Genomic DNA, 57,671 nt, shown 5'->3' with positions numbered 1-57,671 from the left:
TCGTACCCCGGGATGGTGCCGTCCGGCTTCTTCACCAGGAACAGGCCCACCATCCCCATGTCGGAGTGGCTCTGCACGTGGCAGTGGTACATCCACGCCCCCGCGCCCACCCCTTCCCCCGCGATGATCTGGAAGCCGAAGGAGTCCGCCGGCCCGGTGATCTTGTTGTCGATGACCCGGCTCGGGTCGTCGGGGCCGGTGAGGATGCCGGTGCGGTTGTCCGCCCAGCGGTGACCGTGCATGTGGAAGGTGTGGTAGTACTCGCCATGCGTGATCATGACGATCTCGACGCGGTCGCCCACGGTGGCCTCGAAGTCGGGCCCGGTGTGCGGTTTGCGGTTGTTGATGGTCATGTCGTTGAAGACGATCGTGTGCGTGGCGTCCGGCAGCACGTCCCCCTTGCGGCGCACGATCACCGGGCCGTACAGGCCGTTGCGGATGCCCCCGGTGCCGTGTTCGGTGCCGACGACGTGGTCGTGGTAGTGCCAGTAGCCCGCGCTGCCCGGCCGCCAGGTGCCGTCGTCGCGACGTCCGGGCTTGTGGGTGCGCCAGGTGTAGGTACGGGTGCCGCCCGGCTCGACGTCGCTCTTGTTCATCGCGGTGCCGTCGCTGGAGATCTCGTAGTCCAGGCCGTGGACGTGCAGACTGGCCCGTACGTCCATCATGTTGGTGAACTCGATGTGCAGCGTGTCGCCCTCGTTGACCTCGATGAGCGGGCCCGGGACGGACGCCTTGCCCTTCTCGAAGCCGTAGCCCATCTGCCCGTCGGGCAGCTTCTCGGCGTACATCTTGAGGTGTCTCACCTCGCCCCCGGCCGGTGCCGTCCTCGCCGTGACCCCTTGGGCCTCGACTGCCGCGCCCACGGCCTCCGGTGCGACCGACAACGATGTCGCGACGGCCGCGCCGCCCAGCAGTACCCGTCGGTTGAAGCCTCGCCTGTCCATGCCGAACTCCCCACGCCGATACGGAATGTGCGCAGACCCAGGACCTGATTGGCTGTGATGAGCCTGTGGGACCGTACCGGTTGCCGCCGCGTTTATCCACACTCAGGACAAAGTTCGTTCGATCCCGGTCATACCTATTGGCGTACCGCGCAAAGAGGTCTAGCTTCCTTGGCGCTGCTGCCGTGACCGAGGAGGTGCCCATGCCCTTGAGAGGGTTGAGCGCGAGAAGAAGAGGCTGGGCGGCGTGCGCCACCGCCGCTTTCGTCGCCGCGGGACTGCTGGCCGGCCCTGCCGCCAGCGCACGTCCGGCGCCGGACCCATCCCTGACAACGATGTCGATCAAGTCGCCGCCCGGCGGCGCCAACGTACGGGTGCTGATCTTCTACGGTTCCGCCGCGGCCGGGGAGGAGTCACCGGTCGTGAACGCCGGTATCGCGGCGATCGAGCGGATCGGTCTCTCCGGGCCTGCCAAGGAGCAGTTCACGGTCGAGGCCACGGACAACGCCAACGTCTTCACCAACGAGAAGAAGCTCGGCCGGTTCAACGCGGTCGTGTTCCTGACCGGCGGCGGTGACGTCCTGACTCCTGCCCAGGAAGCGGGCCTGGAGGCGTACATGGAGGCCGGCGGCGGGTTCGTCGGCGTCCACGACGCGGCCCGCGCGGAGCCGTACTCGGACTGGTTCACCGGTCTGGTCGGCGCCCGCCCGGCCGCCGGAAGCCCGACGAAGGTCCAGCGGGCCACGGTCGAGGTCGGCGACCGGCGTCATCCGGCCACCAAGGACCTGCCGCTGGAGTGGAAGCGCCCGGACGAGTGGCTGAACTGGCAGAAGAACCCGTCCGGTGAGGTCCACACCGTGGCCCGGGTGCGCGAGTCGACGTACGCGCCCGGGGCGAGCGCCAACGGGGCGGACCATCCGGTCAGCTGGTGCCGGGACTACGACGGCGGCCGGTCGTTCTACACCGGCATGGGCGGCACGGTGTCGTCGTACGACGAGGCCGACTTCCGCACCCACCTGCGCGGCGCCCTGATGTGGACGACCCGCATCTCGCAGGCCGACTGCAAGGCGACCATCAACGCCAACTACAAGGCCGAGCGCCTGACCGACCCCAACCAGCCCGGCCAGAACGACCAGATCGGCGAGCCGCACGGCCTGGTCACCGCCCCCGACGGCCGCGTCTTCTACATCGGCCGCGGCGGCACGGACTCCTCCCACCCCGTGGTGACCGACTGGAACGACCCGAACGTCGGCAAGGGCACGGGCGAGGTCCACGTCTGGGACCCGAAGACCGACAAGGTCACCCTCGCCGGTGCGCTGACCGTCTTCGGCAACAAGGGCGGCGGCGACGAGCTGACCAAGGTCGAGGAGGGCCTGCTCGGCATCGAACTGGACCCGAAGTTCGAGGAGAACGGGTGGGTGTACCTGCACTACACCCCGCACTCGCAGATCAACCGGGACACCCACATGGCCGAGCGGCGGGTCTCCCGCTTCACCCTCGACCGGGCGACCGACAAGCTGGACATGGGCAGCGAGAAGGTGCTGCTGAAGTGGCCGGTGCAGATCCACAGCTGCTGCCACGCGGGCGGCGGGATGGCCTGGGACTCCAAGGGCAACCTGTACATCGCCACCGGTGACAACAACTCCAGTGGCTTCAGCGACGGTTACTCGGGCAACAACCCGCAGCCGAACTTCAAGGGCGTGTCCTTCGCCGACGCGCGGCGCACCGCCGGCAACACCAACAACCTCAACGGCAAGATCCTGCGCATCCACCCGGAGCCGGACGGGACGTACACCCTCCCGGAGGGCAACCTCTTCACCGGCAAGGAGACCGCCGAGGGCGGGGGCAAGACGCGCGGCGAGATCTACGTGATGGGTGTGCGCAACCCGGCGCGCATCTCCGTCGACAAGAAGACCGACACCCTGTACGCGGGCTGGGTCGGCCCGGACGCCGGCGCCCCGTCGCCGACGTGGGGTCCGGCCAAGTACGACACGTTCGCCACCATCACCAAGGCGAGCAACCGCGGTTGGCCGTACTGCATGGGCAACAAGCAGCCGTACCGGGACCGGAACCTGCCGGACCCGTCGAAGCCGCTGGGCTGGTACGACTGCGACCACCCGAAGAACGAGTCGCCGAACAATGACGGCCTGGTGAACCTGCCGCCGGTGACCGGCAACAACATCTGGTACTCGCCGCAGGGCGGCGGCCCCGACTTCCCGCGCGACGAGAACGGCATCCCGTCGTACAAGCAGGACGAGGCCGTCTACCGGCTGCCCTGGCTCAAGGGCGGCGGCCAGGCCGCGATGAACGGCCCGGTCTACCGCTACGACGCCGAGAGCACCAGTGACACCAAGTGGCCCGCGTACTGGGACGGCAAGTGGTTCGTCGGTGACTTCTACGACGCCGACCAGCCGCGCAACGCGGTGCTGATGGATCCGAAGACGCAGGGCGACGGCGGTCTGCCGGTGCACTCGGAGTCCCTGAAGAAGATCGTGCCGATCGGCAACGACGGCATCAAGAACCTGATGGGCTGGAAGTTCGGCCCGGACGGCGCGCTGTACGTCCTCGACTACGGCCGCGGCTTCTTCACCTCGGACTCCAAGTCGGCCCTGTGGCGGGTCACCTACGAGGGCGGCGGCCCGACGCCGGCCGCCGGACAGCTGGCGAGGGGGAGCGAATGATACGCCAACGAAGAATGTGGGCCGCGCTGCTGGCCGGCCTGCTGATGATGCTCGGGCTGCAGGCGACCTCCGCCTCCGGACAGCCGGCGGCGGCGCCCGCCGCGGCCGCCGCGGACCAGGTTCTGACCTGGACCGCGGGCGACGACATCACCAAGTACACGTCGGCGCCGGAGACGGCGGTGGCCGGTCCGGCCACGATCGTCTTCGAGAACAGTGAGGCCACCGGCAACACCACCGGCATGCCGCACACGCTGACGTTCATGACCAGCGATCCCGCGTACAACCAGGACGTCCAGCTGAACATCCTGGCCAACCCGAACGACGCCCAGGGCGGCAAGCACACCGCCGAGGTCACCCTCACCCCCGGCAAGTACATGTACCACTGCACGATCCCGGGCCACGGCCAGATGACGGGCGTGCTCGTGGTCACCGAGGGCGGCGGTGGCGAGGACACCACGGCGCCGGCGACCTCGGCCGAGGTGGGCGGCACGCAGAACGCCGACGGCGCCTACGTCGGTTCCGCGACCGTGAGCATCGCCGCCACCGACGAGGGCGGCTCGGGCGTGGAGCGGATCGAGTACGCGATCGGTGCGGACGGCGCCTGGCAGCCGTACACCACGCCGGTCGTCGTCGACCAGGTCGGTGAACACGTGGTGCGCTACCGGGCGTTCGACAAGGCGGGCAATGCCGCCGAGGAGAAGAGCGTCACCTTCGCGGTGGCCGCGCCGGACACCGACGACACGACCGCGCCGGAGACCTCGGCGACGGTCAGCGGTGAGAAGAACGCGGACGGTGCGTACATCGACATGGCGACGGTGACCGTCACCGCCTCCGACACCGGTTCCGGCGTCAACACCATCGAGTACGCGGTCGGCGACGGCGCCTGGACGGCGTACACGGCGCCGGTCATGGTGCACGAGGTCGGCGAGCACACCGTGCGCTACCGGGCCACCGACAAGGCGGGCAACGTCGCCGCGGAGAAGAGCGTCGCCTTCACCGTGGTCGCCGCTCCCCCGCAGGACACCACCCCGCCGGTGACCGGCGCGACCGTGGACGGCACCAAGAACTCCGACGGCGCCTACGTCGGCAGCGCGAAGGTGACCGTGAACGCCACGGACGAGGGTGGTTCCGGCGTCGCCGGTGTGGAGTACTCGCTGGACGCCGGGCCCTACCTGGCGTACACCGGCCCCGTGGTCGTCGACCGGGTGGGCCGGCACACCGTGGCCTACCGGGCGAGCGACAAGGCGGGCAACACCTCCCAGCCGCTGACCGTGAGCTTCTCGGTGGTGGCCGGCGGGGTCCCCGCGCCGCCCTGCCCGGAGTACGACGAGCGCCTCACGGTGATCGTCGGCACGGTCGACTCGGGGGTGCCGAACCGGGTCACCAACAACCGGTGCCGGATCAACGAGATGATCGAGGACGAGAAGGAGTGGACGTCCCAGGCCCTCTTCCTCAAGCACGTCCGTGAGGTCACGGACGGCCTCCTGGACGAGGGCGTCGTCGACAAGCGGGAGTACCGGGCGATCAACAAGGCCGCCAAGCAGTCGAAGATCGGGCTGCCCGGCCAGACCGAGGGCTACCGGTCGATCATGGACGGCACCCAGGACTCCTTCGCCAAGTGGGAGCAGGTGGGCGGCGGTTCGTTCGGCCTGAACCCGGACGGGTCGATCACCTCCAGCACCAGCACGCCCGGCATGGGCATGCTGTGGTTCCCCGAGCGCAAGTACGGCGACTTCTCGCTGAAGCTCCAGTGGCGTGACGACGCGGCGGGTACGGCGAACACCAACGGCGGCGTCTTCGTGCGCTTCCCGCAGGTGCACGACCACCCGGAGGAGTCGCGTCCGGAGTGGGTCGCCATCAAGTACGGGCACGAGGTGCAGGTGTTCGACAGCCCGACCGGCGACATGTACAAGACGGGCTCCCTCTACGGCTTCGACCGGGTCGGCCTGGCCGGCGCGGGCGTGACGGAGAAGGGCACCTGGAACGACTACGAGATCCGGGTGGTGGACCAGCACTACTCGGTCTACCGCAACGGTGTGCTGATCAACGAGTTCGACAACTTCGGCGGCCAGACCTTCTACCCCGAGCGCTCGGACGACCCGGGCACCGACGGGCGGCGGTTCGCCTCCGGCTACATCGGACTGCAGGTGCACAGCACGTCGGACGTGGTCTCGTACCGCGACGTCCGGATCAAGGACCTCTAGGGGTCACGTGGTGGCTCAGTCCGGGCCGGGAGCCTTCTTCCTGGCCCGGCTGGGCTGGACCCGGCTCGGCTCGCCCGGCATCTTCGGATACTCGGGCGGGTACGGCAGATCACCGAGCCCGTGGTCGTGCTCGTCCCTCGTCGCCAGCTCCAGCAGGGCGTCGAGGGAGTACCGCGTCCCGTCCATGCCCGCGTGCACGTCGCCGAGTTCGGCGAAGCGCGCGGGCATGGTCGTGATGTCGAAGTCCCGCGGGTGCGCGACGCCCACCTCGTCCCAGGTCAGCGGGGCGGACACCGGCGCGTTCGGGCGGGGGCGCACGGAGTAGGCGGAGGCGATGGTGCGGTCGCGGGCGGTCTGGTTGTAGTCGATGAAGATGCGCTCGCCGCGCTCCTCCTTCCACCACTTGATGGTGACCCGCTCGGGCATCCGCCGTTCCATCTCGCGGCCGACGGCGATCGCGGCGCGCCGCACCTGGGTGAAGGTCCAGCGCGGCTCGATCGGCACGAAGACGTGGATGCCACGCCCGCCGGAGGTCTTGGGCCAGCCCCGCAGTCCCCCGAACTCCTCCAGGACCGCGCGCAGTTCGTGGGCGGCGCGGGCGGCGTCGTCGTAGTCGGTGCCGGGCTGCGGATCGAGGTCGATGCGCAGTTCGTCGGGGTGGTCGACGTCCTCGCGGCGCACCGGCCAGGGGTGGAAGGTGAGGGTGCCGTACTGGGCGGCCCACAGGACGGCGGCCTCCTCGGTGGGGCACATCTCGTCGGCGCTGCGTCCGCTGGGGAAGGTGATGTGCGCGGTCGGGATCCAGTCGGGCATGCCCTTGGGCGCGCGCTTCTGGTAGAACCACTCGCCGGTGATGCCGTCCGGGTAGCGCTGCAGGGTGGTGGGCCGGTCGCGCAGCGCGCGCAGGATGCCGGGGGCGACGGCCTGGTAGTAGCGGGCCACGTCCAGCTTGGTGTACCCGCACTCCGGGAAGAACACCTTCCCCGGGCTGGACAGCCGCACGCTCCGCCCACCCGCCTCCAGCTCCACCGCTTCTGCCATGCGAGCCACGGTAGGCGCAGCACGGGAGCTTCGCATATCAGGCGACGGCGGGCGACGGCGTACAGAATCGGACCATGGAGCTCCCCGTCATGCCGCCCGTGAAGCCGATGCTCGCCAAGTCCGTGGCGAGGATTCCGCCGGGGATGCACTACGAGGCGAAGTGGGACGGGTTTCGGGCGATCGTGTTCCGGGACGGTGCCGAGGTGGAGCTGGGCAGCCGGACGGGCAAGCCGTTGACCAGGTACTTCCCGGAGCTGGTGGACGCGGTGCGGGAGCGGTTGCCCGAGCGGTGCGTGGTGGACGGGGAGATCGTGATCGCGCGGGACGGGCACCTGGACTTCGACGCGCTCACCGAGCGGATCCATCCGGCCGACTCCCGGGTGCGGATGCTGGCGGAGCGCACTCCGGCCTCGCTGGTCGCCTTCGACCTGCTGGCCCTCGACGACCAGTCCCTGGTGGACGTGGGCCTGGCCGACCGGCGGGCGCTGCTGGTGCGGGCGCTGTCCGGGGTCACGCCACCGGTGCACGTGGCGCCGGCGACGGACGACATCGAGGTGGCCCGGCGGTGGTTCGAGCAGTACGAGGGGGCGGGTCTGGACGGGGTGGTCGCCAAGCCGCTCGACCTGCGGTACCGGCAGGACGAGCGGGCCATGTACAAGATCAAGCACGAGCGCACGGCCGACGTGGTCGTCGCCGGCTACCGCCTCCACAAGAGCGGGCCGGTGGTCGGCTCGCTGCTGCTCGGGCTGTACGACGACCGGGGCGTGCTCCAGCACGTGGGCGTGAGCGCCGCCTTCACGATGAAGCGCCGGGCCGAGCTGGTGGAGCAGCTGGAGCCGCTGCGCATGGAGGACGCCCGGGGGCATCCGTGGGCCGCGTGGGCCGAGGAGGCCGCCCACGAGTCGGCGCGGCTGCCCGGCGCGCCGAGCCGGTGGTCGGGCAAGAAGGACCTGTCCTGGGTGCCGCTGCGTCCCGAGCGGGTCGTCGAGGTGGCGTACGACCACATGGAGAACGGGGCGCGCTTCCGCCACACGGCCCGCTTCCGCCGCTGGCGCCCGGACCGGACCCCGGAGAGCTGTACGTACGCGCAGCTGGAGGAGCCGGTCCGGTACGACCTGGCGGAGATCCTGGGCGGGCCCTGAGGCGCCGGCCGGCCGGTTACGGCTTCATCAGGACCTTGACCGCGCCGTCCTGCTTCTTCTGGAACATCTCGTACGCGTGCGGCGCGTCCGCCAGCGGCACCCGGTGGGTGGCGAAGCCGTCGACACCGAGGGGGTCCTGGTCGGTCAGGTACGGCACGATCTCGTCGCTCCAGCGGCGGACGTTGGCCTGGCCCATCCGCAGCTGGACCTGCTTGTCGAACAGGGTGAGCATGGGCATCGGGTCGGCCATGCCGCCGTACACGCCGGACAGCGAGATGGTGCCGCCGCGGCGCACCAGGTCGATGGCGGTGTAGAGGGCGGCCATCCGGTCGACGCTGAACCGCTCCGCCAGGGGTCCGCCGATGGCCCGGGGCATCACCGCGGCGGTCTGCTGCACCAGCTTGGCCACGGCGCCGCCGTGCGCCTCGGTGCCGACCGCGTCGATCACGGCGTCGGGGCCGCGGCCGTCCGTCCGGTCCTGGATCGCGGCGACGAGTTCCTTCTCGTCGTCGGAGGACCTGAGGTCGTAGGTCTCCACGCCCCGTGCGCGGGCCCGCTCCAGCCGCTCGGGCACGAGGTCCACGCCGAACACCTTGTCGACGCCCTTGAGCCGGGCGATCCGGCAGGCCATGTCGCCGATCGGGCCGAGTCCCAGCACGGCGAGGCTGCCGCCCTGCGGGACGGCGGCGTAGGCGACCGCCTGCCAGGCGGTGGGCAGGACGTCGGAGAGGTAGACGAAGCGGTCGTCGGCCGGGCCCTCGGGCACCTTGATCGGGCCGTACTGGGCCTGCGGCACCCGCAGGTACTCGGCCTGGCCGCCGGGCACCGCGCCGTACAGACGGGTGTAGCCGAACAGCGGGGCGCCCATGCCCTCGCCGGTGACCTGAGTGGTCTCGCACTGGGTCGGCAGGCCGGTGTCGCACATGTAGCAGTGTCCGCACGCGATCTGGAACGGGACCACGACCCGGTCGCCCGGCTTCAGGTTCGTCACCTCGGGCCCGACCTCCTCCACGATGCCCATCGGCTCATGGCCGAGGATGTCGCCCGGCGTCATGAACGGCGTGAGCACCTCGTAGAGGTGCAGGTCGGAGCCGCACAGTCCCGACGAGGTGACGCGGATGACCGCGTCGGTCGGTTCCTCGATCCTCGGGTCCGGCACGTCCTCGACCCGCACGTCCCGCTTGCCCTGCCATGTCACTGCCTTCATCGCCCGCGCTCCCTCCGTCGCCGTGCGCGTCGGTTCTGCGTGGCGGCCGGGTACCCCGGGGCTCCCGTCGCCGAACCCGGCGGTCTTTTCGGCCGAACAGCGGATTATCTGCCCCGTTCCGTGTGCCGTATGAGATTCATTCAGGTATGGCACTAAATGCTTCAAGAAGCGCACAATCAATGACACGGGATGGGCGGACGGATGGTCGGGATGCGACGAGGAACACGCAGGGGACGGTATGCCGCCCTGCTGACGGCGGCGGTGGCGGTCTCGCTGGCCGCGGCGGGCTGCACGGCGGGGCCCGACGCGCGGCAGGACGGGCGGGCGCCGGAACCGGAGCGGTCGCACAGCGCCGCCCCCGCTCCGGGACCCGTACTCGCCGTGAAGGTCGACAACGTGCGCGGGGCCCGCCCGCAGACGGGCCTGGAGGCCGCGGACGTCGTCTACGCCGAGCCGGTGGAGGCCGGACTGAGCCGGCTGATGGCGATCTACGCCACCGAGCTGCCCGCCTCCGTGGGGCCGGTGCGCAGCGCCCGCGAGTCCGACCTGGAGCTGCTCGGCCAGTTCGACCGGCCGGTGCTGGCGTTCTCCGGCGCGCAGAGCAAGCTGCTGCCGCTCATCGACAAGGCCCCGCTGCGCGCGGAGCCACCGGGCGAGGACTCCGACGCCTACGTCCGCGCCGCGGACCGGCAGGCCCCGCACAACCTCTACGTGCGTCCCGGCAAGCTGCTCCCGAAGCCCTCGGGAGCAGCGGCCCTCACCACCGGGTTCACCTACGGCAAGGCGCCCGCGGGCGGCCGGGCGGAGTCCTCGCACTCGGTGCGCTATCCCTCGGCGAGCTTCACCTTCACCTGGTCGGAGAGCCGCGACCGGTGGCTGGTCTCCATGGACGGCGACCCGGCCCGTACGGCGGACGGCGGACGGCTGGCCCCGGCCACGGTCGTCGTGCAGCACGTGAAGGTGCGCGAGTCGGACTTCCGTGACTTCCGCGGCAGCAACTCGCCCTACGTCGAGTCGGTGGGCTCCGGACAGGCGGAGGTGCTCCGCGACGGGCGGGCGTACCAGGCGGCCTGGAAGCGGGGGGCCGCCGCGGACGGCACCACCTTCACCACCGGGGACGGCAAGCCGCTGAACTTCGCCGAGGGCCAGGTGTGGGTGGTCTTCGCCGGGCGCTCCTGACGGGGAAGCCCCCGGTCAGCCCGGTGCCGCCGTCGGCTCGGCCGGGTTGCGGAGCCCTTCCGCGGCGTCCGCGACCCGGCGGATCAGGTCGAAGAACACCGCCTGCTCGTCGGCGGCGAGCGGGGCCAGGAACACCTGGTTCATCCGGGCGATGCGCACGCCCAGCCTGCGGTGGACGCGCTGCCCCTCGTCGGTGAGCCGGAGCAGGGACCGGCGGCCGTCCTGCGGGTCACGGACCTTGTCGAGCAGACCACGGCGGCCGAGCCGGCTGACCACCTCCGCGATGGTGGACCGGTCCAGGCCCACCCTCTCCCCCACGGTGCGCTGGTCCAGGCCCGGCTCGGCGACCAGGGCGTTGAGGACGGCGTACTGCGGCGAGGTGGTCTCCTCGGAGACCATCGTGTTCCACAGCAGGTAGTGCGCCTGCTGCAGCCGCCGGGCCAGGTGGCCGGGGTGGGTGGTCAGATCGACCGCTGCCATGCGCGCACTCCCGTGGGTAACTTTCATCGGTGCACTGACGATACATGGCACCGAGTACGGACGCCCGGGAACGCCTCATCCGATCTACCTCGCATTTCGTGGGTCTTGACGCCCCGGCCGCCCGGTGGCAGCGTGTGGGCAACCTCGCTGAAATACTCAGTGCCCTGACTATCCACTCCCGGGGCGCGCGGAAGAGATGGGGCTTCTCGGATGGACAAGGTGGTGGCCACGGCCGGTGCGGCGGTGGCCGACGTGCCCGACGGCGCGTCGCTCGCGGTGGGCGGTTTCGGGCTGAGCGGTGTGCCGAACGTGCTGATCCAGGCGCTGTACGAGCGCGGGACCGGCGGGCTGTCGGTGGTCTCCAACAACTGCGGGGCGATGGACTCCGGACTCGCCGTGCTGCTGGCCGCCGGTCGCATCGCCCGCGTGACCGGGTCCTACATCGGCGCGAACAAGGAGTTCGCGCGCCAGTACCTCGGCGGCGAGCTGGAGGTGGAGATGATCCCGCAGGGCACCCTCGCCGAGCGGCTGCGGGCCGGCGGCGCGGGGATACCCGCCTTCTACACGCCCGCCGGGGTCGGCACCCAGGTCGCCGACGGCGGACTGCCGTGGCGGTACGACGGGTCGGGCGGCGTCGCCCTGGCCTCGCCGCCCAAGGAGGTCCGCGAGTTCGACGGGACGGAGTACGTGCTGGAGCGCGGCATCCGCACCGACTTCGCGCTGGTCCGCGCGGCGAAGGGGGACCGGCACGGGAACCTGGTGTTCGCGAAGTCGTCCCGCAACTTCAACCCGCTGGCCGCGATGGCCGGGCGGGTCACCATCGCCGAGGTGGAGGAGCTGGTCGGGCCCGGCGAGATCGACCCGGACGCGGTGCACCTGCCGGGGATCTTCGTCCAGCGGGTGGTGGCGCTCACTCCGGAGCAGGCCACCGACAAGAGGATCGAGCGGCGGACGGTGACCTCCTGATGGCGTGGACGCGTGAACAGATGGCCGCGCGGGCGGCACGGGAGCTGCGGAACGGCCAGTACGTCAACCTCGGCATCGGCCTGCCCACCCTGATCCCGAACCACCTCCCCGAGGGCGTCGAGGTCACCCTGGAGTCGGAGAACGGCATCCTGGGCACCGGCCGGTACCCCACCGAGGCCGAGGTGGACCCGGACCTGATCAACGCCGGCAAGGAGACGGTCACGGTCCGGCCGGGCGCCGCCTTCTTCGACTCGGCCCTGTCCTTCGCCATGATCCGGGGCGGGCACATCGACGTGGCGGTCCTCGGCGCGATGCAGGTCTCGGCCTCCGGCGACCTCGCGAACTGGGCCGTCCCCGGAAAGATGATCACCGGGATCGGCGGCGCGATGGACCTCGTCCACGGAGCCCGCACCGTCATCGTGGTCATGACCCACACCGCCAAGGACGGCTCCCCCAAGATCCTCCAGGAGTGCGCCCTGCCGCTCACCGGCAAGGCCTGCGTCGACCGCGTCATCACCGACCTCGGCGTCCTCGACGTCACCGGTGACGGCCTGGTCCTGGTGGAGACCGCGCCGGGAGTGAGCGTCGACGAGGTCGTCGCCAGGACCGATGCCGAGCTCGTCGTCGCGGAGGGAGCGAAGTGAGGGACGTCTACATCGTCGACGCGGTGCGCACGCCGTTCGGCAAGTACAACGGAGGCCTGGCGGGCGTGCGCCCGGACGACCTGGCCGCACACGCGATCCGTGAACTCCTCGGCCGTACACCCGGCCTGGACCCGTCCCGGATCGACGACGTCTACTTCGGCAACGCCAACGGCGCCGGTGAGGAGAACCGCAACGTCGCCCGCATGGCCGCCCTCCTGGCCGGCCTGCCCACCACCGTCCCCGGCGTCACGGTGAACCGGCTGTGCGCGTCCGGCCTCGAAGCGGTGATCCAGGCCGCCCGTGCCATCGCGGTCGGCGACGCCTCGGTCGCGCTCGCGGGCGGCGTGGAGTCGATGACCCGGGCGCCGTACGTGCTGCCCAAGTCGGACCGGCCCTTCCCGGCCGGGCACACCGAGATGTACTCGACCACCCTGGGCTGGCGCATGGTCAACCCGGCGATGGACCCGCAGTGGACGATCCCGCTCGGCGAGTCGGCGGAGCTGATCGCGGACAAGCACGGGATCACCCGCGAGCAGCAGGACGAGTTCGCCCTCGCCTCGCACCGGAAGGCGGCCCGGGCCCGGGCCGACGGCCTGTTCGACGCCGAGCTGGCCCCCGTTGCGGTGCCGCGGCGCAAGGGCGACCCGGTGGACTTCGCCGCCGACGAGTGCGTACGCCCGGACGCCTCGGCGGACGCGATGGCGAAGCTCAAGCCGTCCTTCCGGAAGAGCGGGGGCACCGTGACCGCCGGGAACGCCTCCCCGCTGAACGACGGGGCGGCGGCGCTGCTCCTGGTCGACGAGGAGGGCCTGCGGGCCACCGGACGCGAACCGCTCGCCCGGGTCTCGGCCACCGGCGTCTCGGCCACCGACCCGCAGTACTTCGGCCTGGCCCCCGTGGAGGCGGTGAACCGCGCACTCGCCCGGGCCGGACGGACCTTCGCCGACCTGGACGTGCTCGAACTCAACGAGGCCTTCGCCGCCCAGGTGCTGGGCTGCGTCGCCGAGTGGCCCGAGTTCGACCCCGCGGTCCTCAACCCGCAGGGCGGTGCCATCGCCCTCGGCCACCCCCTCGGCGCCTCCGGCGCCCGCCTCGCCGGCACCGTCGCCCACCAGCTCGCCCGCAGGGGCGGCGGCACCGGCATCGCCACCCTCTGCATCGGCGTCGGCCAGGGCCTGGCCCTGGTCCTCGACCGCTAGTCACCCACGGGATCCCCTATGACTCTCACCCAGCACGACATCGACGCGGAGATCGCGGCCGAGCACGCCGCCTACGAGAAGCGGGTCGCCGACGGCGCGCCCGTCGAGCACCACCCGCGCCGCGACTACGCCCCGTACCGGTCCTCGGTGCTGCGCCACCCGAAGCAGCCGCCGATCGCCATCGACGTCACCAAGGACCCGGAGCTGGTGGAGCTGTCCTCGCCCGCCTTCGGGGAGCGGGACATCACCGACGTCGACAACGACCTGACCCGGCAGCACACCGGGGAGCCGGTCGGCGAGCGCATCACCGTCTCCGGCCGCCTCCTCGACCGGCACGGCAGGCCCGTGCGCGGGCAGCTCGTGGAGATCTGGCAGGCCAACTCGGCCGGGCGCTACGCCCACCAGCGCGAGCAGCACGACGCGCCGCTGGACCCGAACTTCACCGGCGTGGGCCGCACCCTCTCCGACGACGACGGCTTCTACCGCTTCACCACCGTGCAGCCCGGCCCCTACCCGTGGCGCAACCACGTCAACGCCTGGCGCCCCGCGCACATCCACTTCTCCGTGTTCGGCTCGGCGTTCACCCAGCGCCTGGTCACGCAGATGTACTTCCCGAACGACCCGCTGTTCCCGTACGACCCGATCCTGCAGTCGGTGACGGACGACGCCGCGCGGCAGCGGCTGATCGCGACCTACGACCACAGCCTGTCCGTGCCGGAGTTCTCGCTCGGCTACCACTGGGACATCGTGCTCGACGGCCCGAACGCCACCTGGATCGAAGAAGGACGCTGACCCGCCATGACGAAGATCGACACGAGCATCCCGGAGCAGGTGCTGCCCACGCCGTCGCACACGGTCGGCCCCTTCTACGGGTACGCGCTGCCCTTCCGCGGCGGCGAGGACATCGCGCCCGCCGGGCACCCGGACGCGGTCACCGTGCACGGGTACGTGTACGACGGCGAGGGCAACCCGCTGCCCGACGCCCTGCTGGAGCTGTGGGGGCCGGACACCGAGGGCCGGGTGCCGACCGCCGACGGCTCGATGCGGCGCGATCCCGCCTCCGGCGGCTTCCTGGGCCGCAACGGCGTGGAGTTCACCGGCTTCGGGCGCATCCAGACCGACGCGAACGGCCACTGGTACGCGCGGACGCTGCCACCCGGGGCGCGCGGGCGCAGTGCGCCGTACCTGAGCGTGTGCGTGTTCGCGCGCGGGCTGCTGGTGCACCTGTTCACCCGGCTCTACCTGCCGGGCGACGCGGCGGTGCTCGCCGCCGACCCGCTGCTGTCCCGGGTGCCGGCCGAGCGCCGCGACACGCTGGTCGCGGCGGACGAGGGCCACGGGACGTACCGTTTCGACATCCGCCTTCAGGGCGAGGGCGAGACGGTCTTCCTGGAGTTCCAGTGACATCACCTGCCGACCCCGCCGACGCCGGCACGAGCCTGCTCGCCCCCGGGTGGGCGGGCTCGCCGGCCGCGTCCGCGACCGGCGAGCACGCGTATCTGCGGGCCCTGCTCGACGCGGAGGCGGCGCTGACCCGCGCCCAGGCCGCGCTGGGACTCGCCCCGGCCGAGGCGGCGGACGCGGTGAACGCGGCCGCGGCCGACCCCGGCGCCTTCGACGCGCGCTCCCTGGCCGAGCGTGCCCGGGGCGGCGGGAACCCGGTCATCCCCCTGGTGGCCGACCTGACGCAGGCGGTCGGCGAGCCGTACGGGCCGTATGTACACAGGGGCGCGACCAGTCAGGACATCCTGGACACGGCGACGATGCTGGTCGCCGCCCGCACCCTGGACCTGCTGCTGCCCGACCTCGCCCGTACGGAACGGGCGCTGGCCCGGCTGGCCGCCGAGCACCGGGACACGCCCATGCCGGGCCGCACCCTGACCCAGCACGCCGTGCCGACGGCCTTCGGGCTGAAGGCGGCCGGATGGCGCGCGCTGGTGCTGGACGCGCGGGACCGGCTCACCGCGGTGCGTGACGCACTGCCCGCCCAACTCGGCGGCGCGGCAGGCACCCTGGCCTCTTTCGAGGCGTACGGCGCGACGGACCCCGTCGAGCTCCCGGCTGCCTATGCGCGTGAACTGGGCCTGCGGAGCCCGCTGTTGCCCTGGCACACGCTGCGCACCCCGATCGCCGACCTGGCCGGCGCCCTGGCCTTCGCCGCCGGGGCGCTCGGGAAGTTCGCCGTGGACGTGCTGACGCTGTCCCGCACCGAGATCGGCGAGGTCGCCGAGGGCAGCGGGGGCGGCTCGTCGGCGATGCCGCACAAGGCCAACCCGGTGCGGTCCACGCTGATCGCGGCGGCCGCCCGGCGCGCCCCGCAGCTCGCGGCCACGCTGTACGGCTCGCTGCCCGCCGAGGACGAGCGGCCGGCCGGGGCCTGGCACGCCGAGTGGGAGCCGCTGCGGGACCTGCTGCGCCTGGCCGGCGGCGCCGCCCGTGACGCCGCCGAGCTGGCCGAGGGGCTGCGGGTGCGCCCGGACGTGATGCGGGCGCACCTCGGGCTCACCCACGGGCTGATCGTCTCTGAGCGGCTCTCGGCCGAACTGGCGCCGGTGCTCGGGCGGGCCCGCGCCAAGGAACTGCTCACCGACCTGGCGGCGCGCGCCTACGCCGAGGACCGGAGCCTGGGCGAACTCCTGGCCGAGGTGCCGGAGTTGCGGGCACTCGACCTCTCCGCCGCGACCGACCCCGCCCGTTGCACGGGTGCCGCCGCCGTCCTCACCGACCGTGCTCTGGAGCGACGTTGACGACCATGCTGAACCATCTGTCCGAAGGCCCCTCCTCCGCTCCCCCACTGCTGCTGGGCCCCTCGCTGGGCACCTCGTACGCGCTGTGGGACGCGGTGGCGCCCGAACTGTCCATCGGGCACCGGGTGATCCGCTGGGACCTGCCGGGGCACGGGGGCTCGCCGGCCGGCCTGATCGGGCCCGGCGCCACCGTCGGGGACCTGGCCGACCTGGTGCTGGCGCTCGCCGACTCGCTCGGGGTGGAGCGGTTCGCCTACGCGGGGGTGTCCCTGGGCGGTGCGGTGGGCCTGCACCTGGCCGTGCACCGTCCGGAGCGGGTGTCGTCCCTGGCGGTCGTCTGCTCCTCGGCGCACTTCAACGGCGCGAAGCCGTGGGAGGAGCGGGCGGCGCAGGTGCGCCAGGAGGGGCTGGGACGGCTCGCGGAGAACGCGGACGCGCGGTGGTTCACCCCGGGTTTCACCGTGCCGCGGCTGGTGCGGGACCACCGGGAGGCCGACCCGGGCGCGTACGCGGCCTGCTGCGACGCGCTGGCCGCCTTCGACCTGCGGGACCGGCTCGGTGAGATCACCGCGCCCACGCTGCTGGTCGCGGGACGCGAGGACCCGGCCACACCCCCCGCGCACCTGCGGGAACTCGCCGACGCGGTACCGGGCGCGACGCTGACGGAGATCCCGGGCGCCTCTCACCTGGCGCCGGCCGAGCGGCCGGAGGCGGTGCTGACGGCGCTGCGGGCGCACTTCGACGGCGGGGCCCGGCGGGGCATGGCGGTGCGGCGCGAGGTGCTGGGCGACGCGCACGTGGACCGGGCGCAGGGACGCCAGACGCCCTTCACCGCCCGCTTCCAGGACTTCATCTCGCGCTACGCGTGGGGCGAGATCTGGACCGACGAGACGCTCTCGCGCCGCGAGCGCAGCATGGTCACGCTGACGGCACTGGTCGCGCACGGCCACTACGAGGAGCTGGCCATGCATGTGCGGGCGGCGCGGCGCAACGGGCTGAGCGCCGACGAGATCGGCGCGGTGCTGCTCCAGACGGCGGTGTACTGCGGAGTGCCGGCCGCGAACTCGGCGTTCGCGACGGCCCAGCGGGTGCTGGCCGAGGAGGCGGACGGCGCCGCGGAGTGACCCTCCTCGGCGCGCCCTGGCGGTGCCTCAGCCCGCGTGTCCCTCCGCCAGGGCCTGACGGGCGCGGGCCGCGAGACCGTCGGCGCCGCAGGACTCGGCCAGCGCCAGGCCCCGGTTCAGCTCGGCCGCCGAGCGGGCCGCGATGCCGTACTCCACGCGGGCGGCGGCGTGTTCGTACTGGCAGGGCGAGGCCTCCAGGTAGGTGACGGCCTGGGCGGCGAGCCGGACCGCGCGCTGACCGGTCTCCAGGGCGGCGGCGCAGCGCAGGGCCTCTCCTATCGCCGTGTCCGTGCCGAAGCGCTCGGCCTGGCGGCGGGCGTCGGTGGCCAGCTGGGCGGCGCGGCCGGGGTCCTCGGTGGCCAGCGCCCGGGCCAGTTCGGTCGCCCAGGGGACGACCACCGGGTTGTGCCGGCCGCGCCCGGCGGCGGCCTTCTCGGCGGCCTCCAGTTCGTTGACGCCCTCCTTGGTGCGCCCGGTGGCGAGCAGCAGCCGTCCGCGCACCGGGCGGGGGTCGGGCAGCACGATCGTCGACGGGTACGGCGGTGCGAAGCCGTACTGGTCGGCGACGGTCCTGGCCTCCTCGACATGGCCGCGGGCGAGCAGGGTGTCGATCAGGTTGCAGATCGCCGACCAGTACAGCGGCAGTCCGCGGCCGACGCGTTCGGCGATGCGCAGTGACTCGCGCAGCGACTGCTCGGCCTCCCTCAGCCGGCCCCTCCTGCGGTGGCCGAGACCGACGTAGGCGTGCGCGAGGGAGAGGTGGCCGCCGCTCCAGCCGGCGCTCTCGTAGGCGCGCAGGGCCTCGGTGAACAGCGCCTCGGCGCGGTCGAGCCGGTCGGCGTAGGCGTAGGAACTGGCCAGCATCATCGGCAGTTCCAGGCCCCACTCGGTGTCGGTCCAGCCGAGTCCGGGGGCGAGGCGGCCGTTGACGAGGGCGCGGTCGCACAGTTCGACGACCTCTTCGGCGCTCTCGCCGTGGGTCATGGCGTCGAAGCCGCGCAGGATGAGCAGGGCGCGCTCGGCGTTGTCGCGGCCGGTGCAGGTGGCGGCGAGCTCGGCCAGGCGCGCGGAGCGGTGGGGTGAGGAGGTCTCGCCCGCGTGGATGCCCTCCCACATGTACTGGGCGGCCTGGAGCCGCAGCCGCGCCGAGGGGTCGGGGTTGCGGGCGGCCTCCGCCTCGACGGTGCGGACGGCCTCCTCCAGCTGGTCGTTGTGGAGCAGGGCCTGGGAAAGCCGGAAGACGGCGTCCACGCGCTGCTCGCCGTCCAGCCCGGGCATGGCGAGCGCGGTGCGCAGGTGGCCGATGGTGGTGGCGGGCGCGGTGAGGAGCGTGGCGCAGCCCAGCTCGAACAGGACGCGCGCGTGGGACTCCGGCAACGGCGGTTCCTGGAGCGCCCGTTCGAGGCAGCGCCGGGCCGCGTCGGGGGCTCCGACGGCGAGGTGTTCGCGGGCGGCCTCGCGCAGCTGGGCCACGACCTCCTGGTCGTCGTCGGGATACACCTGGAGCAGGTGCCGGGAGGCGGCCGCCGCGCCGAGCCCGGAGTCGGCGACCAGCTGGGCCGCTATGCCGTGCATCGCCGTGCGCAGCGCGTCGGGGATGGAGTTGTAGACGGCGGTGGCGATCAGCGGGTGGACGAACTCCAGCTCGTCCGCGCCCGGTTGCCCGGAGCCGGCGTCGGGTACGGACAGGATCCGGGCGCCCCGGAGCAGTTCGGCGCAGCGGGCGGCGTCGGCGCGGTCCAGGGTGGCGAGCCTGGCCACCATGTCCACGGTGATGCCGCCACCGAGGATGGCCGCGGCCCAGGCGAACCGGGTGGAGTCGACACCGAGTTGCTCCAGGCGGGCGACGAGTCCGCCGCCGCGGGCGGAGCGGTTCAGGGCCCGCAGTTCGGCGGCCTCCGCCTCGACGGGTTGCAGTTCGCTGTCCTGGACCTTCGCGAGGAGTTCGACGGTCTCGTAGGGGTTGCCGCCGGTGACGGCCCACACCTCGCGGCAGAACGCGGCCTCGGCGTGGGTGCCCAGCGTGGCGCGGGTGAGTCCGGCCGTCGCCTCCGGGGTGAGGGCGTTCAGCGGGGCGAGGGGCCGGCCGACGGCGGTGGCCGCCTCCAGGTGGCGGGCGCTGTCGCCGCTGACGTCGCCGGGGCGGCGGGCGATGACGACCAGGACGGAGGTCTCGTCGAGCCGTTCGGCGAGCGCGGCGAGCCAGCGCAGCGTCTCCTGGTCGGCCCAGTGCGCGTCGTCGATCAGCAGCACCAGCGGCCACTCCCGGCGGGCGAGCCGGCGTACGGCGGCGACCAGGCCGTCGCACACGCCCTGCGGGTCGGCCTGCCGCTCACCGGGGTCGGCTATGCCGAGGGCGGGCCCGGCGATGTCGTACCAGTCGCCGAGGTATTCGCGGGCCTCCTCGGGGAGCATGGACACCAGGGCGGGCTGGAGCAGTTGGCGCACCACGTTGAAGGGGACCGACCTGAGGGTCTCGCCGCCGCGTGCCGACCAGACGGTGCAGCCCCGGGCCTCGGCGATCCGGCGGGTCTCGGCGAGCAGTGCCGTCTTGCCGACGCCGGCCTCGCCGCGGGCCTCCAGCAGGGTGCCGGGGGACGAGCGGTCCGCGCACAGGGTGTCCACCGCACCCGTGATGGTGGCGACTTCCTCGTCGCGCTCCCAGAGGGAGGCCGGGACGGCGCCCGCCCGCCGTACCTCCGTCATCCCGCTACCTCCCCGAGTCGCCCGAATGACGTACAGAGCCTGAGCCTAGCCCTCCGATCGCACAAGTGGTGGGTGCTCCGCCGACCAGTTGCCGTGACGGGTGACATGCGGTAAAGCGTGGACGACGCGCCGGGCCCGTCATCAGCGGCGGTGCGGCCGGGTGCCCGTCAACCTCGTGCGGCGAGCGGGGCCGGCCCGACCGGAGAAGGGACGGGGCCGGGCCTCTCATCCGGCTTTCACCGACGCCTCATACGGTGGGCACATGACGCAGGCGACTCCTCCCGGGTGGTACCCGGACCCCGGACAGAAGAATGACGGTCCCGCCACCGAGCGCTGGTGGGACGGCACGGCGTGGACCGACCAGGTGCGCCCCGCGGGGGCGGACGCCGCAGGTGCCCCGCCCGCGCCGCCGTCGGCGCAACCGCCGCTGACGCCACCGGCGCAGGACACCGCCGCCGGACCGTATCCCGTGCACCCGGGGTATCCGGGCGTTCCCGTCCAGCCGCCGTCCGCACGACGGCGGCGGCTGCGTACCGGGATAGCCGTGGCGGCGGCGGTGGCGGTGCTGGCCGGCATCGGGGCCGGCGTGTACGCGCTGACCGACGACGGCTCGGGCGGCAACGACGCGGGCGCCTCGCAGCAGGACCGGCGCGGCCCCGGCGACCGGACCGACCCCTTCGGCGACCCGGGCGGCGGTGACGGCGGCGGCGAGGACGGCCGGTCGCCCGCGCCGGACTCCCCGGACGAGTCGGAACCGCCCACGATCGACAGCGGCTCGGTGACGGACGCGTTCAGCGGCGTCAGCCTGCCCATACCGGACGGCTGGTCGGGGCAGGAGTTGCAGGTCGGCGCGCAGGTGACGTCGGACGACGCCTACAAGTGTCCCGGCGACACCTCCAAGTCCTGCACGAAGGGCGGCGCCTACTCGGCCCCCGCCGCGCTCCTGAAGACCGCGGGCGACACCGCGGAGGAGGTCGCGAAGGCCGACATCGAGGCGAACGCCGAGGAATCGTACGGCGGTGAGTCCTACGGCGGGATCACCTCGCACGAGGAGCTGGCCTCCAGGGCGGTCACGGTCGCCGGGCAGAAGGGCTACCTGGTCCGCTGGAAGGCGGTCACCGCCAAGGGCTCCGACGGCTTCGTCGAGTCTCTGGCCTTCCCCTCGCCGGCCGATGCCTCGCGCATCGTCGTCGTCCGCTTCGGTGTCGACACCGACCAGAAGCAGACGGTCATCGACGAGATCACCAAGGGCATCGAGGTGGACACCTCGGCCGGCGGCGGGGGCAGCGGCCAGGACGTCTGACCGGTCCGGCGGCGCCTGCGCGGGTGTCGCCGGAAAACCGTCGGCCGGGTGGGGCGCCCTTCCGCTCAAAGGGTGCCCCACCCGGCCGGGGGTGCGCGCCGCCCCCGTCCCCACGGTGCGGCGCGGGCAGGCCACCGTCCAGTCATCCCGTGGACGGCGGCCTGGGTCTCAGGGGAGTCCGAGCGCCGGCAGCACGACGGCCTCCACGAACCGGACGAGGTACGCCGCGTCCGCCTGCTCGCCCTCCAGGACGGGCCGCATCCGCAGCATGCCGAAGAGCTGTGCGGGCACGTACTCCAGCGCCGGGTGGCCGGCCGGCACCTCTCCCCGTGCCACACCGCGCGCCAGCATGGCCCGCAGCGCGGCGATCTCCGGCTCGACGAGCGCCTCGCGCAGGGCGCACTTGAGTTCCGGGTCCTCCATGACCGCGTGGCCGAGCGCCTGGAGCAGCCCGGTGTCCTTGCCCGACCCCTCGCCCGCGGCCGCGGCCGCCTGGCGCAGGTCCTCGGCGAGCGACCCGGTGTCGATGTCGGTGAAGCGCACCCGGCGGCTGGAGCGCAGTGCGGCGGCGACGAACTGGGGCTTGGTCTTCCACTGCCGGTAGAGCGTGGACTTGCTGCACCGGGTGCTGGCGGCGATGCCCTCCATGGTGACGGCGTCGTAGCCGCAGGAGCGGAGCTGGTCGAGCACGGCGTCGAAGAACTCCTGCTCACGCTCCGGCGTGATCTTGGAGCGGCGCGAGCTGCCGGCCGTTTCCGGTCGGTCCACGTCCTGCGACGTCATCGGCTCCGCTCCCTCTCGCTCGTGCGCGGAATTCCCGTTCGGTCCCGCGATCCGGTGTGTCCCATGTCTATCGATACGCCAGTGTACCGGTACCCGACCGTATCGGTACACTGGCGTATCGGAACGAGGTCGTATCGATGAGAACCGTCACACGCCCCCGTACCCGACGAGCCACACGCACCACCGTCAGCGAAGGGGCCGGGGGAATGAATGCCCGCAGTGAGCCTGCAGAAGCGGGGCCGGACGCGCCCGCGCGCCCACCGCTCGTCCGTGAGCTCCTGCTCGTGGCCGGGCTCTTCCTCGTGTACAAGTTCGGTCGCCAACTGGCGACCGGTCACACCGCCGAGGCCTTCCGCAACGCCCACCACGTGTGGGACTGGGAGCGGGTCCTCCACCTGCCCGACGAGGGCACCGTCCAGTCGCTGCTCCTGCACGGCGACACGCTGGTCCACGTGGCGAACACGTACTACGCCGCCGTCCACTTCCCGGCCACCCTGGCCTTCCTGGTCTGGCTCTACCTGCGCCGGCCCGCGCACTACGTCTGGGCCCGCCGGGTCCTGGCCGCGGTGACCGGCGCAGCGCTGGTGCTGCACCTCCTCTTTCCACTCGCCCCGCCGCGCATGCTGGGCGCCACCGGCCTGCTCGACACGGCCCGGCTCTTCGGCCCCTCGGTGTACGGGCCGCCGCGCACCGACGCGTTGTCGAACCAGTTCGCGGCGATGCCCTCGCTGCACTTCGGCTGGGCCCTGATGCTGGCGATCGGCCTGATCGTCGCGACGCGGACGCGGTGGCGCTGGCTGTGGCTGCTGCATCCGCTGGTGACGCTGCTGGTCGTCGTGGGCACCGCGAACCACTACTGGCTCGACGTGATCGTGGCCACGGCGCTGCTGGGTCTCGCGCTGGCGGCGCTCCGGGTGCCGGTACCGCGGCACCGCCCGCGGTGCGGCCTGCCCCACCGGCGGTCCGAGGTGCGGCGCCGGTCGTCGGCCGAGCGTCCCGAGCTGGTCGGGGCGGGCCGGTGAACGCCGCCCTCGTCGCCGTACTGCTGTCGCTCGTGTCGGCCTGTGCCTACGCCGCCGCGGCCGTCGCCCAGGAGCGGCTGGCCTCGCGCGCCTCCGGCGCCGGTGCGCTGCGGATGCTGGCCTCCGGCGCCTGGTGGTGGTCGGTCGCGCTCAACGCCTCGGCGGCGCTGCTGCACGTCGTGGCGCTCAAGTACGGTCCCCTCACCGTGGTCCAGCCGCTCGGTGCGCTCACCCTGGTCGCGGCGGTGCCCCTGGGCGCGCGGCTGGCGGGCCGGAGGGTGAGCGCGATCGAGTGGCGGGGCACCGGGCTGACGCTGCTGGGGCTCGGCGCGCTGCTGCTCACCGCGTCGGGGCCCGCACCGGACGACGTGCTGAGCGTGCCGGAGGCGCTGACCGTGTCCGGCGCGACGGCGGCGCTGATCGGCGCGCTGTCGTGGCCCGGCGCCCGGCCGGGGCTGCGGCACGCGACGGCGTCCGGCATCGCGTCCGGCGTCGCCTCGGCGCTCACCCAGACCGTCACGGTCGCCGTGACCGACCGGTCGGGCCCGCTGCTGAGCGTCCAGGTGATCGGCGTGGCCGTGCTGGTGGCCGCCTTCGCGGCGGGCGGACTGCTGCTGTCCCAGACGGCGTACCGGGGCGGTCTCGGCGCCCCGCTGGCGGTGGTGACGCTGGCCAATCCGGTGGCCGCCGCGGTGATCGGGCTCTCCCTGCTCGGGGAGCGGCTCAGGGGCGGCGCGGGCGGCGTGCTCCTCGCGCTGACCGGTGCGGCGCTGGCCGCCTGGGGAGTGCTCCAGCTGAGCCGGGCGACCCCGGGGCGCCCGGAGCCCGCCGGTCCGGTGACCGCCGGCCCGCCCGGTCCGCCGCCCGTCGGTCCGCCGCCCGGGCCGGTGCCGGAGGGTCCGGGGCAGCCCGGGCCCGGGCTGGTGCCCCGGCAGCCGGGGCCGGGGCACCTCACACGGCTCTAGTCGGGGGCCGGCGTCGCCTCAGTCCGTGATGATCGCCGGGTCGCTGGTGCCCGGCCGGCCGTTCTCCACGTGCCCGGCGAAGCGCCGCAGGAACGCCGGGTCGCCCTCGGCGGTGACCGTCACGTCGTACCAGCGCCGGCTGCGCGCGAGGTCGACGGTGTGGTGCACGGTGGCGCCGGGGCGCACGGTGAGGGTCCGGGTGCGGCCGTCGTAGGCGTTGGCGATCCGGAGCCGGGCCGTGCCGGTGCCGGTGTGGGTGACGGTCAGCCGGAGGTCGTCGCCGTCGTGCCGTGCGGTGACCTCGGGCCCTGCGGGTCCGGCGACCGCGTTGGCGCCCCGGAAGACCCGCAGGAAGCCGGCCGGGCCGTGCACGCTCAGGTCGTAGGAACCGGCGGAGTACGCCGAGTTCCAGGTGTCCGCGAGGGACTTGCCGGCCTCGGTGGTGTACGTCCAGGGACCGTCGGTGCGGTTGCCGGAGGTGACGAGGAAGGCGGCGCCGGCCCGGGCGCCGGAGGCGAAGGCCAGGGTGAACTTCCCGGCCGCCGCGTCCACGGCACCGTCCACGTACGGGTCGTAGCGCAGCGGGCGGGTGGGGCGCGTACCGCGTTCCTGCCGGGGCATGCCGGGGTCCGCGGGCGGCGTCGGACGGTAGTCGGGGTGGCGTTCGCGGTCCGGCGGCTCGTAGGCGTCGGTGTCCGGCAGGCGGGCGGGGCGGCTGTCCTTGCGGGAGAAGTCGAAGGCCGAGGTCAGATCGCCGCAGACGGCGCGCCGCCAGGGTGAGATGTTGGGCTCGCGGACGCCGAAGCGGCGCTCCATGAAGCGGATCACCGAGGTGTGGTCGAAGGTCTCGGAGCAGACGAAGCCGCCCTTGCTCCACGGTGAGACGACCAGCATGGGCACGCGCGGGCCCAGCCCGTAGAAGCCCTCGCGGTGGGTGGCGCTGCCCTTGAAGACGTCCAGGGAGACGTCGACGGTGGACCGGCCCTGCGCGGCGGACTTCGGCGGCAGCGGCGGCACCACGTGGTCGAAGAAGCCGTCGTTCTCGTCGTACGTGATGAACAGGGCCGTCTTCGCCCACACCTTCGGGTTGGAGGTGAGCGCGTCCAGCACCTGGGAGATGTACCAGGCGCCGTAGTTCGAGGGCCAGTTGGAGTGCTCGGAGAAGGCTTCCGGGGCGGCTATCCAGGAGATCTTCGGCAGCTTGCCCGCCTTGACGTCGGCGCGCAGCCGGTCGAAGTAGCCCTCGCCGCTCCTGGCGTCGGTGCCGGTGCGGGCCTTGTCGTAGAGCGGGTCGCCGGGCTTCGCGTTGCGGTACTTGTTGAAGTAGAGCAGGGAGTTGTCGCCGTAGTTGCCGCGGTAGGCGTCGTCGATCCAGCCCCAGTGGCCGGCCGCGTCGAGGCCGTCGCCGATGTCCTGGTAGATCTTCCAGGAGATCCCGGCCGCCTCCAGCCGCTCGGGGTACGTCGTCCAGTCGTAGCCGAGTTCGTCGTTGCCGAGGACCGGGCCGCCGCCCTTGCCGTCGTTCCCGGTGTGTCCCGACCACAGGTAGTAGCGGTTTGGGTCGGTGGAGCCGATGAAGGAGCAGTGGTAGGCGTCGCAGACGGTGAAGGTGTCGGCGAGCGCGTAGTGGAAGGGGATGTCCTCGCGGGTCAGGTACGCCATGGTGGTGGTGCCCTTCGCGGGCAGCCAGCGGTCGTACTTGGCGTTGTGGTAGGCGTCCTGTCCGTCGGACCAGCCGTGCGGGAGCCCTTCGAGGAACTGCATGCCGAGGTCGTCGGCCTCCGGGTGGAACGGCAGCACCTCCGTGCCGTCGCCCTTGCGCTGGTGCCACACCGACCTGCCGTCGTCCAGCCTCACCGGGTGCGGGTCGCCGAAGCCGCGGACGCCGCGCAGCCTGCCGAAGTAGTGGTCGAACGAACGGTTCTCCTGCATGAGGACGACGATGTGCTCGACGTCCTCGATCGACCCCGAGCGGTGGTTCGCCGGGAGCGCGGCGGCCCGGTCGATGCTCGCGGACAGGGCGCTGAACGCCGTGGTGGCGCCCGCGAGTTGGAGGAATCTGCGCCGGTTCACTTCGGCCATGGGGTGAGGGACCTCTCGCCTTGGGGGGTGTTCAACCGGCCGGACGGCGCCGGGTGATGACGGAATGCGCGCGAAAGGAGTGTTCCAGGAGCAGCAAACGTCAGGGAAGGGTCCGGTGGCGCTGGTGTGAAAGTCACCGGTACGCGAGGTGTGCCGGGCCCGCCGTCCGGGGATGGTCGCGATCATGACAGGCATGGACACGGACGCACCCGCACTCCCGGCCCGACGGCCCGTACGCCAGCTCCTCGCCGCCTCGGTGGGCAACGCCGTGGAGTGGTACGACTGGTACGCCTACACCTTCCTGGCCACCTACATCGCGGACCAGGTCTTCCCCGAGAGCGCGGACAACTCGCTGGTGCCGCTGCTGTCGACGTTCGCGGTGTTCGCCGTGGGCTTCTTCATGCGGCCCGTCGGCGGGCTGCTGATGGGCGCGATCGCGGACCGGCGGGGCCGGCGGGCCGCGCTGACCGTCACCATCCTGCTGATGGGCGGCAGCAGCCTGCTGGTCGGGCTGACCCCGACGTACACGGCGGCCGGTGTGCTCGCCCCGGTCGTCCTGGTCGTCGCGCGGCTGCTCCAGGGGCTGTCGGTGGGCGGCGAGTTCGCGGCCTCGACGACCTTCCTGGTGGAGTCCGCGGGGCCGGGCCGGCGCGGCCTCTTCTCCAGCTTCCAGTACGTCTCGACCACCGCGGGGCAGTTGGTGGCCTCCGGGATCGCGACGCTGCTGGTGGACACGTTGAGCGAGGACCGGATGAACGGCTGGGGATGGCGGATCCCCTTCGTGTTCGGCGCCGTCCTCAGCCTGGTCGGCTTCTGGATCCGGCAGGGCGCGCAGGAGACCCGCAGCGCCGAGCAGCGACGGGCGCCGCGCCCCGCGCTCTTCGAGGCCCTGCGCCGCCATCCGCGCGAGTCGCTGCTGATCTGCGGCATCACGGCAGGCGGCACGATCGCCTACTACACGTGGACGTCGTACCTGCCCACGTACGCCGAACTCAACGCGGGCGTCGCCAAGTCGGACGCGCTGCTCGCGGGGACCATCTCGCTGGCCTTCTTCGCGCTGCTCCAGCCGCTCGGCGGCATGCTCTCCGACCGGTTCGGGCGCCGTCCCCTGCTGCTCTTCTTCGGCGTGGGGTTCGCGCTGCTGAGCGTGCCGCTGCTGCACTCACTGCGCGACTCCTTCGCCGTCCTGCTGCTCGTGCAGTGCGCCGGGATGGTCCTGCTGACCGGCTTCACCTCCATCAGCGCCGCCGTCAACGCCGAGGTCTTCCCGCCCCGGGTGCGGGCGGCCGGGATCGGCTTCCCCTACTCGCTCACGGTGGCGCTGTTCGGCGGCACGGCACCGTACGTGGGCACGCTCTTCAAGGACCTGGGCCACGCCGGGCTGTTCCCCTGGTACGTGGCCGTGCTGTGCCTGCTGTCCTCTCTGGTGTACCTGCGGCTGCCGGAGACGGCGCACAAGCGGCTGGAGCGCTGACGCCGGGCTCCGCCGCCTCGTTTCGCGCCGGGCTCCCGCGCCGGGGTTGCGGCTCACCGGTGCCAGAGGGCGCGTCCCAGGGCCTCCTCCGTGCCGGCGAGGTAGACGGCCGTGGCCAGCCACTGGGCCGCGTAGTGGTCCTGGTCGTCCCCGGCCGGGCGCCCGAAGGCGTCGCGGGGACGCCGGGCGGCCACCGCGCCGAGCGCGGCGAACAGGTCAGCGCCGGTGGTGAACCCGCCCCGGCGCAGGGCGGCGGCGTGGCCGTCGCGGTCGCCGTCGCGCGCGGGTTCCGCGGCGGCGCGGCGGCCTCCCGTGACCGCCAGTTCGACCAGGTCGCGCACGCGCCGGAGCGGCGAGTCGAACGGGCCGCCATCGGCGGCGGTGAGCGGGGACGGGGACGGGGACGGGCAGGGAGCCTCGGGCGGGAAGTGCTCGTCGACCAGCAGGTCGTAGCCGAGGTCGGCGCGGTCTTGCCACCGCCCCGGCAGGCGCAGGGTACTCGCCCCCGCGCCGGGCACCGGCCCGACGGCCAGGGGACGCAGGGTCGTGACCCGGTCGGGGTCCACGCGGCCGAGCACGCGTACCCGCAGGCCCGGACACGCGCCCAGTCGCCGGAGGTTGGCGGTGTGTGCGAGGACGGGATGCCGGTGCGCCGGTGCCAGCCGGACGGCCGGCCCGGGGGCGTCGTCGGTGAGGACGCGGACCAGCACCCCCTCGCCGTCGGCGGCGACGATCTCCACGTCGCATCTCGTCAGCGGCGGGGCGTGCCCGGCCCCGTCGGGCGCGGCGGCCGCGGTGGTCGCGGGCACGGCGTCGGACCAGGGGCGTCCGGCGGCGAAGGCGGCCCGGGCACCGCGCTCCGCGAGCAGGCGGCCAGCCGGGGCGACGACCGCCCCGGTGACGATCACCCCGCCGCGGGACAGCCGCTCGTGGTCGCTCAGGAGGGACCGGAGGGCGACGTGGGCGGTCCCGGCGCGGCGGGCTCGCGCCGGGCCCCCCGGTCCGACGTCGCGGAGGGTGTACCAGCGGCCGGTGTCGTCGACGAGATGGGTGACGACGCCGCCCGTGCCGCCGGGTCCGACGACCGGTTCACGGCAGACACCGTAGAGGCGCAGGGGTTGGTCGGGGTGGTGGTTGCGGGGGACGCCACCGATCAGGCCGGGATCGGGGTCGGACGCCTTCAGACGGTGCGTGACGAGGAGGAGTTCCCGCAGGGCGGCGACCAACTCGCCCGTACGGTGGGCCTGGTGCGCCCCCTGTGGGCCACGCGCGTCACGGACGTGGCGTACGACACCGAGGGCCGCGGCCTCCGCCCGGTGCAGTCCGGCCAGGCGGGCGGTGTGCGCGGCCCGGAGCAACTCGGCCTGCGGGACGGCCCCCGCGGCGGTGGCTCCGGCGGCCAGGATGGTCGAGGCCGCCGTCCAGAGCCCGCCGGCGGCACGGACCTGCCCGGCGGACGGGGGTTTGGGTGCGGGCTCGGCGGGCGGGGAAGGCTCGGCGGACAAGACAGACTCGGCGGGCGGGGCCTTCGTGGGGGACGGGAGCGCGTCCGTGACCGGGCTCGCGCCCAGGACCGCGGCGCGGTGGAGGCAGCGCGGGGACAGCAGGCAGGTGCAGTGGGCCTGGTCGGGGGAGGTGATCGTGCCGGACGGGCCGGGGGTCAGGGTCACCCGCGCGTCCTCGCCGAAGCGGATGCCGTACGTGCCGTCCGCTGCGGTGTCGACGGGCGTGGCGGCCAGCGACTCGACGGCCGGGTCGAGTCTGCGGCGCAGCCGGGTGGTCAGGCTCTCCACCGCGGCGGCGAACACCTCCGGTGCGACCGGCGGGAGCGAGGGCCCGGTGTCCGGGCGGGCACGGGTCATCTGGAGGCTCCTCGGACCTGCTCGCCGACCCAGCGGGCGAGCGAGAGCGGGCTGAGGGCGGCCACCGGCATTCCGGCGGCGGCGAGTCGGCGGGCGACCGGCACGGAGTAGCGGGGCACTCCTCCGCCGTCGAGCGCGGCGCAGCCCAGCAGCCGGACGCCGGAGGACACCAGGGCCCCGGCCTCGGCCAGCAGCCCCTCCACCGCGGCGCCCTCCTCGAAGTCGCTGACGACCACCACCAGGGTCCGGTCGGGCACCTTCACCAGGGAGCGGGCGTGGGCGAGACCGGCCGCGATGTGGGTGCCGCCGCCGACCTTCACCTCCAGCAGCAGCGAGAGGGGGTCGGTGACCAGGCCGGTGAGATCGGCGACCTGGGTGCTGAAGGCGAGGAAGTGGGTGGAGAGCACGGGTGCTCCGCCCAGGACCGCGGCGGTGAGCGCCGACCACACCACGGAGTCCTCCATGGAGGCGGAGACGTCGACGACGAGGATCAGCCGCCAGTCGTTCCGCCGCGCGGTACGGGTCTTGAACACCGGCCGTTCGGGGACGACCTCGGCCCGCCCGTCCTCCCGCCTGCGGATGTGGGCGAGGTTGGCCCGCAGCGTGCGGGGCAGGTCGAGCGGGCCGCCGGGGCGCCGGGTGGGCAGCGGCGAGGTCAGGCCCGTCAGCGTGGGGCGCAGTCGGGTGGCGAGTTCCCGGGTGAGTTCCTCGACCAGCCGCTCCACGAGCGGCCGCAGCCCGGCCAGCCGCTGCTCGGGCATCCCCCTGGCCAGCGACAGCACGGTGGACAGCAGTTCCACGGAGGGCCGCGCGGTGGCCGCGTCGAGGAGGTCGACGGCGTCCGTACGTCCCTCGGCGACGGCACGCCCGAGGACTTCCTCCCGGATGTCCGCGCCGAAGAGCGCCCGGAGGTCCTCGGCCCAGTGCCGGACGCTGGGGTAGCCGCGCCCCCGGCCGCCGCTCCGGTCGTCGGCGGCGTCGCTGCCTCCGGTGGGCCCGCCCGCGCCGGGCTCCGGCTCGCCGCCGCCCCCACCGTCCCCGCCGGACCCGTCCTCCCCCGTCTCCCCTCTTCCCCCGCCCGCTGCCTCGCCCTCCCGCTCGAACAGTTCGTCGAGGGCGCGGGCGTACGGCCACAGGGCCGCGGGGAGTTGCGCGGTGTCGCGGCCCAGCAGCAGCCGCCAGCGGTCGGCGGGGCCGATCCGTGGGGCTCCGGCTCCGGGCACGGGCCCGGGGGCGGGCCGCTCCGTCGGCGGCGCGGCGGCCGGAGCGGCCCCGGTGGGTGCCGGTGCCGATGCGCCCACCAGGCCCGCCAGGCCCAGGTCCCGCAGCAGGGCGTATCCCTCGCCGTCGGCCGCGGCCCACCGCCCGACCAGCTCGGCCGGGGCCCGGAGGCGGAGGCCGGGCCGGTCGCCCAGGCGGTCGGAGACGGCCGCGAGCACACGGGTCCGTCCCTTCGGAGTGAGCGCCCGGAAGCCGCCGCGCAAGGGGTACAGCCGGTCGAGGAAATCACGGTCGCTCATGGTCTCCACGCGCTCGTACAGCGGGCCGAGGGCGGGGGACGCGGACTCCATCAGCGGTCCGGCCGCGAGCAGCACCCCGGTGAGCCGGCGTTCCAGCCGGTGCCGGCCGTCCGGTCCCGTCGCGGTGTCCACCCAGCCGGCCAGCCTCCTCCCCAGCAGGTCCGAGCCGTCGAGGTCCAGCAGGACCCGGGCGGCCTGGGCGGCGCCCTGGAGGAGCGGGGAGCCGGTGCGGGAGAGCGCGTACAGCTCGCCGTCGAGCCGCAGGCCGAGCCGGTCCTCGGCGCTGCGGACGGCGAGGGTGACGACCGCGACGGCGTCCCGGGGCTCGTCACTGCCGGCCAGTCCCGGCAGCACGCGGACGGCGGCTTCCAGCAGGAGGCCGGTGAGCCGCGCCGCCCTGGCCCGGACGCGTTCGGTGGTGCCGGGCAGGTGCCGTCGGCGTAGGGACTCCGACAGGTCGAGGGCGTCGAGCAGTTCGGGCAGGCCCGCGGCGTCCGGCAGGACGCGCTCGGCCTCCGCGAGTCCGTCCTGGAGCAGGTCCGCGAGCGCGCACCGGGCGGCGGCGCCCAGCAGCGCGACGACCCGGGCCGGGGTGACCCGCCCGGCCTCGGCCGCCCTGCGGTGGTTCTCCCGCAGGGTGCCGTCGGCCGCCTGGGCGGCGGTGACCCCTCGGACGCCGACGAGGTCGAGGCGGGCGGCGACCGACGGGGTCCACGCGGCCCGCCAGCGGGTGGTGAGCGCGCTGCCCTCCCCGGCCGCGCTCACCTCGACGGGCTCCGCGTATCCCACCCCGCATTCCCTCAGGCGCTGGAGCAGGATCTCGCGCCGGGCGTCGAGGTCGGAGCGGAGCGGGGCGAGCCGGACGTCCCGGCCGTCCGGGTCCGCCGGTCCGGGCAGTCGCAGCGCGGCCAGTTCCGCCTCCACCCAGGGCCCGAGGCCGGAACGGGGGGTGCCGGGCGCGAGCCGGCCGCGGCCCGGGCCGACGAGGACGAGGCGCAGTTCCCGGTCGGGGGACCGGCCCTTGCCGAGTACGGACGTCACCGCCTCCAGCAGTTCCCCGCGGCCGGGGGCGGGCAGGCCGCGCAGGGTGCCGAGGTCGCAGGCCAGCCGCAGGGTCTCGACGGCCTCTCCGGTGCCCGCCGTGTCGCCGGACGCGCGGATCTCCCGGCACAGTTCGGTGATGAACCGGGCGGCGGCGTCACGGACGCGCCCGGGGTCGCCGCCGGCGTCGAGCACCGCCTGCCGCCAGCGCGGGTCGCGGATGCCGGCCGGGTAGCCGGAGCGGGGATCCAGCAGCGCGAAGGCGTACGCCACGAGGGACGTGACGACCGTGGAGCCGGGGCCCGGCAGCCCGGCGGCCTCGGCCTGCACGGACTTGGCATCCACGGACTCGGCCCGCTCGTCCGGGTCGGCCAGCCCGGGCGCGTGGAAGGCGCCGACCACCGCCGCGGCCCGGCGCGGCCCCGCCTCGGCGAGGACCCGGCGCATGTGTGCCTCCCGGGCCAGGTCACCGGCCGCGATCCCGCCGTGGGCCGCGGTGTCCTCGCGCAGCGCCCGCCCGAAGCCGAGGGCGGCGCGCCGCACGGCCTCGGGAGCGCCGCCGGGCGCCAGTGCCTCGACGGTGCGCTCCCACAGCTCGTCGACGTCGGCAGCGGTACCGTCCGGCGGCCCGCAGGACCACGCCGGGTGCGCCAGCGGCAGGTCGCAGCAGACCACCTCGGCGCCCCGGTCCCGCGCCCAGCGGATCGCGGCCAGTTCCGGCGAGAAGTCGGCGAGCGGGTAGAAGTGCAGCCGGCCGTCCTCGTACGCGCCGCTCAGGGCCACCGGCGCCACGGTGTGCGGATCGGCGAGATACGGCAGCCACGGCTGGAAGTCGGCCGGCAGCTCCACGCAGACCACCTCGGCGTCCACGGCGTCGAGCAGCCTGGGGACGGCGACGGCCAGTGCGGGGCTGTGGTGGCGTACGCCGATCAGGTACGGCCGCGCGCGGGCTGCCGGTGGGGTCGTCGAAGCGGTGGTCTGTTCGCGTGCGGTCATGGGTCCCGGTGCGGTCGGACGGGTGCTGGGCGGGGATCGGCCAGGAGTGGGGCGGGCAACGAGCACGAGTGGGGCGGGCGTCGGACGGGTTCGGACGGGAAGGGGCGGGGACGGCCGCGGGCGCCGGCCGGCCCCGCCCAAGTCCGACGTCAGCGGCGGCGCTTCCGCGGTCGCGGCACCTCCAGTTCCTCCAGGCGCGGCCCGTCCCCGTCCTGGACGCGCCGCCAGGCCTCCCGGTACACCGCGGCGACGGGCCGGGTGGGCACGACGACTCCCAGGACGGGCGCCTCCCCCTCCAGCAGGTCGTACATCGGCAGCTTCCACCGCTCCAGCGGCAGGTGCGGATTGCCGGGCTGGGTCCAGCCGCCGGGCAGGAACAGCGAGCGTCCGGCCTTGGCACGGCTGCCCTCGACCACGAGGCCGGTTGCGGCGAGTTCGGCCCGGGCGGCGCGCAGCCGGGCGGTGCCGCCGCGCTGCCCGCCCCAGCCGGTCCAGCGTGCGGTGTTGCGGTCGGTGGGGTCCGGCATGGCGAGCAGCATCAGGTACAGGACGGCGGCGTCCTCGCCGAGGCCGTACCGCTTGGCCGCCTCCCCGACCAGGTCGGGCACCGAACGGGCGGGGTCCTGGGGCCACCAGAGCCCGTCCGCGTCGCGCTCGCCGGCCATGGGGTTGCCGGGGTCGGCGAGCAGTTCGGCGAACGGCCGGTCGTGGACCAGGCGCAGGGCCGTCTCCTGGGCGTTCGGCCGCTCCCCGGTGAACAGCGCCGCCAGGTGGGGGTCGTGACCGGCGGCGTCCAGCAGCGCCGGCCGGATGGCGGGGAGGGGGTCCGTCCGCTCGGTGCCCAGGACGACCGCGCCGTGGCGCTCGAAGCCGTCGCCGGTCTCCGTGGGGTCACCGGCGGCCCGCCGGAACGCCTCCCAGTCGATCCCCCGCCGGTCGAGGGCGAGCAGCAGGCCGGGGTGGGCCAGGCGCTCGCGCAGCGCGGTCAGTACGCCGGGCAGGGTGGCCCGGAGCGGGTCGCCGGACGGGAGCCGGTGGGCGAGCCATGCGGCCAGGGCCACCGATCCCTTGAGGACCGAGCTGTCGAAGCGGGGCGTCTTCTCGGCGGTCTCGAGGTAGTAGGGGCCGAAGCTCCACGTCAGGTCCGTCGTCAACCGGGGCTCGGTGGCCAGGTCCACGAAGCCCCGCAGGGCGTCGGCGGGCGCCCACCCCACGGGTTCGACGGTCCGGACCGCGTCGTGGAGCACCTCCTCGGGCAGCGGGGTGCGTCTGCCCAGCCGCTCGTTCCAGACCTCGGCCGCGCGGGCGGTGTCGGGGCCGTGCGTCCAGAGCCTGGACGGTTCGGTGGGCAGCAGGGCGGCCACCACGGCCCGCAGGGCGCCGATGTCGAGGGCCCTCAGCTCGTCCTTGGACACGCGGGCGTCGGCGGCCTTGACCCCGATGACCTTCAGCGTCGCGGAGGGCACGTTCACGCGCTTGTCGTCGATCTGCGGCATTCCGGCGAGCACCAGCCGGGCCGTGGTCGGGGTGACGCCGGTGAGCCGGGCGAACTCCTCGGCGGCCCCGGGGTACCAGGGCGCGGGGCCGCGCTCGGCCAGTTCGGCGCGGAAGGCGGCGACCCATCCGGGTGCCCGAGCCGGTTCCGGCACGAACGGCTCCTCGGACACCGGTGTGTAGGGGACGGGTGTCTCGAAGCGGCCGGACGGGTCGTGGTGGACCGCGCCGTAGTGCTTGCCCTTGATCTCGTAGGGTCCGTACTCGCGGACGAACTGGTACCAGTCGTCGGGGAAGACGAGGAACGCGCCGCCGTCCAGGTCGAGCACGGTCCCCTTCGTGTACCCGTACGTGGCGCCCGGCCCGTCGAAGGCGTCGGGGTCGAAGGCCAGGTGGACGCGGCGCCAGTGGCCGGGGTCCAGCTCCGTCAGCCCGTGCGCGTCCAGTTCGCCCAGGAAGGTGTCCAGGGCCTGCCGGTGTTCCTCCACGGTGGCCTCCGAGGCCGCCCTGAGCGCCAGTACGGCGGGCAGTTCGGGCAGGGCCAGCCCGTTCAGGTGCTCCAACGGCGCCTGCTTGGCGAGCGACAGGTGCATGATGCCGGCGGGTGCCGGTTCGGCCAGGCCCTTCATCGACCGGGCGAGGAGTCGCGGCAGCTCGAAGAGGTCGTGCCGGAAGTCGTAGTACCCGCGCGCGTCGCGTTCGGTCAGGCCGACGCCGTTCAGCGCGGAGGCGAGCAGGCGGTCGCCGAGCGCGGGCCGGGGTTCCTCCGGGGTGACGCCCCGGACCGCCGAGTCCAGCCGGGCGAGCAGCGCGTCCAGGACACGCTGCTGCTCGGCGGCGTAGCGCGCCACACCGGTGATGCCCCGGAGCAGCGCCTCGTGGCCGGCCTCCGGGATCAAGGTGCGGACGGGCCCGAGCACCGCGTCCCGGTCCGCCCCGTCCCCGGTCGTCTCGGCCGCGGCCGCGGCCAGCAGCGCCGCCGCGACGTCGTCGTCGACCCGGCGGAGCGCGGCGGAGCCCTGTGGGTCGCGGGGCCTGAGCAGGTGCCAGTAGCGCAGGGGCGGCAGCAGGGGGGTGCCCGCGGAGAAGGGACCGGCTGTCTGATCCCCGTTGAGGTGGGCGAGCACCGCCGTTTCCGAGTCCCGCAGTTGGAGGTTGCTCGACCATCGCAGCACGGTGACGGCCCGGTCGGTGCCGGGGAAGACCAGCACGTTCTCCGGGTTCCCGCCGACGCGCCACGGTACGACGACCGAGCGGCCGGCCAGGTCCTCGCCCTGCCGCGAGCCGTCGGGCAGGATGATCACCCGCCAGCCGAGCAGCCCGTCCACCGGGGCGCACACCGGGCCCGGTTCGGCGGAGGCGGCGGGCAGCAGCCAGGAGGTGCCCAGGGTGCTGCCCTCCGGCGCGGCGCGCAGCCCTTCGGCGAGCCAGTGAGGGCCGCCGCGCTCCCCCACCGTGTCGTCGGGGGGCTCGTAGGCGTGCCAGGCGCTGTTCTTCTCACGGGACCAGTCCTCGACCCAGACCCAGTACGAGGTGCCGTCGCTGATCACCCGCCGCCGCCAGGGGACGTGGGTGTCCCCGGGGCGCAGCACGCCGCGGCCGGTGGTCCTGCCGCCCCCGGGGAGGGGGAGGGTGGGGGTCGGCATGCCGTTCGTCCCGCCGCTGCCGTCCGCGTGGCAGACGTAGGAGGAGCGCACGTCGCCGACGAGTTCCGTCGTCGGCGAGACACCCGTGTCGGGGTGGTACCAGTAGCCGTACGAAGTGGACGTGGCGGACGCGTACCAGGAGACGAGCAGTCCGCCGTCCACGTACCGGACGTCGGGGCTGCCGGCGTCGTCCGGCAGGCGCAGCTCGTGACTGAGGACCGTGCCCTGCGCGCCGACGACCCGGGCGTGTGTACCGTCCAGGACGACGAGCTGCGGCCAGGCCTCCACCACGCGTGTCGCGCGGGCCCGCTCGGGGGACGCGGACGAGCCGATCGCCTCGTCCCAGGCGGGCCAGCCCAGTTCGTCGACGATGCCGTTGCGCAGGGCGCGGGCGAGCACGGGCGCCATGCCGGTGCCCAGCGCGTCCCGCACCTCCTGCTCGGCGGTCGCCAGGATCTCGCCCGGCAGCCAGTTCAGCGTCTCGAACGGGCCACTGTTGAGGGCGAAGTCGCCCAGTCCGCTGGTGAGATACCGGCGACTGACCCCGGCCACCCACTCGGCGAGCATCGGGCGGCCGCCCGGCGACTCGGCCAGCCGGGCCACGGTGCGCTTGTCGATGCCCTTGCGCTCGTAGGTGGGGCAGCCGCTCCGGAAGACCCCTCGGAAGCGGGTGTCGGCCTCCAGGGCGACGAGGTCGCGCCGTTGCTCGCGGGCCGCCCAGTCCTGGAGGTTGAGCCACGGGCGGTCCTCCGGGTCCCCGACCGGGATGCCCAGGGCGAGGAGCTGGTCGAGGAGGTCGACGTCGCCGACGGGGGGCCGCAACGTGCCTCCCTCGGTGTTCAGTTCGGCGCGCAGGGCACCGGCCATGCGGTCGACGAGGGGGTACAGCTCGGGCGGTGCGAGGCGCCGCCCGTCGGTGCCGCACAGGGCGAGGAACCGGCGCGTCCAGCCGGCGGTGCCGTCGGGGGACCGGGCCTCGGCGGGCAGCGTGGCGTCGCACAGTCCCTCGGTGGCGCCGGTCTTCTCCAGCAGGTCGAGCCACTGTCCCAGCTCCTCGTGCTCCCATTCCGAGGGGAGCAGTCCGAGCAGGGTGCCGCGGACGGCGGCTTCGCGCCGGGTCAGTTCGAGCAGGGCGGCCCGGTGGGCCTTCCACCAGCCGGGCGGTGCCTTGCGGGTGCCCGGCAGCGGCAGCACCTCGCGCAGGTAGGCCATCTCCTCGGCGAGCGCGTTCTTGCCCGCGACGGCCTTCGCCAGCCTGCGCAGATCACCCGCGCCCGGGCTCGACGGGGCCACGCCGTGCGCGGCGAGCCGGACGAAGAGCCCGCGCAGGTGCCGGAAGGCGGTGGGGGCCGGCACCCGGGACGAGAGTCCCTTGGCGTAGCTGGAGAGCACCTTGGTCGGCATGGCGTCGGCGAGGGCGAACTCCAGGAACACCGCGTCCATGCGGGCCTCGTCGAACGGCAGGGCGTGGGCCGTCTCGGCCTTGCGCGCGTTGACGAACATCTGGGAGGCGTACGCCTTCTCGCCGGCGGCCAGGAACACCCGGCCGGCCTCCTCGTAGAAGGTGGGCAGGAAGTGCGGCACGGAACCGGCGAGGCGGGCTCCGATCGACTCGTAGGTGGCGCGGGCCTTCTTCGCCCGGGCACGCACCGTCCGCGCGACCTTGTTCATCTCCTCGACCAGGGACATCGCGAGATGGCCGTCGGAGGGGTGGCGGACCAGCACCCACTCGGGGAAGCCCATGGCCCGGTGCTGTCCGACGCCGACCTCGACCGGCGCGCCCACGGGCAGCAGGCCGAGGAACCCGCCGCCGTCCCCGCCCGCCGCGTCCCCCGCGGCGGACTGCGTCCCGGACGGGTCGGCGGGCGTCAGGCGTACGACGACCCGGTCGTCCAAGCCGGGGTGGCGGTAGGCCCGGGTGAACACGGGCACGGCCCGGTCGCCTCCCCCGGTGGTGCCCGGGGGCAGTACCGCACCGGCGCGCAGCAGCTCCTCCACCTCTGCCGCCGCCCCGTCCCGTGTCGTGCCGTCGCTCATGATCGCGTGCCTTTCGTGGATGTGCGTACCGCTCTGGCGTTCACTCGGCACCGTCCGTGGGCACGGTGCGGCCGGCGTGCAGGGCCGCTGCCATGCGCATGCCCTCGGACCAGGCGACGGGGCCGACCTCGCGCAGCGGCAGGCTCCGGTACTCGCCCTCGTGGCTCCAGGTCAGGGCGCCGGTCCAGGCCTTCTCCTCGGTGTAGGGGTCGCTCATGCCGACGGAGGCGGTGACGATGCGGCCCGCGTCCCGGACGCGGTCGACGATGCGGCCCCCGGAGACCTGGTAGCCGAGGGACGTGGCCCGGGCGGACAGGTGGAACCACGAGCGGTACTCGGCGCCCGCGAACTCGGTGACCACGTCGGTGTCGCCGCCCTCGGTCTCCCCGGGAACCGGCCAGGTGGCCCGGTGGATCTGCTCCACCCCCTGGACGATCTCCGACTCGGCCGCGAAGGAACGGAGTTCTTCCAGGTCGGGCAGGAGGACCGGGTGGGGCATGGTCACCGTACGGGGGGTCAGGCGGACGGTCTCGCCGTCCAGGTTCACCACCCGCAGCCCGTCCGACTCGTCCGCGTCGCGCAGGAAGCCGACCTGGTCGGGGCCCTCGCCGACCACGACGATGTCACGCAGCGCCGCCTGCCACGCCTCGTCGGGCCACACCCGCGCGAGCAGCCCGGTCGGCACCGGGAGCGAGGACACCATCCAGGTGTCGACCTGCGCCACGCATTCGGCGGCGTGCCGGTCCAGCCACTCGGCGAGGCGCTGGAGTTCGACCACCTCGGGGCGGTCCCGTATCTCCGCGGGCAGCGTTCGCTCCCGCCTCCGCTCCACCGCCGATGACGCCGGTGTCGCCGCCGCCGACGCGGTCCGCGCCACCACCCGGCCCTCCACCAGAGCGACTTCGTAGGTGTCGCCCGCTGCCAGCCAACCCATCAGGTCTTCGCCTCTCCCACTACTAGGAACACCCGGCACAGCACGCGAGCCCGGCCTTGAATCGACACGCTCCGCTGTGGCGTTGGCCAAAGACTAGGGGCAGCCACCGACAGTCACCGGCGGCGCCCGGCGCGGTGCTTTTCACGCCAGATTGAACAGCGGCGGTTTTCGGCCGGGTCCGGGGCCGGGCCCGCTCCGCGCCGGACCGCGGTCCGTTCGGGCCGGGCCCGCGAGGACGGCCCGCTCCGGGCAGCGGACCCCGCCCTGGCCAGCGCGCCAGGGGCCGGGTCCCGGAGGCGGGTGCCCCTCGTCCGGTTCCCGCACGGGCCGAGCCGTCCGCGGATTGGTGGGTTATCCGCCCTTCTTCTCCGGGCCGGGCGCCCCGCCCCTCCCCCCGACGGCCGTCTGACGACGGCGAATTGCCTCCGCCGGCGTTCGCACGTGCGTACGCGTCGTGTTCCACCGTCCCGAACAGGGGCACATGGCCCGGGGGCGCGGAGCCGGCGGTCCGAACGGGACCGCCGCAGACACGAGGTGGGGGAGATGGTTCGTGTTGTCGTGGTGCACGACGAGCAGCTGTTGCGTTCGGCACTGGTGCAACTGCTCAGATCCGACGACGCGTTGGAGGTGTCCTCGCGATGTCCGGACGCCGACGACGGCGACGGCCCGGAGGGTGCGGCGTTGCCGCCCGACGCCTGTGTCGTGGACGGGGAGTGCCTGACGGGTCCGGACGACGGGCGCGGTGCACGGGTGCGGGCCCGGTACGGTGACCGGCTCGTCGTCCTGACGACCGCCAAGCGGCCGGGCGTGCTGCGCCGGGCGTTCGACGGGGGTGCCCTCGGGCTGGTCGACAAGAACGCCCCGTCCCACCGGCTGATCGCGGCGGTGCACACGGTCGCCAAGGGCGAGCGGTTCCTGGACGAGACGCTCACCGTGGCCCTGCTGGAGGGCTCGGAGATGCCCCTGACCACACGGGAGCTGGGTGTACTGGCGCTGGCTTCCCAGGGGGCGCCGATCGCGGAGATCGCCGCGCGCCTGCACCTGTCCCGGGGCACGGTCCGCAACTACATGGCCACGGCGATCCGGAAGGTGGGGGCCCGCAACCGCATCGACGCGATTCGCATCGTCCAGAGCGCCGGCTGGACCTGAACGCGCCCCGGTCCTGACCACGGCACCGAAGGACGGGCCGCGGTCAGGGCCGGCGAGGCGGCCCCACGTGCCAGTGGCCCGTCAGATCCCGGTAGAGGGGCGAACGGCTGAGCAGTTCGTCGTGCGTGCCGCACTCCGCCCGTACGCCGTCCAGTACCAGGATCCGGTCGGCACGGACGGCCGAGGACAGCCGGTGCGCCACCACGAGCAGTGTTCCGGGCCGCCTCGCGAGGTTCTCCTCCGCGCGGGCCTCGGACGCGGGGTCGAGATGGCAGGTGGCCTCGTCGAGCAGCAGCAGCGGGGCGGGCGACAGGTGGGCACGGACCAGTGCGATCAACTGCCTCTCCCCAGGTGAGAGTTCGGCGGGACGGACCGTGCCGCCCAGGCCGCCGAGCCCTTCGACCAGGGCCCGCAGGCCGAACGCCCCGACCGCCGCGTCCAGTTCGTCACGGCACGCGTCCGTCCTCAGGTACGCGAGGTTGTCGCCGACGGTGCCGGAGAACACGTATGCCTCCTGCGGGACCAGTACCCGCAGTGCCGCCAGCTCGGCGGCGGGGCGCCCCGTCACCACGCGGCCGGCCACGCGCACCTCGCCGCGGCTCGGCCCGAGCGTCCCCGCGACGAGGCGGGTGAGGGTCGACTTGCCGATGCCGCTCGGTCCGACGACGGCGAGGTGTTCACCCGGCGCGACGCGCAGGTCGAGCGAGTCGAGCACGGGCTCGGCGCGGACGCCGTAGGACAGGGTGACGGAGCGCAGTTCCACCGCCGGGACCGGGATGGCGACGCCCGCTGCGACAGTCGCCGCTCCCGGGGCGCCCGTGGTGCTCGGCTCCGGCTTCCGCCCCCGCTTCGGCTCCTGCTCCTGCTCCTGCTCCTGCTCCTGCTCCTGCTCCTGCTCCTGCTCCTGCTCCTGCTCCTGGCCGAGGATCCGGTCGAGGACGACCAGCAGCCGGGACCCGGCCGCGCCCAGCGCGGTCATCAGGGTGTGCAGGGCGGGCAGCAGCGACTGGACGAGGTAGGTGAACGCGCCCAGCAGCGCGCCCGCGCTCACGCCTCGCCCGCGCAGCCAGTCCACCGCAACCAGCAGCGCCAGCACGGGAAGATGGCCCGCGACGCCGAGCGCCGCCGTGCGCACCGCCGCCCATCCGGCCAGCGCCCGGGCCGCCGCGGCGGCTTCCGCGACCAGGTCGGCGCCACGTCGCTCCACCCCGGGCCCGGTCCCGCAGGCGGTGAGGTCCCGCAGGGCCGCCCGTGCGCGCGCAGCGTGGTCGCCCAGTGCTTCGTCGGCCGCCAGGGCGCGGCGCTGGGCGGTCGCCATGGGTCGCAGCGTGACCAGGAACAGGGCGAGTCCGGCCGCCAGCGGGGGCAGGACCACCACGAGGAGGGCGGGGTGCAGGGACAGCAGGCCGAGCAGTGCGCCGGCGGCCGTGAAGACGAAGGACCGCAGGGTGAGGACGAGACCGGCGAAGCTGTCCCGGGCGATCTCGACCTGGTTTGTCAGCCGCGAGACGGCCGCCCGGTCCGTCCTGCCGGGCCCGCCCGGCGCCGCCCGGGCCATGGACCGGTCGACCGCGCGCCGCACCAGACCGTCGCGCAGCGGCTCGGTCACCCCGGCGAGCTGTGCGAACACGCCCCGGACGACAGGGGCGCCGGACAGTACCGCGACCAGCGCGACCCCGAGCCACAGCAGCCCACGGACCGGGTCCCCGGCGAGGAAGCCCTCGTCGACGGAGCGGGCGACGCCGTAGCCCACCAGGAAGGCCTGCCCGGACTCGGCCAGTGACCACAGCGCCAGCCGTACCAGCACGCCTTTGCGGTGGGCGAGGAAGCGACGCGCCGGGGGCGCGAGGCGGCGCAACGCCCCGGCCCCGGCGTCCCGGGGCCGTTCGTCGTCCGGTGCCTGCGCGATGCGGTGACCGGCGGCCGTCACGGACGCACCTCCTCTGGTTCGGGGCCGGGTGCGGCCCTCGTACCACTGCCACTGCCACTGCCGTCGGTGCCGGCGTCGGTGTCGGTGTCGGTGTCGGTGTCGGCGCCGAAAACCGCCCGGTACCCGGCCGTGTGCCACAGCTCGCGGTGGGTCCCGACGGCGCGCACTTCTCCCTCCTCCAGCCAGAGCACCAGGTCGGCCCGGTCCGCGACCGAGGGCCGATGCGCGACCACGAGCCTGGTCCCCGGCCGCACCGAGCGGCGCAGCGCCAGGTCCACCTCGTGCTCCGTGGCCGTGTCCAGACTGGACGTGGCGTCGTCCATCACCAGCAGCCGCCCGGCGTGCGCGAAGGCCCGCGCCAGTCCGAGCCGCTGGTGTTCCCCGCCCGAGAGGGGTGCCTCCGGCAGCGGGGTGTCGTAGCCGTGGGGCAACCGGCGTACGAAGCCGTCGGCTCCCGCCGCGCCGGCCGCCCGCCGTACCCGCTCACGCGACGGCCGCCGAGCCCCGGTGGCGATCGCCTCCGCGACCGTGCCCTCCCCCAGTACGGGGCGTTCGAAGGCGTGGGCCACCTCGGTGCGCAGCGCCTCGCGCGTCAGGCTGTCGAGCCGGACGCCGTCCAGCAGTACGTGTCCCTCGTCCGGGTCGATCAGCCGTCCGGCCACCGCCGCCAGGACGGACTTGCCCGCGCCGCCGCGGCCGACCACCGCGACCGTGCTGCCGCCCGGCACCCGCACATGGTCGGCGCGCAGCACCTGCCTGCCGTCGCGCAGCACCCGCACGCCGAGCAGCCGCAGCTCTCCGGGACCGCCCGGAGGCAGCCGCCGCGTGCCGTACGAAAGCGCGGGCATGCGTTCCAGCTCCAGGGTCCGGCTCCGGGCCTCGCGGGCTCGTACGATCGCCCCCAGCAGGGACGCCGCCGCGCCGACACCGGCGGTGAGCTGCGCGTACCGGCCGACGGCGAGCAGGTCCCCCACGCTCAGTTCCCCGGCCGCCAGACGCAGCCCGCCGACGGCGGTGGCCACCAGCGTCAGCAGCGGGACCAGGACACCGCTCCTGCCGAGCGCCCGTCCGTGCAGCGCCCACATGTGCCGTCCCTGGGCGGCCAGTTCGGCCAGCGGTGCCAGGATGCGGGCGCGCTCCCGTTCGCCGGTTCCCGCGGCGCCGATCGTGTCCGCGCCGTCCAGGGCTTCGAGCAGCCGCGAGGCGATCAGGGACTGTGTGCGCTGGTAGGCGGCGACCGTGGTGCCCGTGTCGCGGGCGAAGGAACGCAGCAGCAGCGCCAGGGCGGGCAGCCCGGTCAGCACGCAGAGCGCCACCCACACGTCGACGAGGGCCAGCGCCACGAGCGCACCCAGCGGGGTGATCAGTGAGGCCGCCAGCGCCGCCCGGGCCGCCGGGGCACCGCCCGCGTCCGCGGCGTTGAGGGTCAGCCGGGTCCCGACGTCGCCCGGCGGATGCGGCCGCGCGTGCTCGGGTGCGGCGCGCAGCAGTCCGCGCAGGGCACGGATGCGGACGGACGCCGTCCAGGTGGCGTTGCAGCGGCCGGTGAAGAGTGCGGTCGCGCTGTCCAGCACCAGTTCGCCCAGCAGCAGCCCGGCGCTCAGCGCCAGCCACCGGCCCGCGTCGCCGTCGCGCAGCAGCAGATCCAGTGTGCAGCCGAGGACCAGGGGCTGTGCCACGGCCGTCGCGGCCGCCGCGACCGAGCACAGCAGCACCAGCGCTTCCAGCGCGCGCCCGGGCGCCGCGTCGTCGGTCCCGTTCCGCCTCCCGGGTGCCGGCCGGGCCGCGGACCTGCTCGTTCGCACCAGCGAAATCCTCCGTAGGTCCCGGGCGGGAAGGCGCGGGCGCCCCGGGACGGAACCCGGGGCGCCCGCGCCCGGCGACATGGCTCACCACGTCACCGCGGCCGTGAACTCCCGCCTCAGTTACAGGTGGTGATGCTCAGGCTGCTGTCGCCGCAGAGCAGGAGGCTCGCGCGGCTACCGGTCTCGACGTCCCCCATGGCCTCTTCCTTCGGGGTCTCCATCGACTGCAGGTCGAACAGGTTCATGACTCTTCCCTTCGTACGGCAACGGGTGTGCTCTTCTCACGACCCCGGGTGGGGCCGGGTCAGGGGGCCGCCGCTCGGGCGCTGCGGCGGCAGGAACGGCAGTCCGACGGGCGTGTCGCCGAGGACGGAGGCGACGGCCAGCAGGCATCCGGCCGTTCCGGTGGAGAGGTCCATGGACAGGCGCATCATCTGCTCGCCCGGGAAGGCGAGCCGGTCGCGGTAGGACATGGCGTGCCAGGACAGGGCGTCGAGTTGGCGCCGTACCGCCTCCGGGCCCGCGCCGGGCTCCGTGGCCGTGGTGCGGCCCAGGTACAGGACCATTCCGGCCACGCCGCGGTAGAGGCCCGGCTGGGCGTAGAACATCGCCTGGGCCGCGGCCACGATCTCGTTCCTGGCCCGCGCGAACTCCTCGTCCGCCCGGTGGACCAGGTAGTCGTCCAGCACCATGCCGATGCCCACGCTGCCGGCGCCCAGGTAGGGCATGGTGCGCCAGCCCTCGTCGACCTGCAGCGCGCCGCCCGCGCCGCGCACACAGCGGGCGAGGTCCTGGCGCAGCGCGTCGCGGGCGAGGTCGAGGAGGGCGGAGTCCCGGGTGCGTTCGAACAGGCGCAGGAAGAACAGGGCTCGTCCGGCGCCGCCGTACAGCAGCCCGGCCCGGAAGCGGCCCCGGCTCACACGGTCGGCCGGCACGCGGTCGTCCGGCACACCGTCGGCGGTCAGTTCGGCGCAGCGCAGCGCCGCCGTGCGGAGCGCGTCCTGACCGGTGGCGGCGGCCAGCGAGTCCAGGGCCAGGCCGAGACCCGCGGTGCCGCCGTGCAGGTCCGGGCCCAGGTGGTCCAGGGGCTGGTCGAGGAGGAGTTCGGTGAGGTCGAGGGCGCGGTCGCGATGGCCGAGACGCTCCAGGGTCCAGGCGATTCCGGCCAGCCCGTCGTGGAAGCCCAGCGGCATGCCCGACGGCGGTTGCTTGGTCCGCTCCAGCAGCCACTGCTCGCCGTCCTCGTCCCGTCCGGCCCCGCTCTCGGCGAGGGCGTACAGCACTCCCGCCGCACCGTGGCCGAAGGCCAGCCCGCCGCCCGCCGTGGCGAACTGCGCGATGTCCCCCGGGAAGAGGCGGTCGGTGCGGGACGGCGTCGCGGAGGCGCGGATCGCCGCGGCCATGGAGTCCCGGCTGTCCGGCCAGTCGTCCGGCCGCACCGGCCCGGCGGCCGACGGTGCCGCCGACTGCGCGGACCGCCGTACGGCCGGGGCCCCGTCGACGCGCGTGATCTCGTCGACCGCCGCGTCCAGGAAGGCCCGGTCCACCGGGAACTGCTCGGCCACCACCTGGGCGAGGTGCGCCGCCTTGTGCCGGTCGACGGCCAGCAGACTGGTGAGCGGGAGGAACAGCGCGAGCCGCAGACACGCCAGCGCGTACCGGTCCACCGCCACGCCGCGCCGGTCGGAGGGCGCCACGAACCCGGGGTTCGCCACCGTCTGCCGGCCGGGTCCGTCGACGTCGTGGGCGGCCTCGAAGTCCAGCAGGGCGACGCTGTCGTCGTCCCGGACCATGATGTTGAACAGATGCAGGTCGTTGAAGACCACACCGCGCGCGTGGACCTCCGCGAGAGCGTGTTCCACCCGTGCGTGGACGTCGAGGGCCCAGGCGGTGTACTCGGCCAGTCTCCGCTCCCCCGGGTCGGCCTCGATGAGCGGGTGGCGGCGGGCGAAGAAGGTGTTGAGCGGCTTGCCGTCGATGTACTCCAGGACGAGGAAGTGATGCTCCCCGACCGTGCGGTGGTCCAGCACCTCGGGCGTGCAGTCGAGGCCCGACAGCCGTTCCAGCGCCCGGCGTTCGCGGTGCAGCCGGGTCACGGCGTCGGCCCCGTCGGCCGCCAGACCGGCGTGCGGACGGGCCTCCTTGAGGACGACCCGGTCACCGGTGCGGGTGTCACGGGCGAGGTAGACGCCACCGCCGTTGGAGAAGTGCAGCGCCGACTCGACGGTGTAGGGCAGGCCGCTCACCGTCACCGCGGAGCGGGCGTCGAGGTGCGGACGGAGGAAGGCGGGCGGCTCGACCCACTCCGGGACGCGGAAGACCGGGCCGCGCAGGTCGGGCACCAGCACACCGTCGGGACCGGTCACGGCAGGCCTCAGCTGCCCGTCCGCGTCGTAGCAGTCGCGCCGGGTGAAGCCGCCGAAGCGGACGTGCACGGGGCCGTCGCCGATGCGCAGGTCACTCAGGATGTGCGGGCCGGGCTCGCCGGCCAGCAGGTCGGACAGCTCCCCCGCGAGTCGTTCGCACTCCGCCTCGTCGGCCGGGTACACGGTGACGAACTTGCCGCTGCCGGCCCGGTCCGCGTACTTGGCGTTGCGCTGGTGCAGCAGATAGCGGCTGGGCACGAACTTGAAGGCCGTACCGCCGGCGACGCAGTACCGCCACACGCGGTCGAGCACGGACTCCGCGTTGTCGAGGCAGGCGGAGACATGGATCTTCCACCCCTGCGCGGGCAGATCGGCGTCGACCGGGCGCAGCGCGAGCCAGTCCCCGCTCTCGTGGCGCTGCCATCCGTCCGGCACCGGCCGGGAGGCCGCGGCGTACCGGGAGCGCGGTGCGCCGGTCCGGTCGGCCGTGCGGTGCGGGGCGTCGTAGAAGTACGGGTCCGCGTCGCAGTACACGGCATAGCCCTTGTTCACGCGTACTCCCTCCCACCGGTCGCTGACAGAGGCGACGCTGTCACGCGGCGTACAGCCCCGCACAGTTGCCGCTGTCATCACTCCGACGTGCGGAACGCACGGGTAACTTCGCGGGAGGAGGAGGCCCGAGCGGGAGATTTCCGCCGGGCGGAAGTCCTGTTGCCGGGGCCGGGCGGCGTGGCGATGGTGTGACCACACGACGTCAACGACGACGGGAGCCGCGCATGCCGCACATGACCGCCTTCGCCAGGAACCAGTGGTACGTCGCCGCCTACAGTCACGAGGTGGGGCGCGAGTTGCTGGGCCGTACGGTCCTCGGGGAGCCGCTCGTTCTCTACCGCGCCGAGGAGGACGGGAGCCCGGTCGTCCTGCACGACCGATGTGTGCACCGCCGCTATCCGCTGTCCGAGGCGCCGACGCGGCTGGACGGGGACCGGATCGTGTGCGGCTACCACGGGTTCACCTACGACACGACCGGCACCTGTGTGTACGTGCCGGGCCAGAAGCGGGTCCCGCGCACCGCCCGGGTCGCCTCCTACCCGGTGGCCGAGCGGGACTCCCTGGTGTGGGTGTGGATCGGCGATCCCGCGCTGGCCGACCCCGAGGCCGTGCCGCGGGCCCGGCACCTGGACGCGGCGGGCTGGGTCACGGTGCGGGGCATGGAGCCGATCGACGCGGACTACGGGCTGCTGGTCGACAACCTCCTCGACCTGTCCCACGAGACGTATCTGCACGGCGGTTACATCGGCACGCCCGAGGTCGCCGAGACGCCGATCACCACCGAGGTCGACGAGGGCGCCGGGATCGTCCGGGTGAGCCGGCACATGGACGACGCCCAGTGCCCGCCGTTCTACGCCCGGTCCACCGGCATCAGCGGGCGCATCGACCGCTGGCAGGACATCGAGTACCACGCGCCCTGCCTGTACGTGCTGCACAGCAGGGTCGCGCCGGCCGGCACCCTGCCCGCGCCCGACGGCGGCGACCCGGACGGTTTCCACACCGAGATCACCTACGCCATCACGCCGTCCGGCGACGGGAAGGTGTACGACTTCTGGGCGGTCTCCCGGGACTGGGCGACGGACGACGCCGAGGTCACCGAGTTCCTGTACAAGAACAACCGGACGGTCGTCATGCAGGACGTCGACGCGCTCAACCTGCTCCAGCGCACGCTCGGCAGTGAGCGCACCGGCTACCAGGAGCTGAGCATCAACATCGACACCGGCGGGCTGGCCGCCCGCCGCATCCTGGCCCGGCTGGTCGAGGAGGGCGCCGGGACCGAGCCGCGGGTGGCCCGGTGAGCGGGCGTACCGGCGAGGTCTACCGCGTCGACTGGCTGCCCGGCACCGACACCCTGCACGGCACCTGCCACTGCGGCGCCGAACACACCGCGGTGGACCCCGTCGCGATGTGGGACTGGATGCTCGCCCACCCGCAAGGACACGATCTGCCCGGGGACGGTTCATGACCCGCTACGAAGCCGAACTCGTCGTCGACCGCCGGGAGACCGCGGCCGACGGCGTGCTCGTCCTCACCCTGCGCCATCCGCTGGACGAACCGCTCCCCGCCTGGGAGCCCGGAGCCCACATCGACGTGGTCCTCGGCGCCGGTCTGGAGCGTCAGTACTCGCTGTGCGGCGACCCGGCCGACCGGGCGGTGTGGCGGATCGCGGTGCTGCGCGAGCGGGACGGGCGCGGCGGCTCCGCCTACGTCCACGGGGAGTTGCGGACCGGGGACAAGGTCCGGGTGCGCGGCCCGCGCAACAACTTCCGGCTGGAGCGCGCGTCCCGCTACCGTTTCGTCGCCGGCGGCATCGGCATCACCCCGATCCTGCCGATGCTGACCGCCGTCGAGGAGGCGGGCGCCGAGTGGAGCCTGCTGTACGGCGGGCGGACCCGGGCCGGCCTGGCGTTCACCGGGGAGCTGGCGCGGTACGGGGACCGGGTGACGCTCGTCCCCGAGGACGAGTCGGGACTGCTGGACCTGGCCCCCGTGTTCGACGGCCTGCCGGCGGACACCCTCGTCTACTGCTGCGGGCCGGGTCCGCTGCTGGACGCCGTCGAGGCGCGCTGCCCGGCCGGGTGCCTGCGCGTGGAGCGGTTCCGCCCGAAGGAGGCCGCCGCGCAGGCCGCGGCGGAGGCGGAGTTCGAGGTCGTGCTCGCGCGCAGCGGCCGTACGGTCGCCGTCCCGCCCGGCGTCTCGGTCCTGGCCGCGGTCCGCGAAGCGGGCGTCGAGGTGCTGTACTCCTGCGCGGAGGGCACCTGCGGGACGTGTGAGACCGAGGTCGTCGAGGGGGAACCGGACCACCGGGACTCGGTGCTCACCGAGGAGGAGCGGGCCGCCGGGGAGACGATGCTCGTCTGTGTGTCGCGGTGCCGCGGCCCGCGGCTCGTGCTGGACCTCTGACTCCGCGGCGGCGCAGTCCCGGTCACGACGTGGCTCCGCGCTCCGCGGAGCCGGGCACCCACGTGCCGGTCACTCGGCGGCGGGGACGACTCTGAGGTGGGAGGGGGCGCGGCGGGCACGCGGCGACCGGTGCGCGGTACGGCGCGGTTCCCGCAGGACCAGCGTCAGCCGGGTGTAGCCCAGCTCCCGCAGGGCCCGGGGTGTCTCGACCACGACCCGGCACTCGGTGGTGCCCCGGCGCGGGTCGGGGTGGTGCAGCGGCCGTACGGCGCCGTCGTGTTCGACGGCCCGGTCGCCGACGGCACGGATCCAGTGCGGCAGGCCCTGGCGGTAGGCGGCCTCCATGATCGGGTCCTGGGCGATGTCCCGGCGGACCGCCTGGAGGCCGGGATCGTGGCCGTACCGCTCCAGGGTGTCGGCGAAGTGCGCCAGCATGGGCAGGCACCAGCTCGACTCGTGCTCGCCGAGGACCGTGGCGGCGTCGGGGTGGAAGAGGACGAACCTGAGGAAGTTGTCGTCCGGCATGGCCGTCGGATGCGGTCCCGCGCCCTGGAAGAGTGTCCGGAAGGCGCCGTTGGCCAGCACCACGTCCCAACGGTGGTCGACGACGAGAGAGGGAAAGGGGACGGCCTCCAGGAGCGTGGTGTAGTCCTGGAGATATGCCTGGGCCTCGGGGGTCGCGGGGGCGGGCCGCGGCGCCGACCGCTGCCCTCCTGCCTGAAATGCCATCGGGAGGTCACCCCTCTTGCCTATGCGGCCTTCTCGCGGCGTCCCGCATCCTGGCGCCCCGGAGCGAGGCGTGTCAACTATCGTGGCATTTCGTGCCTGTTGACGGCTGAAATAGGCCACAGTTGTGGCGATGCCTGGATGTGAGTTCGAGCGGCAGGCTACTCTCCGGGAAGTTCACGGCAACTGCTTGTGAGAAGCCTGTGAGGCCTGTGAGAGACGTAGGAGAGCAGTCGGTGACGGGTGGCTTCGAAGGTCCGGGCACCATGCCGGCCACCACGCTGACCGCCGTCGTCGCCCGGGTCGGCGCACTCGCGGACCGGCTCGGCGTGCCGCACGGCGAGATCTTCGACGTCGGCCGGCTGTCCGCCGCCTCCGGGGTTCCCGAGTCCGTCGTCGGAGCCCTGCTCGGCGGCCGTCCGGCAGGGGAGCCCGATGTCCAGACCAGGTTCGTGCAACGCCTGGACCTGCTGCGCCGTACCCGGCTGAAGCCGAACGGCCGCAAGTACACCCAGCAGGAGATAGCCGACGGCGCCGGGATGTCGCGGCAGCAGGCCGGCGCCCTCATCAACGGCGACCGGCGCCCCACCATGGAGCACTGCGACGCCATCCAGCGCTTCTTCCGGGTGCACGCCGGATTCCTCACCGCCGAGGACCCCGAGGCGCTCGCGGGCGCCCTCCAGCGCACCGAGCAGGAACTGCTCCAGCAACTCGCCGACCGGGAGCGGGAGGCGGCCTCCGCCGACGACCCGCTGGAGCGGCTGCTCCAGGACCACGGCGTGCGCGGCATCGCCTGGCGGGCCGCGCAACTGCCCACCGACCAGCACCGCGACAAGGTCGCCGAGTGGCTGGACATGCTCCTGGAGAGCGTCAAGCGGCCCGAGTCCTGAGCCCCTGGACGTGCCTCGGCCGCGGCCCGGTCACCGGGCACGGCGAGCAAGTGCCCGCTCCCAACGGTGCGGTGGGAGCGGGAGACGGGGCGCGGCCGGACGGGATTGTCAGTGGGGGACGGCAAGCTGGGAGGGTGCCGCCGCCGTGCGGGGGCGCGTGACCGCTGACGTCGTTGTGGGGAGAGCCGACCGATGACCACCGCCGTACTGACCGACCACGAACGCACCGCCGTCCAGGCCTACCTGCGGCTCCTGCACACCGTGCGGGCCGGTTTCGACACCGGCGCGGGTCCGGACTGCCCGCCCCGGCCGCCCGTCGTCCCGCCGTCCGTGCTGGCCGAGGCGGAGCAGGCCCTGCGGGCCGCGGGACTGACGGGGAACGAGGAGGCGTTCTTCCGGCTGTTGCGGGACTGGTGCCCGCGTCCCTGACGAGGCGGGCGGCCTGGTCGCCGTCAGGGGCGGGGGACCGCGATCGCCGTGGCGACCAGGCCCTCCCGGGCATTCCAGCGGCCGTCGAAGTGGCTCAGGCGCCTGCCCTCCACGGTCGGTCCCGGCACCAGGAGGGCGGCGTGCAGGGTGCCGCGGCGCGGGTCGACCGGGTCCACGGAGAGCTCGATGTCCGCCTCGGCGAAGTCCAGCCACTGCCCGGTGAGGGGGAACCACGCCTTGTAGACCGACTCCTTGGCACTGAACAGCAACCGGTCCCAGTGGATGCCGGGCCGCGCCTCGTCCAGTCGCCGCAGGCGGGCCGCCTCGGCGGGCAGGGCGATGGACTTGAGGACGCCGTTCGGGAGCGGCCCGTCGGGCTCGGCGTCGATGCCGAGGGAGGCCAGGTCGGTCAGTCGGACCAGGGCGGCGGCGCAGTAGCCGTCGCAGTGGGTCATGCTGCCGGCGACGCCGTCCGGCCAGCGCGGGGCCCCGCGCTCACCGGTCGGCACGGGCTGCGGGGGCACGCCGAGCTTCTCCATGGCCCGGCGGGCGCAGGACCGCACGACGGTGAACTCCCGGCGCCGCTTGGCGACCGCCCGCGCGACGATCTCCTCCTCCTCCGGGTAGAGGGGCAGGTGACCGGCGGCGTCGTGGCCGAAGGCCTCCACGGCGACGACCGTGTCGGGCAGCAGTTCCTCGATCACCGGGGCACCTCCTGGCGCGACGGGGCGGTGGGCGTCCGCGTCGACGGCAGGATGCGGCGCAGTTGCCCGGGCGGCCCGGGCCGCTTGCGCCACTCGCGGGGATAGCCCACCGACACCTCCTCGAAGCGGACCCCCTCGTGCCAGGTGGTACGCGGGATGTGCAGGTGCCCGTAGACCATGGTGTCGACCCGGAACCTGCGGTGCCAGTCGGCGGTCAGCGAGGTGCCGCACCACATGGCGAACTCGGGGTACCACAGGACGTCGGTGGGGTGCCGGTGCAGCGGATAGTGGTTGACGGGGATCGTCGGCAGGTCCGCGGGGATCTCGGCGAGCCTGCGCTCGGTCTCCTCGACCCGCGCCCGGCACCAGGCCTCACGGCTGGGATGGGGATCGGGGTGCAGCAGGTACTCGTCGCTGCACACGACGCCGGTGCCCTGCGCGTACTCCAGTCCTTCGGCCTTGGTCGCGCATCCCGCGGGCAGGAACGAGTAGTCGTAGAGCAGGAAGAGCGGTGCGACGACCGCCGGGCCGCCCGCGCCCTCCCACACCGGGTAGGGGTCCTCGGGGGTGGTCACGCCCAGTTCCCGGCACATCTCGACGAGGTGCTCGTAGCGGGCGACGCCCCGCAGGGCGACCGTGTCCCTGGGGTGCGTCCACAGTTCGTGGTTGCCCGGGACCCAGACGACCCGGCGGAAGCGCTCCGCGAGGGTCCCCAGCGCCCAGCGGATGTCGGCGACGGTCTCGGCCACGTCACCGGCCACCAGGAGCCAGTCGTCGTCGGACTCGGGGTGCGTCCGCTCGACCAGGGCCCGGTTCTCCTCGTAACCGATGTGCAGATCGCTGATGGCCCACAGCGTCCCCGGAGCACCGGCCCTCCTCGTCATCCCCCACCCCTTCCGGACACACCTTCGACGTCACGACATCACAGCCCCGCCCCGGCCGTCCGTGTGACGCTCGTTGCGCCCGGGGCCGCGCGTACCCCTATGATCGCCCCAACACCACCGCCACGACTCTCCTTTCCCGCAGAGCGGCTCGGTGTCCCTCCAAACCCCTGGCCGGGCACGGCCCGCTCCGCCCTGCCCGCGAACCCTGGAAGGCGGCTTGCATGGCTTCTCCCGTACGCGTCTGGCTCAACCGCACGTACGCGGAGAACGTCTTCTTCATGGATCAGCTGCGGAGAAATCCCGCCGACCGGGCCGTCGAGATCCATGCCACGCACGGTGACCCGGACTCCCCCGTGCTGGCCGCCGCGGACACCGCCGAGCTGGAGCCGGAGGGCCTGTCCCCCGCCGGGTACGTCGAGTACGCGCTGGACCAGTGCGCGCGGCGTGCCATCGACGTGTTCGTGCCCCGGCTGCACCAGTCGGCTCTCGTGGCGCACCGCGCGGAGTTCGAGGCGGCCGGTACGGCGCTGCTCGCGCCGCCGCCGGAGGCGGTAGCCCTCTTCGAGGACAAGGTGATCGCCTACGAGGCGGTCCGGGCGATCGGCGTGCCGGTGCCGCCGTGGTGGCGGGTGCGCACGGCCGACGAACTGGTCCTCGCGGTGGAGGAACTGGAGGCGGGCGGCCACCGGGCGTGCTTCAAGCCGGCCTCCGGCGCGGGCGGTGTGGGCTTCCGGATGGTCACCCGGGACCCCTTCTCGCTCACGCACCTGAACGGCTTCCCGAGCCCGTCCGTGCCGCTGCCCCTGGTCGTCGAGGCGCTGCGGGCGGCCGAGGAGCCCGTGGACTGGCTGGTGATGCCGCGCCTGGAGCAGCCGGAGGTCTCGGTGGACTGCCTCACCGGGCCCGACAACCGGGTCCGGCTCGCCGTGGGCCGCACCAAGAACGGCCGCCGCCGCGGGTTCACCCTGCACGAGCAGTGGCTGGCACCGGCGCGGCGGATCGCCGAGGCCTTCGGACTGCACCACCTGTCCAACATCCAGTTCCGGATGTACGGCGACCGGCCCGTCCTGATGGACGTCAACACCCGCCCGGCCGGCGGGCTGCACCAGCTGGCGCTGTGCGGGATCAACGTGCCGTGGGCGGCGGTCCGGCTGGCACTCGGCGACGACCCGGGTGAGCTGGAGCCGCCGTTCCTGGGCCAGGACTACGCCGTGGTCTCGGGGCCGCGTCCGCTGCGTCCGGTGTCCGTGCCCCACCAGCGCACGGACCTCCCCGCCGTTCCTGCGCCGGCCCCGGCGGCCGCCCAGGCACCGGCGCAGGCGTCGCAGGCACCGGCGGCCTCCGCGCCGGTGGGGCTCACCTGAGGTAGGCCAGTCCCGGGTGCACCGCCCGGTAGCCGTCGACGAGGCGGCGGGCGACGTCGACCGAGTCGACGAGGGGGTGCAGGGCGAAGGCGCGTACCGCGGCCGCGCGGGAGCCGGTCTCGGCCGCGGTCAGGACGTCGCGCTCGACGCCCTTGACCGCGCCGACCAGGCCGGTGGCGTGGTCCGGCAGCGGGTCGACGGCCACCGGGTGGGCGCCGTTCGCGTCGACCAGGCAGGGCACCTCGATCACCGCGTCGCGGTCGAGGACGGACAGCGTGCCGCGGTTGCGGACGTTGAGGATCAGGGTGGCACGTTCGTCGCGGGCGACGGCCCGCATCAGCGCGAGCGCCACCTTCTCGTAGCCGCCGGACAGGTCCTCGGCCTCGCGTTCGCCCGCGCCCGCCGTCTCCCGGTTCTCGGCCATGTAGGTGGCCTCGCGTTCGGCGCGGGTGCGGTCCCAGGTGGCCAGGGCCGGGGCGCCGGGGCGGCGCATCTCGTCGTAGAAGCGCGCCTGCTGGTCGCGCAGGAAGGCGCCGCGGGTGCGGTCGGCCTCCTGGTAGGCGCGGACGGTCTCCCGGTTGAAGTAGTAGTAGTGCAGGTACTCGTTGGGGACCGCGCCGAGGGAGCGCAGCCACTCGGGGCCGAAGAGCCGGCCCTCCTCGAAGGAGCCGAGCAGCGCCGGGTCGGCGAGCAGCCGCGGGAGCTGGTCGTGTCCGTCGACGCGCAGGCCGCGCAGCCAGCCGAGGTGGTTGAGACCGACGTAGTCCACGAAGGCGCGGTCCGGGTCGGCGCCCAGCACGCGGGCGACGCGGCGGCCGAGCCCGACCGGCGAGTCGCAGATGCCGATGACCCGGTCGCCGAGGTGCCGGGACATGGCCTCGGCGACGAGTCCCGCCGGATTGGTGAAGTTGATGACCCAGGCGTCCGGCGCCAGCCGGGCCACCCGGCGGGCGATGTCTACGGCGACCGGGACGGTCCGCAGCCCGTACGCGATGCCGCCCGCGCCGACCGTCTCCTGCCCGAGGACTCCCTCGGCGAGCGCCACCCGTTCGTCGTCGGCGCGTCCCTGGAGGCCGCCGACGCGGATCGCGGAGAACACGAAGTCCGCGCCGCGCAGGGCCTCGTCGAGATCGGTCGTGGCGGTGACCGCCGGCGCGTCGGGCACCCCGGCCGCCTGCTCGGCCAGCACCCGGGTCACCGCCGTCAGCCGGACCGGGTCCAGGTCGTGCAGGACGACGTCGGTCACGCGTCCCTCGGCGCGGTCCCCGAGGAGCGCCCCGTACACGAGCGGCACCCGGAATCCGCCGCCGCCCAGCATCGTCAGCCTCACGTCCGCACCCTTCCGTCGCCCGCGGCCGCACTTGTGTCCGGCGCCGATCATGGCACGGCCGGGTGCCCCCGCGCGTGCGCCTGCCCCGCCCTCTGTCCAGGGGCCGGGCGGGCACCTACCCTCGGCCCGGTGACCGCCCCCGCCGCCTCCACCGCCCCCGACCGGCTGCTCTCCGTGCTCGCCGCCTTCGACCACGCGCACCCGGCCCTGTCCCTGACGGACATCAGCCGCCGGGCCGGGCTGAGCCTGACCACCGCGCACCGGCTGGTGGGCGCCCTGGCCCGGTGGGGTGCGCTGGAGCGGGACGAGTCGGGCGCCTACCACGTCGGACTGCGGCTGTGGGAGATCGCCGCGCTCGCCCCGCGCGGACTCGCGCTGCGCCAGGTCGCGTGGCCGTACCTGGAGGACCTGTACGAGGCGACCCACGAGAACGTGCAACTGGCGGTGCGGGACGGCGGCGAGGTCGTCTACATCGAGTGGCTGGCGGCGCGGTCGTCGGTCGGCGTGCACATCCGCGTCGGCGCCCGCTGGCCGCTGCACGCCACCGGGGTCGGGCTCGCCCTGCTCGCGCACGGCGAACCGGAGTTCCAGGAGGCGTACCGCACCGGTCCGCTCGCCTCCTTCACCCCGTACACGATCACCGACCCGGCACGGCTGCGCCGGGTGCTGGCCGAGGTGCGGCGCACCGGGGCGGCGGTGAGCGACCGTCAGGTCACCGACGACGCCCTGTCGGTGGCCGCCCCGGTGCACGGCCCGGACGGCACCGTGACGGCGGCCGTGTCGGTGGTCGTGCCGTACGCCGGCGCGCGGGTGCCGACGCTCGTCCCGGCGGTCCGGCTGGCGGCCCGCGGCATCTCGCGGGGCCTGGGCTGGCGCCCGAATACCCCTCTCACCGGTGAGGACGCGCCTGAGCACACCTGTTGATACTGGGACGGCCCTCGCCCCGAGGAGCCCCCATGTCCGTCCGGTCCAGGTCACCGGCGGGGCGGCCCAGTTGGTCGACTTCCGGCAGCTGCTCGCCGACCGGGCCCCGCCGGGCTGATCGGCGCCGAGGGGCTGGGTGCGCTGAGCCTGACGGCATCACCGCTGATCACCGCCATCGCCTTCCGACTGGCCATGGACTACGAGCTGTTCGTCCTGGCCCGGATGCGCGAGGCCTGGGTGCGGACCGGCGACGGCCGGGAGGCCGTGGTGACCGGCCTGCGCCGGTCCGGCCCGGTGGTGACCTGCGCCGCGCTGCTCCTCGCGGTGGTGTCCGGCGCCTTCATGAGGGGCGGCTGCTCGCCGATCCCGCAGATCGGGCTCGGCCTGACCCTGGCGGTGCTGATCGGCGCCACGGTCGTCCGGATGCTGCTCGTTCCGGCGACGACGGCGCTGCTGGGCCGGCGCGCCCGGTGGGCCCCGAAGCCGCTGCGCCGGGCACACGAACGGTTCGCAGTACGCGAGGAGTCCCCCGCTGCGACTCCCCCAGCCCGCGGCACGCTGAGACCCCCGCCGTGGGGGGGGGGGGGGGGGGGGGGGGGCGGGGCGGGGGGGGGGGGGGGGGGGGGGGGGGGGGGGGGGGGGGGGGGGGGGGGGGGGGGGGGGGGGGGGGGGGGGGGGGGGGGGGGGGGGGGGGGGGGGGGGGGCCGGCCTGGGACGCGGCCGGTTCGGCGATCGGCACCGGCTCGGGGGCGGCGGGCGTGACGGAAGGCGCGGTCGCGGTGTGCTCCGCGGCCT

The 57,671-nt window shown here is 74.0% G+C and carries 43 protein-coding genes (1 of these 43 running past the window's edge); 24 read left to right on the top strand and 19 right to left on the bottom strand.

Going from position 1 to position 57,671, the window contains the following annotated elements; genetic code table 11:
- Positions 1-944: the 5' portion of a multicopper oxidase domain-containing protein gene (locus ACZ6IM_RS34900; RefSeq protein ID WP_052842272.1), read on the bottom strand. The gene continues 94 nt to the left of window position 1, outside the view; the window shows 944 of its 1,038 coding nt (coding positions 1-944); its start codon is at positions 942-944; its stop codon lies off the left edge, out of view.
- A gap of 200 nt (positions 945-1,144) precedes the next feature.
- Here ACZ6IM_RS34900 and ACZ6IM_RS34895 point away from each other — a divergent pair, with 200 nt between their 5' ends.
- Positions 1,145-3,622 carry a ThuA domain-containing protein gene (locus ACZ6IM_RS34895; protein WP_469562343.1) on the top strand — a complete coding sequence of 826 codons (2,478 nt, stop codon included), beginning with the start codon at positions 1,145-1,147 and terminating at the stop codon, positions 3,620-3,622.
- Between the two features lie 14 nt (positions 3,623-3,636).
- Entirely contained in the window at positions 3,637-5,826 is a 2,190-nt protein-coding gene (locus tag ACZ6IM_RS34890; RefSeq protein WP_469562416.1) for an OmpL47-type beta-barrel domain-containing protein, read from the top strand.
- 15 nt (positions 5,827-5,841) lie between these two features.
- Here ACZ6IM_RS34890 and ligD read toward each other — a convergent pair whose 3' ends face one another.
- Positions 5,842-6,867, bottom strand: coding sequence for a non-homologous end-joining DNA ligase (gene ligD, locus ACZ6IM_RS34885; RefSeq protein WP_469562340.1), 1,026 nt, complete (start codon positions 6,865-6,867; stop codon positions 5,842-5,844).
- Between the two features lie 74 nt (positions 6,868-6,941).
- On the opposite strand from ligD, the gene ACZ6IM_RS34880 reads away from it, so the two are divergent.
- A complete protein-coding gene (locus ACZ6IM_RS34880) occupies positions 6,942-8,009 on the top strand; it encodes an ATP-dependent DNA ligase (RefSeq protein ID WP_469562337.1) in 1,068 nt (355 codons plus the stop codon).
- A 16-nt stretch (positions 8,010-8,025) separates the two neighbouring features.
- Here ACZ6IM_RS34880 and ACZ6IM_RS34875 read toward each other — a convergent pair whose 3' ends face one another.
- Positions 8,026-9,216: a zinc-dependent alcohol dehydrogenase gene (locus ACZ6IM_RS34875; RefSeq protein WP_469562334.1), complete on the bottom strand. Its 1,191-nt coding sequence runs from the start codon at positions 9,214-9,216 to the stop codon at positions 8,026-8,028.
- Positions 9,217-9,426: 210 nt separating this feature from the next.
- On the opposite strand from ACZ6IM_RS34875, the gene ACZ6IM_RS34870 reads away from it, so the two are divergent.
- Entirely contained in the window at positions 9,427-10,395 is a 969-nt protein-coding gene (locus ACZ6IM_RS34870; RefSeq protein ID WP_469562331.1) for a DUF3048 domain-containing protein, read from the top strand.
- A gap of 15 nt (positions 10,396-10,410) precedes the next feature.
- On the opposite strand, the gene ACZ6IM_RS34865 is transcribed toward ACZ6IM_RS34870, so the two are convergent.
- Positions 10,411-10,875 (bottom strand): MarR family winged helix-turn-helix transcriptional regulator, encoded by a 465-nt coding sequence (locus tag ACZ6IM_RS34865; RefSeq protein WP_469562328.1) that lies wholly within the window; start codon positions 10,873-10,875, stop codon positions 10,411-10,413.
- A 210-nt stretch (positions 10,876-11,085) separates the two neighbouring features.
- Between ACZ6IM_RS34865 and ACZ6IM_RS34860 the strand changes: the two genes are divergently transcribed.
- The 7 genes from ACZ6IM_RS34860 to pcaDC are packed head-to-tail and all read left to right on the top strand — an operon-like array spanning position 11,086 to position 17,555.
- Positions 11,086-11,841, top strand: a complete 756-nt coding sequence (locus ACZ6IM_RS34860) for a CoA transferase subunit A (protein ID WP_469562325.1) — start codon at positions 11,086-11,088, stop codon at positions 11,839-11,841.
- Positions 11,841-12,485 (top strand): CoA transferase subunit B, encoded by a 645-nt coding sequence (locus ACZ6IM_RS34855; protein WP_469562323.1) that lies wholly within the window; start codon positions 11,841-11,843, stop codon positions 12,483-12,485. Before ACZ6IM_RS34860 ends, ACZ6IM_RS34855 begins: the two co-directional genes overlap by 1 nt.
- Positions 12,482-13,684: a thiolase family protein gene (locus ACZ6IM_RS34850; protein ID WP_469562321.1), complete on the top strand. Its 1,203-nt coding sequence runs from the start codon at positions 12,482-12,484 to the stop codon at positions 13,682-13,684. The genes ACZ6IM_RS34855 and ACZ6IM_RS34850 overlap by 4 nt, the downstream gene beginning before the upstream one ends.
- A gap of 18 nt (positions 13,685-13,702) precedes the next feature.
- Positions 13,703-14,476, top strand: coding sequence for a protocatechuate 3,4-dioxygenase subunit beta (gene pcaH, locus ACZ6IM_RS34845; protein ID WP_469562319.1), 774 nt, complete (start codon positions 13,703-13,705; stop codon positions 14,474-14,476).
- Between the two features lie 6 nt (positions 14,477-14,482).
- Positions 14,483-15,088, top strand: coding sequence for a protocatechuate 3,4-dioxygenase subunit alpha (gene pcaG, locus ACZ6IM_RS34840; RefSeq protein WP_469562316.1), 606 nt, complete (start codon positions 14,483-14,485; stop codon positions 15,086-15,088).
- On the top strand, positions 15,085-16,431 hold the full coding sequence (pcaB, locus tag ACZ6IM_RS34835; RefSeq protein WP_469562313.1) for a 3-carboxy-cis,cis-muconate cycloisomerase: 1,347 nt from the start codon (positions 15,085-15,087) through the stop codon (positions 16,429-16,431). The genes pcaG and pcaB overlap by 4 nt, the downstream gene beginning before the upstream one ends.
- 5 nt (positions 16,432-16,436) lie before the next feature.
- Positions 16,437-17,555, top strand: a complete 1,119-nt coding sequence (gene pcaDC, locus ACZ6IM_RS34830) for a bifunctional 3-oxoadipate enol-lactonase/4-carboxymuconolactone decarboxylase PcaDC (protein ID WP_469562310.1) — start codon at positions 16,437-16,439, stop codon at positions 17,553-17,555.
- Between the two features lie 27 nt (positions 17,556-17,582).
- Here the strand turns inward: pcaDC and ACZ6IM_RS34825 are convergent, their stop codons facing one another.
- Complete coding sequence (locus tag ACZ6IM_RS34825) at positions 17,583-20,261, bottom strand: ATP-binding protein (protein WP_469562307.1); 2,679 nt, start codon at positions 20,259-20,261, stop codon at positions 17,583-17,585.
- A 262-nt stretch (positions 20,262-20,523) separates the two neighbouring features.
- Here ACZ6IM_RS34825 and ACZ6IM_RS34820 point away from each other — a divergent pair, with 262 nt between their 5' ends.
- Positions 20,524-21,564, top strand: coding sequence for a DUF2510 domain-containing protein (locus tag ACZ6IM_RS34820; RefSeq protein WP_469562304.1), 1,041 nt, complete (start codon positions 20,524-20,526; stop codon positions 21,562-21,564).
- A gap of 168 nt (positions 21,565-21,732) precedes the next feature.
- Here ACZ6IM_RS34820 and ACZ6IM_RS34815 read toward each other — a convergent pair whose 3' ends face one another.
- Positions 21,733-22,347: a TetR/AcrR family transcriptional regulator gene (locus ACZ6IM_RS34815; protein ID WP_469562301.1), complete on the bottom strand. Its 615-nt coding sequence runs from the start codon at positions 22,345-22,347 to the stop codon at positions 21,733-21,735.
- Positions 22,348-22,553: 206 nt separating this feature from the next.
- On the opposite strand from ACZ6IM_RS34815, the gene ACZ6IM_RS34810 reads away from it, so the two are divergent.
- Both ACZ6IM_RS34810 and ACZ6IM_RS34805 read left to right on the top strand, forming a co-directional pair.
- On the top strand, positions 22,554-23,369 hold the full coding sequence (locus ACZ6IM_RS34810) for a phosphatase PAP2 family protein (RefSeq protein ID WP_052842275.1): 816 nt from the start codon (positions 22,554-22,556) through the stop codon (positions 23,367-23,369).
- On the top strand, positions 23,366-24,334 hold the full coding sequence (locus tag ACZ6IM_RS34805) for a DMT family protein (RefSeq protein WP_469562297.1): 969 nt from the start codon (positions 23,366-23,368) through the stop codon (positions 24,332-24,334). The genes ACZ6IM_RS34810 and ACZ6IM_RS34805 overlap by 4 nt, the downstream gene beginning before the upstream one ends.
- An 18-nt stretch (positions 24,335-24,352) precedes the next feature.
- On the opposite strand, the gene ACZ6IM_RS34800 is transcribed toward ACZ6IM_RS34805, so the two are convergent.
- Positions 24,353-26,416: a phosphocholine-specific phospholipase C gene (locus ACZ6IM_RS34800; protein WP_469562294.1), complete on the bottom strand. Its 2,064-nt coding sequence runs from the start codon at positions 26,414-26,416 to the stop codon at positions 24,353-24,355.
- Positions 26,417-26,588: 172 nt separating this feature from the next.
- On the opposite strand from ACZ6IM_RS34800, the gene ACZ6IM_RS34795 reads away from it, so the two are divergent.
- Complete coding sequence (locus ACZ6IM_RS34795; RefSeq protein WP_052842278.1) at positions 26,589-27,890, top strand: MFS transporter; 1,302 nt, start codon at positions 26,589-26,591, stop codon at positions 27,888-27,890.
- 53 nt (positions 27,891-27,943) lie between these two features.
- Here the strand turns inward: ACZ6IM_RS34795 and ACZ6IM_RS34790 are convergent, their stop codons facing one another.
- The 4 genes from ACZ6IM_RS34790 to ACZ6IM_RS34775 all read right to left on the bottom strand — a co-directional run bounded on the left by ACZ6IM_RS34790 (position 27,944) and on the right by ACZ6IM_RS34775 (position 39,420).
- Positions 27,944-29,752 (bottom strand): hypothetical protein, encoded by a 1,809-nt coding sequence (locus ACZ6IM_RS34790; protein WP_469562290.1) that lies wholly within the window; start codon positions 29,750-29,752, stop codon positions 27,944-27,946.
- Entirely contained in the window at positions 29,749-33,309 is a 3,561-nt protein-coding gene (locus ACZ6IM_RS34785) for a DUF5682 family protein (RefSeq protein ID WP_469562287.1), read from the bottom strand. Before ACZ6IM_RS34785 ends, ACZ6IM_RS34790 begins: the two co-directional genes overlap by 4 nt.
- A gap of 149 nt (positions 33,310-33,458) precedes the next feature.
- Entirely contained in the window at positions 33,459-38,486 is a 5,028-nt protein-coding gene (locus ACZ6IM_RS34780; protein WP_469562284.1) for a DNA-binding protein, read from the bottom strand.
- A gap of 40 nt (positions 38,487-38,526) precedes the next feature.
- A complete protein-coding gene (locus ACZ6IM_RS34775) occupies positions 38,527-39,420 on the bottom strand; it encodes a DUF4132 domain-containing protein (protein ID WP_052842282.1) in 894 nt (297 codons plus the stop codon).
- Positions 39,421-39,954: 534 nt separating this feature from the next.
- On the opposite strand from ACZ6IM_RS34775, the gene ACZ6IM_RS34770 reads away from it, so the two are divergent.
- On the top strand, positions 39,955-40,569 hold the full coding sequence (locus ACZ6IM_RS34770; protein WP_469562281.1) for a LuxR C-terminal-related transcriptional regulator: 615 nt from the start codon (positions 39,955-39,957) through the stop codon (positions 40,567-40,569).
- Between the two features lie 43 nt (positions 40,570-40,612).
- On the opposite strand, the gene ACZ6IM_RS34765 is transcribed toward ACZ6IM_RS34770, so the two are convergent.
- The 4 genes from ACZ6IM_RS34765 to lanKC are packed head-to-tail and all read right to left on the bottom strand — an operon-like array spanning position 40,613 to position 47,222.
- Entirely contained in the window at positions 40,613-42,478 is a 1,866-nt protein-coding gene (locus ACZ6IM_RS34765; protein WP_469562413.1) for an ATP-binding cassette domain-containing protein, read from the bottom strand.
- Positions 42,479-42,495: 17 nt separating this feature from the next.
- Entirely contained in the window at positions 42,496-44,385 is a 1,890-nt protein-coding gene (locus tag ACZ6IM_RS34760) for an ABC transporter transmembrane domain-containing protein (protein WP_469562278.1), read from the bottom strand.
- Positions 44,386-44,420: 35 nt separating this feature from the next.
- Positions 44,421-44,549, bottom strand: coding sequence for a mycelium formation morphogenetic lantipeptide SapB (gene ramS, locus ACZ6IM_RS34755; RefSeq protein ID WP_003972313.1), 129 nt, complete (start codon positions 44,547-44,549; stop codon positions 44,421-44,423).
- Between the two features lie 36 nt (positions 44,550-44,585).
- Positions 44,586-47,222 carry a class III lanthionine synthetase LanKC gene (gene lanKC, locus ACZ6IM_RS34750; RefSeq protein WP_469562275.1) on the bottom strand — a complete coding sequence of 879 codons (2,637 nt, stop codon included), beginning with the start codon at positions 47,220-47,222 and terminating at the stop codon, positions 44,586-44,588.
- Positions 47,223-47,446: 224 nt separating this feature from the next.
- On the opposite strand from lanKC, the gene ACZ6IM_RS34745 reads away from it, so the two are divergent.
- The 3 genes from ACZ6IM_RS34745 to ACZ6IM_RS34735 are packed head-to-tail and all read left to right on the top strand — an operon-like array spanning position 47,447 to position 49,625.
- Positions 47,447-48,520 (top strand): Rieske 2Fe-2S domain-containing protein, encoded by a 1,074-nt coding sequence (locus ACZ6IM_RS34745; RefSeq protein ID WP_469562272.1) that lies wholly within the window; start codon positions 47,447-47,449, stop codon positions 48,518-48,520.
- Positions 48,517-48,687, top strand: a complete 171-nt coding sequence (locus tag ACZ6IM_RS34740; RefSeq protein WP_052842285.1) for a hypothetical protein — start codon at positions 48,517-48,519, stop codon at positions 48,685-48,687. Before ACZ6IM_RS34745 ends, ACZ6IM_RS34740 begins: the two co-directional genes overlap by 4 nt.
- Positions 48,684-49,625 carry a PDR/VanB family oxidoreductase gene (locus ACZ6IM_RS34735; protein WP_469562267.1) on the top strand — a complete coding sequence of 314 codons (942 nt, stop codon included), beginning with the start codon at positions 48,684-48,686 and terminating at the stop codon, positions 49,623-49,625. The genes ACZ6IM_RS34740 and ACZ6IM_RS34735 overlap by 4 nt, the downstream gene beginning before the upstream one ends.
- Before the next feature lie 69 nt (positions 49,626-49,694).
- On the opposite strand, the gene ACZ6IM_RS34730 is transcribed toward ACZ6IM_RS34735, so the two are convergent.
- Entirely contained in the window at positions 49,695-50,354 is a 660-nt protein-coding gene (locus tag ACZ6IM_RS34730; protein WP_052842287.1) for an MmyB family transcriptional regulator, read from the bottom strand.
- Between the two features lie 233 nt (positions 50,355-50,587).
- Here ACZ6IM_RS34730 and ACZ6IM_RS34725 point away from each other — a divergent pair, with 233 nt between their 5' ends.
- Together ACZ6IM_RS34725 and ACZ6IM_RS34720 are read left to right on the top strand one after the other, a co-directional pair.
- A complete protein-coding gene (locus tag ACZ6IM_RS34725; RefSeq protein ID WP_469562262.1) occupies positions 50,588-51,241 on the top strand; it encodes a helix-turn-helix domain-containing protein in 654 nt (217 codons plus the stop codon).
- 192 nt (positions 51,242-51,433) lie between these two features.
- On the top strand, positions 51,434-51,670 hold the full coding sequence (locus tag ACZ6IM_RS34720; protein WP_469562260.1) for a hypothetical protein: 237 nt from the start codon (positions 51,434-51,436) through the stop codon (positions 51,668-51,670).
- 23 nt (positions 51,671-51,693) lie between these two features.
- Here the strand turns inward: ACZ6IM_RS34720 and ACZ6IM_RS34715 are convergent, their stop codons facing one another.
- Both ACZ6IM_RS34715 and ACZ6IM_RS34710 read right to left on the bottom strand, forming a co-directional pair.
- Positions 51,694-52,374, bottom strand: a complete 681-nt coding sequence (locus ACZ6IM_RS34715) for a 4'-phosphopantetheinyl transferase family protein (RefSeq protein ID WP_469562258.1) — start codon at positions 52,372-52,374, stop codon at positions 51,694-51,696.
- The gene (locus ACZ6IM_RS34710; protein WP_052842291.1) at positions 52,371-53,258 is read right to left on the bottom strand and encodes a metallophosphoesterase family protein; all 888 of its coding nucleotides are present in this window, start codon (positions 53,256-53,258) and stop codon (positions 52,371-52,373) included. The genes ACZ6IM_RS34715 and ACZ6IM_RS34710 overlap by 4 nt, the downstream gene beginning before the upstream one ends.
- A 221-nt stretch (positions 53,259-53,479) precedes the next feature.
- Here ACZ6IM_RS34710 and ACZ6IM_RS34705 point away from each other — a divergent pair, with 221 nt between their 5' ends.
- On the top strand, positions 53,480-54,622 hold the full coding sequence (locus tag ACZ6IM_RS34705) for an ATP-grasp domain-containing protein (RefSeq protein WP_052842292.1): 1,143 nt from the start codon (positions 53,480-53,482) through the stop codon (positions 54,620-54,622).
- On the opposite strand, the gene ACZ6IM_RS34700 is transcribed toward ACZ6IM_RS34705, so the two are convergent.
- Entirely contained in the window at positions 54,615-55,952 is a 1,338-nt protein-coding gene (locus ACZ6IM_RS34700; RefSeq protein WP_469562254.1) for a 6-phospho-beta-glucosidase, read from the bottom strand. The two genes, ACZ6IM_RS34705 and ACZ6IM_RS34700, sit on opposite strands and share 8 nt — an antisense overlap.
- A gap of 129 nt (positions 55,953-56,081) precedes the next feature.
- On the opposite strand from ACZ6IM_RS34700, the gene ACZ6IM_RS34695 reads away from it, so the two are divergent.
- Complete coding sequence (locus ACZ6IM_RS34695; protein WP_052842294.1) at positions 56,082-56,876, top strand: IclR family transcriptional regulator; 795 nt, start codon at positions 56,082-56,084, stop codon at positions 56,874-56,876.
- A gap of 192 nt (positions 56,877-57,068) precedes the next feature.
- Complete coding sequence (locus tag ACZ6IM_RS34690) at positions 57,069-57,638, top strand: MMPL family transporter (RefSeq protein ID WP_469562251.1); 570 nt, start codon at positions 57,069-57,071, stop codon at positions 57,636-57,638.
- Positions 57,639-57,671 lie beyond the last annotated feature (33 nt).

The organism is Streptomyces sp. NPDC042336, from assembly GCF_055581985.1.
The sequence above is the reverse complement of the archived record's forward strand: the minus strand, read 5'-3'. Positions and strand labels throughout refer to the sequence as shown.

Excerpts from the sequence above, each read along its gene's own strand:
- ACZ6IM_RS34895 (WP_469562343.1), top strand. The coding sequence starts at position 1,145 with ATGCCCTTGAGAGGGTTGAGCGCGAGAAGAAGAGGCTGGGCGGCGTGC.
- ACZ6IM_RS34890 (WP_469562416.1), top strand. The coding sequence starts at position 3,637 with ATGTGGGCCGCGCTGCTGGCCGGCCTGCTGATGATGCTCGGGCTGCAG.
- ligD (WP_469562340.1), bottom strand. The coding sequence starts at position 6,867 with ATGGCAGAAGCGGTGGAGCTGGAGGCGGGTGGGCGGAGCGTGCGGCTG.
- ACZ6IM_RS34880 (WP_469562337.1), top strand. The coding sequence starts at position 6,942 with ATGGAGCTCCCCGTCATGCCGCCCGTGAAGCCGATGCTCGCCAAGTCC.
- ACZ6IM_RS34875 (WP_469562334.1), bottom strand. The coding sequence starts at position 9,216 with ATGAAGGCAGTGACATGGCAGGGCAAGCGGGACGTGCGGGTCGAGGAC.
- ACZ6IM_RS34870 (WP_469562331.1), top strand. The coding sequence starts at position 9,427 with ATGCGACGAGGAACACGCAGGGGACGGTATGCCGCCCTGCTGACGGCG.
- ACZ6IM_RS34865 (WP_469562328.1), bottom strand. The coding sequence starts at position 10,875 with ATGGCAGCGGTCGATCTGACCACCCACCCCGGCCACCTGGCCCGGCGG.
- ACZ6IM_RS34860 (WP_469562325.1), top strand. The coding sequence starts at position 11,086 with ATGGACAAGGTGGTGGCCACGGCCGGTGCGGCGGTGGCCGACGTGCCC.
- ACZ6IM_RS34855 (WP_469562323.1), top strand. The coding sequence starts at position 11,841 with ATGGCGTGGACGCGTGAACAGATGGCCGCGCGGGCGGCACGGGAGCTG.
- pcaH (WP_469562319.1), top strand. The coding sequence starts at position 13,703 with ATGACTCTCACCCAGCACGACATCGACGCGGAGATCGCGGCCGAGCAC.
- pcaG (WP_469562316.1), top strand. The coding sequence starts at position 14,483 with ATGACGAAGATCGACACGAGCATCCCGGAGCAGGTGCTGCCCACGCCG.
- pcaDC (WP_469562310.1), top strand. The coding sequence starts at position 16,437 with ATGCTGAACCATCTGTCCGAAGGCCCCTCCTCCGCTCCCCCACTGCTG.
- ACZ6IM_RS34825 (WP_469562307.1), bottom strand. The coding sequence starts at position 20,261 with ATGACGGAGGTACGGCGGGCGGGCGCCGTCCCGGCCTCCCTCTGGGAG.
- ACZ6IM_RS34820 (WP_469562304.1), top strand. The coding sequence starts at position 20,524 with ATGACGCAGGCGACTCCTCCCGGGTGGTACCCGGACCCCGGACAGAAG.
- ACZ6IM_RS34815 (WP_469562301.1), bottom strand. The coding sequence starts at position 22,347 with ATGACGTCGCAGGACGTGGACCGACCGGAAACGGCCGGCAGCTCGCGC.
- ACZ6IM_RS34810 (WP_052842275.1), top strand. The coding sequence starts at position 22,554 with ATGAATGCCCGCAGTGAGCCTGCAGAAGCGGGGCCGGACGCGCCCGCG.
- ACZ6IM_RS34800 (WP_469562294.1), bottom strand. The coding sequence starts at position 26,416 with ATGGCCGAAGTGAACCGGCGCAGATTCCTCCAACTCGCGGGCGCCACC.
- ACZ6IM_RS34795 (WP_052842278.1), top strand. The coding sequence starts at position 26,589 with ATGGTCGCGATCATGACAGGCATGGACACGGACGCACCCGCACTCCCG.
- ACZ6IM_RS34790 (WP_469562290.1), bottom strand. The coding sequence starts at position 29,752 with ATGACCCGTGCCCGCCCGGACACCGGGCCCTCGCTCCCGCCGGTCGCA.
- ACZ6IM_RS34785 (WP_469562287.1), bottom strand. The coding sequence starts at position 33,309 with ATGACCGCACGCGAACAGACCACCGCTTCGACGACCCCACCGGCAGCC.
- ACZ6IM_RS34780 (WP_469562284.1), bottom strand. The coding sequence starts at position 38,486 with ATGAGCGACGGCACGACACGGGACGGGGCGGCGGCAGAGGTGGAGGAG.
- ACZ6IM_RS34775 (WP_052842282.1), bottom strand. The coding sequence starts at position 39,420 with ATGGGTTGGCTGGCAGCGGGCGACACCTACGAAGTCGCTCTGGTGGAG.
- ACZ6IM_RS34760 (WP_469562278.1), bottom strand. The coding sequence starts at position 44,385 with ATGTCGCCGGGCGCGGGCGCCCCGGGTTCCGTCCCGGGGCGCCCGCGC.
- ramS (WP_003972313.1), bottom strand. The coding sequence starts at position 44,549 with ATGAACCTGTTCGACCTGCAGTCGATGGAGACCCCGAAGGAAGAGGCC.
- ACZ6IM_RS34745 (WP_469562272.1), top strand. The coding sequence starts at position 47,447 with ATGCCGCACATGACCGCCTTCGCCAGGAACCAGTGGTACGTCGCCGCC.
- ACZ6IM_RS34735 (WP_469562267.1), top strand. The coding sequence starts at position 48,684 with ATGACCCGCTACGAAGCCGAACTCGTCGTCGACCGCCGGGAGACCGCG.
- ACZ6IM_RS34730 (WP_052842287.1), bottom strand. The coding sequence starts at position 50,354 with ATGGCATTTCAGGCAGGAGGGCAGCGGTCGGCGCCGCGGCCCGCCCCC.
- ACZ6IM_RS34720 (WP_469562260.1), top strand. The coding sequence starts at position 51,434 with ATGACCACCGCCGTACTGACCGACCACGAACGCACCGCCGTCCAGGCC.
- ACZ6IM_RS34710 (WP_052842291.1), bottom strand. The coding sequence starts at position 53,258 with ATGACGAGGAGGGCCGGTGCTCCGGGGACGCTGTGGGCCATCAGCGAT.
- ACZ6IM_RS34705 (WP_052842292.1), top strand. The coding sequence starts at position 53,480 with ATGGCTTCTCCCGTACGCGTCTGGCTCAACCGCACGTACGCGGAGAAC.
- ACZ6IM_RS34690 (WP_469562251.1), top strand. The coding sequence starts at position 57,069 with ATGGACTACGAGCTGTTCGTCCTGGCCCGGATGCGCGAGGCCTGGGTG.